Raw genomic sequence first — 56,833 nt, forward strand, 5'->3', positions numbered from 1 at the left:
CCGGCCAGCAGGACGAAGGCGCTGAGCAGGAAGGGGATGCGCCAGCCCCAGCTGTTGAAGGCGTCGGCGGGCATGAAGTAGGCCAGCGGCAGGAAGATCGCCGCGGCCATCACCTGGCCGGCCTGGACGCCCTGCAGGGTAAAGCTCGCATAGTAGCCACGCCGGCCGAAGGGGGCGTGTTCGAGCACCATGGAGCTGGCCCCGGAGATCTCGCCGGCCACGGCGAACCCCTGGATCAGGCGCAGCACCACCAGCAGGATGGGCGCGAGGATACCGATCTGGTGGTAGGTGGGCAGCAGGCCCACGGCCATGGTGGCGATGCCCATGAGGAACATGCACAGCAGCAGGACGTTCTTGCGACCGCGGGTATCGCCCCAGTGACCGAGCACGAAGGCACCGACCGGACGGGCCAGATAGCCCACGCCATAGGTGGCGAGGGAGGCGACGATGGCCATCTTGGGATCGCTGGAGGGGAAGAAGATCTGCGGAAAGATCAGCGCCGCCGCCTGGGCGTAGATGAAGAAGTCGTAGTATTCCAGCGCCGAGCCGATCCAGCCGCTGGCAGTGGCTTTCTTGGCTTGGGAGCCGGGGGTGGGGGAGGCGGTATTGGCCATGGTTGTCTCCGGAATTTTATTGTCAGGCCAGGAGGGTTTCAGCGCCGCGCACGAACTCGCTCGGGTCGCGGGAGCCGAAGATGGAAAGGACGGGAGGACCTAGCCTGGCCGTCGCCGACTGCGCGCGGTGGGGCTGCAGACGAGACGGGGGACGCAGGATAACGTGGATAGCTGGGGCATGGACGCACACTCTTGTTTGTCTTGTTATGGTCGACGCGGCGGAAGCGACGAGCGCTGGGCTCTACGATCATAGTGCGAGGCGCTAACGGGACTGGTCAATTCGCCGGAAGCCCAACTGTTCGATCAGCGAACAGAAACTAACCGGTTCGTACATAATCCATTGTTGGGTCGCCGGGCGCCACGAATAATCGGCACCAGACCCGACAGATCCGTGTCACCCCGCCCTGGCCCAGCCCGCGGAGTGGCCGTTCAACACAGGAGCACCGGCATGCAGCGTTCCATCGCGACCGTATCCATCAGCGGCACCCTGACCGAAAAGCTCGAGGCCATCGCCGCGGCGGGCTTCGACGGTGTGGAGATCTTCGAGAACGACCTGCTGTATTCCGGTGCCAGTCCGCGGGAGATTCGCCAGCGTGCCCAGGACCTGGGACTGGCGATCACCCTGTTCCAGCCCTTTCGCGACTTCGAGGGCAATCGCCGCGAGCGGCTGCAACGCAATCTCGACCGCGCCGAGCGCAAGTTCGACCTCATGCAGGAGCTGGGCACCGACCTCATCCTGGTGTGCAGCAACACCGCCGCCGACAGCCTCGGCGACGAGCGCCTGATCGCCGACGACCTGCAGCTGCTGGCCGAGCGCGCCGCCCCGCGTGGCCTGCGCATCGGCTACGAAGCCCTCGCCTGGGGGCGTCACGTCAACACCTGGCAGCAGGTCTGGCGGCTGGTGAAGGCGGTCGATCATCCCAATCTCGGCGTGCTGCTCGACAGCTTCCACACCCTGTCCATTGGTGGTGATCCGGCGGGCATCGCGCAGATCCCGGGGGACAAGATCTTTTTCGTGCAGATGGCCGATGCGCCCGTGCTGCAGATGGACGTGCTGGAGTGGAGTCGGCATTTCCGCTGCTTCCCGGGGCAGGGCGAATTCGACCTGGCCGGTTTCCTCGCGCCCATCCTGCAGACCGGCTACCAGGGGCCGCTGTCGCTGGAGATCTTCAACGACGGCTTCCGCGCCGCCCAGACCCGCGCCACCGCCGCCGATGGCCTGAGATCCCTGCTCTACCTGGAGGAGCAGACCGCCGCGCGGTTGCAGCGAGAAGAGAGCCCGGTGGCAGCGCCGCTGTTCGCCCCACCCGAGGCGCCGCGCCTGGAGGGCACCGAATTCCTCGAATTCGCCGTGGACGACGGCCATGGCGCCGACCTGGCGGGCTGGCTGGGCAAACTGGGCTTTGCCCGGGCCGGCCGGCACCGCTCCAAGAACGTCACCCTGCTGCGCCAGGGTGAGATCAACCTGGTGCTCAATGCCGAACCCTATTCCTTCGGCCACAACTTCTTCGAGGCCCACGGCCCCTCGCTGTGCGCCATGGCCCTGCGCGTGCCGGACAGCCAGGCCGCCCTGGAGCGCGCCCAGCAGTACCGGGCGCAGCCCTATCGCGGCCTGGTCGGTCCCAACGAGCGCGAGATCCCGGCGGTACGGGCGCCCGATGGCAGCCTGATCTATCTCGCCGATCGTGGCGCCGACGGCCGCAGTCTCTATGACACCGACTTCGACGTCAGCGCCGGCGCCAGCGGCGGCCTCGGCCTGACCCACGTCGACCACGTGGCCATCGCCCTGCCGGCCGATGCCCTGGACAGCTGGGTGCTGTTCTACAAGAGCCTGTTCGATTTCAGCGCCGACGACGAGGTGGTGGTCCCGGACCCCTATGGCCTGGTCAAGAGTCGCGCCCTGAAGAATCGCCAGAGCAGCGTGCGCCTGGCGCTGAACATCTCGGAGAATCGCAACACCGCCATCGCCCGGGCGCTTTCCAGTTATCGCGGCTCGGGGGTGCACCACATCGCCTTCGCCTGCCAGGACATCTTCCAGGCGGTGGAGCAGGCCAAGGCCGCCGGGGTGCCCCTGCTGGAGATCCCGATGAACTACTACGACGACCTGGGGGCGCGCTTCGATTTCGACGACGACTTCCTCAGTCGGCTGGCCTACTACAACGTCCTCTACGACCGCGATGCCCAGGGCGGCGAGCTGTTCCACGTCTACACCGAGTCCTTCGCCGACCGCTTCTTCTTCGAAATCCTGCAGCGCAAGGATTACAGTGGCTACGGCGCCGCCAACAGCCCGGTCCGCCTGGCGGCTATGCTGCAGGCGCGGCAGGGTCGCCCGGCGCCCCTGGAATTCTGAGCCAGGCGGGCACCCCGGGGTGCCCGCGCCTCTCCTCCGACAAGAGTCAGCCCGATGCAGGACACCCCGGCGCTCGCGCCCACGCTCCGTACCCCGCGCAAGAACAATCCCGAGAAGACCCGCCAGGCCATCCTCGCCGCCGCCGTGGCCGAGTTCGCCGACCTGGGCCTGAGCGGCGCGCGGGTGGACGCCATCGCCGAGCGCACCCATACCTCCAAGCGGATGATCTACTACTACTTCGGCAGCAAGGAGCAGCTCTACCTGACGGTGCTGGAAAAGCTCTACAGCGACGTGCGTGGCAACGAGGCCGAATTGCCGCTGGACCGCCTGCCGCCGCTGGAGGCGATCCGTACCCTGGCGGAATTCCTTTTCGAGCATCACCGCAGCCACGACGACTTCATCCGCGTGGTGAGCATCGAGAACATCCATCGCGGTCGCCACCTGGCCCAGTCCGAGACCATCTCCAGCCTCAACTCCTCGGCGCTGGAAGCCCTGCGCCGCATCCTCGCCCGCGGCGAAGCCAGCGGCGAGATCCGCAGCGGGCTGGACGCGGTGGACGTGCACCTGCTGATGTGTTCGTTCTGCTTCTACCGCGTCTCCAATCGCCACACCTTCGGCCGCATCCACGACATCGACATGGAAGAACCGGCGGTGCTACGCCGCCACAAGACCATGATCGGCGATGCCATGGTGCGCTACCTCCAGCCGTAGGGCCTGCGGGCGGCCCTCACCCCAGCCCTCTCCCAGGGGGAGAGGGGCGTCTGATCGAGGCTTCCAGTCGCCGGCATGGATTCGTAGGGTGGAAAACCGCGTAGCGTTTTCCACGCGGCTGCCCGAGCAATCTTCTCTCTGAGAGAGGGGCAAGCCTCTTAGGTTGGGTTGAGACGGCTTCACCGTCGAAGCCCAATGCTGCTGGATACCCCGCGTTGGGCTTCGCTACGCTCAACCCAACCTTCGGAAACATCTATCTCCTCGCCCTCGGAGAAAGGGCGAACCCAGATATGTAGGGTGGAAAACCGCGCCGCGTTTTCCACGCGGCTGCCCGAGCAATCTTCTCTCTGAGAGAGGGGCAAGCCTCTTAGGTTGGGTTGAGACGGCTTCATCGTCGAAGCTCAACGCTGCCGGATACCCCACGTTGGGCTTCGCTGCGCTCAACCCAACCTACGGAATTATCTACCCCCTCTCCCTCGGGGAGAGGGCCGGGGTGAGGGCAACCCCGGCACCCCAGCCAAAACCCTCAGAGCACCGGCATCCCGCCCGTCACCGGCAGCATGGCGCCGGAGATGTAGCTGCCTTCGTCCGAGGCCAGCAGTACATAGGCCGGGGCCAGCTCCACCGGCTGGCCGGCGCGACCAAGAGGGGTACTGGCGCCGAATTGCTCAGGTTCGTCGGGCTTCATGGTGCTGACGATCAGCGGCGTCCAGATCGGGCCGGGGGCCACGCTGTTGGCGCGGATGCCCTTGTCGCCGAGCAGTTGCGCCAGGCCCGCGGTGAAGTTGGCGATGGCGCCCTTGGTCGCCGAATAGGCCAGCAGGGTCGGCGGGGCGATGTCGGCGTTGATCGAGGCGGTGTTGATGATGGAGCCACCGCGCGGCATGTGCTTCACCGCCGCCTGGGTGATGCGGAACATGGCATGGATGTTCACATTGAAGGTATGCACCCATTCCTCGTCGGGAATCTCGTCGAGGCTGTCGCGCACCTGCTGGAAGGCGGCGTTGTTGACCAGCACGTCGATACGGCCAAAGGCCTCGACGGTCTTCTGCACCACGTCCAGGCAGGTCTGGCGGTCGACCAGATCGCCGGGCAGCAGCACGGCCTGGCGCCCGGCCTCGGTGACCAGGCGGGCGGTCTCCCGGGCATCCTCGTGCTCGTCCAGGTAGGCGATGGCGACATCGGCGCCCTCACGGGCGAAGGCGATGGCCACGGCGCGGCCGATACCGCTGTCGGCACCGGTAATCAGCGCCGCCTTGCCCTTGAGGCGACCCGAGCCGCGATAGGTTGCGGCGCCGCTGTCGGGCAGCGGATCCATGCGCGCTTCGGAGCCGGGAAAGGTCTGGGGTTGGGGTTTCAGTGGGGGCTTGGGATAGTCGCTCATGGGGACTCCTTGAAGGTCAGTGAGCTTGCAGTTCAGGAAGAGCAATCGATACCCAGGTCGGCCATGACCGCGGTGCCGTAGCCGGCGGCGGCCAGGGGCGCCTGGATGTCCTGATGTAGATCCGGCACGTAGCCGATCAGCAGGTCGGCCGGGCCGCTCAGACGGATTTCGCCGAGCGCGGCCGGCAGCAGCAGGGATTCGGCGGCGCCGAGCATGCCGCTCCAGCCAGCCGACTCCAGCCGTACCGGACGCCCGACGTTGCTCAGCAGGCGGGCGCTGGAGAAGCGATAGTCCAGCGGCGGCGCCCCGGCGCCGGCCAGCCGCCAGCGTTCCAGGGCGAAGTGCCGGCAGGCCGTGCACAGCAGGCGGTCGTGCCCATCGCCCAGGGGCAGGCGCAGCCCGGGGGTGACCCGCGGATCGGCGTCCAGGTCCAGTTCGTCCAGCAGCGCCTCGATACCCTCGCGCCAGTCGGCGTGGGGCAGCGGCTCGCCATCGGTCATGCGCCAGGGCATGGCCTGCTGCTGGATGTCCGAGGTCTGTTCGATCTCGTAGATCAGGGTGCCGGGACCGAAGCTGTGCAGGGTGCCGCCGGGGATGAAGAAGGTCTCGCCGGCGCGCACCGGCAGGCGCCGCATGACGGCGTCATAGTCCTGCCGCAGCAGGGCGTCGCGCACGCGCTCGCGACTCTGGCCGGGCTTGAGGCCCACCAGGGCGGTGGCGCCCGGTTCGGCCCAGAGGATGTGCCAGGCCTCGGTCTTGCCGTTGGGCTGGCATTCCAGGCGGCGGGCGGTGGCGTCATCGGCGTGCAGATGCACCGGCAGGCGGCCGCTGCCGTCGATGAACTTGGTCAGCAGGGGAAACCAGGGGCCCTGCCAGCCGGGCGCGACCAGTTGTTCGGGATAGGCCTGCACCACGTCATGCAGGCTCTGGCCGGCGAGGGGACCGTCGAGCACCGTGGCACTGCTGCCCGGTACGTCGCTGATTTCCCAGGTCTCGGCGATGCGGCCCGGGGGCAGGCCACGCTTGCCGAGGCGCTCGGCGATCTCGTGACCGCCGAACACATGGGTGCGCAAGGGGGTGGAAAGGCGCAGGGGTTGGCCGAGCATCGGGGGACTCCAGCGGCAAGAAAGGCGCCCCGGCCCGGGCCGGGGCAGAGAACACTCAGAGAATCGGCTTGCCGCCGGTGACGGCGATGCGCGCGCCCGAGGTGTAGCTGGATTCGTCGGAGGCCAGCATCACATAGACCGGCGCCAGTTCCACCGGCTGGCCGGGGCGGCCGAGCGGGGTGTTGCCGCCGAATTCCTTGACCTGCTCGGGCGGCATGGTGGCCGGGATCAGCGGGGTCCAGACAGGGCCGGGGGCCACGCTGTTGGCGCGGATGCCCTTTTCGCCAAGCAGTTGCGCCAGGCCCGCGGTGAAGTTGGCGATGGCGCCCTTGGTGGTGGCATAGGCCAGCAGCGTCGGCCGCGGCATGTCCGAATTCACCGAGGTGGTGTTGATGATGGAGCCACCCTGGCCCATGTGCTTCACCGCGGCCTGGGTGATGCGAAACATGGCGGTGATGTTCACATCGAAGGTGTAGACCCACTCGTCGTCGGGAATCTCGTCGAGGGTCTCGTGGGTCATCTGGAAGGCGGCGTTGTTGACCAGCACGTCGATGCGCCCGAAGGCGGCCACGGTCTTGTCCACCACTGCCAGGCACTGCTCGCGCTTGGACAGGCAGCCCGGCAGCAGCAGGGCCTCGCGCCCGGCTTCGCGCACCAGGCGGGCGGTGTCCTCGGCGTCTTCGTGCTCGTTCAGGTAGCTGATGGCGACATCGGCGCCCTCGCGGGCGAAGGCGATGGCCACGGCACGGCCGATGCCGCTGTCGCCACCGGTGATCAGCGCCTTCTTGCCGGCCAGACGGCCAGAGCCCTTGTAGCTTTGCTCACCGCAATCCGGGACCGGATTCATGCGCGATTGCAGGCCGGGAACGGCTTGCTGCTGTTCCGGCATCGGGGCTTTGGGAAAATCGGTCATGGAGGAATCCTCGTCGCTCGTGTGACTTTTGCGGGCCTGTCAGTACCGACAGGCCACAAGCGGCGAGGGTTCGAGACCCGGGACGGGCGGTGTGCCGGCGCTAGCGCGGTGCCGCTTCGGCCCAGCGCGGCGGCACCGTGGGCTGCCAGGTGGCGAGGGCGTCTAGCAGGGCGGTTGGCGAAGCCTCCACCTGCAGCATGGCGCGGTGCGGCGCGGCAACGAAGCCCTGGGCGACCAGGTGATCGAGGAAGCCCTCCAACTGGGCATAGAAACCGTCGACCTCCAGCAGGCCCATGGGCTTGGCGTGATAGCCGAGCTGGCCCCAGGTCCAGACCTCGAAGAGTTCTTCCAGGGTGCCCAGGCCGCCGGGGAGGGCGATGAAGGCATCGGCCAGCTCCGCCATCCGCGCCTTGCGCGCATGCATGCCGTCGACCACTTCCAGGCGCGTGCAGCCGGTGTGGCCCAGTTCGGCGGTCTTGAGACTCTGGGGAATGATGCCGATGACTTCGCCACCGGCGGCCAGGGCGGCATCGGCGACCACACCCATCAGGCCGACCTTGCCGCCGCCGTAGACCAGGGTGAGGCCGCGCTCGGCGAGGGTACGCCCGAGGTGCGCGGCCGCTTCGGCGAAGACCGGCGAGGCGCCGGGCTTGGCACCACAGAAGACACAGACGGTTTTCAGCGACATGGGGACTCCTAGGCAGGCAAAACGCCTAGCCTAGCTGCCCGTCACCCGTGATCAAAGCACCGTCATCGCGCGAGGAAAGCCTCTTCCGGCGCATTGCCACTGGCGGCCTGGGCATAGCTGGCGAACAACTCGTGCAACAGGGCGGTAAGGGTCATGGCGGGCGTCCTTGGCTGGCGGGTGATGGAGGGATAGTACCCAGAGGTAAGGCCTGGCGACCTGGCAAAGGTTTCGATGGAGGCGATAGAGCGGAGCCGCTCCCTTGCCATGGCCGCTGGAACCCGCCACCCTCGCATCGGTCTGACTGGCGACTTTCACGCATCCGGAGGGTTCATGAAATCCACGCTTTTCGCCGCCGCACTGTTCGCCCTGGGAAGTACCGGCGCCTGGGCCGCCGACAGCTGTACCACCCAGATCGAAGCCGGCGACCAGATGACCTACAGCCGCGCTTCCATCCAGGTCCCGGCCTCGTGCAAGACCTTTACCGTGGAGCTGATCCACAGCGGCAGCCTGCCCAAGAACGTCATGGGCCATAACTGGGTGCTGACCCGCTCCACCGACGCCTCGGCCGTCGACGCCGCCGGCATGAACGCGGGCGAAGCCAAGGGCTACCTGCCCGAGGGCGACGAACGCATCATCGCCCATACCAAGATGTTGGGTGGTGGCGAGAAGGACTCCGTGACCTTCGATACCGGGGCCCTGGAAGCCGGCAAGGAATACACCTTCTTCTGCTCCTTCCCGGGGCATTTCGGCTCCATGCGCGGGGTGTTGCAGCGCGGGTAAGGAGAAGGTTGGGTTGTGGCGGTCGACCGTCGCAATCCGACCTCTTGAGCCGGAGACGCCTGGAGATTGGGTTGAGCGTTGGCGAGACCGAACGTTGCAGGGCTCACGCTTGTTTAGTAGGTGCCATGGCTGCTTATTGAGTGCTCGGAGAGTTTTTGTTTCGCCCACCCGGGCGAGTTACTTTTTGCAGGCGCGGCTGCGCGCCCCGCAAAAAAGTAACCAAAAACGCTTGCCCCACCATCCGGCCTTTCGCTTCGCTCCAGGTCCGCTCACGCCAGCGCCGTTCCGGGGTCGGTCCAGATGGGCCGTCTATGGCCCACTGGACCTCTCGCCGCATCCATGCGGCTCGACCCATTCCACGGCACTGGCGTTCGCCCTGCTGAACGGGGCGATTCGCCAGCCTGAAAGTATTGGTTGAATAACCCGTAACCCGTAGCGTGGACAACGGCGAAGCCTTGTCCACTGTCGGCGATCAAGCTCAGACGTCGTCCTTGAGCTATTGGAATCGCGGTCATGGACCGCTCCTACAGCAATCGGAAGATCCCGTAGGAGCGGCCCATGGCCGCGATAAAGACGTTGCCCCTATTCGGTAGTCAAGCTACTGCCAGCGGAAAACGCTGCGCGGTTTTCCACGCTACAGCTCTGGTGAACACTCAAGCCCTCAGCCCTTCGCCAACTCTGCCTCGATGGCTTCCAGAAGTCGCGGATCATCCGCCGTCACATCCGGCGCGAAGCGCCCCACCACCTCGCCATTGCGCCCGATCAGGAATTTCTCGAAATTCCACAGCACCTCGGGCTTGGGATTGGGGCTGCCGCCACGGCTCACCATGCGCTCACGGAAGGGACCGTCACCGGTCGCCTCGGGCTGGGCACGGGTCAATTCGTCATAGAGCGGATGCTTGTCTTCACCCACCACACTGAGCTTGGCGAACATAGGGAATTGCACGCCATAGGTCAGGGTGCAGAATTCCTTGATCTCGGCGTCGCTGCCGGGCTCCTGCTGCTTGAAGTTGTTGGCGGGAAAGCCGAGCACTTCCAGGCCGCGTTTGCGCTGGGCCTCATAGAGACGTTCCAGGCCCTCGTACTGGCTGGTCAGGCCGCACTTGGAGGCGACGTTCACCACCAGCAGCACCTTGCCCAGGTAGCGTTCCAGGGTCAGGGTTTCGCCATCGATGGATTGCAGCGGGAGTTTCATCAGGGTCGCGGTCATGGTCGGCTCCTCGGAAAGAAGCGACCAGCCTAGCGCAAAAACGCCGCCTCCATGGGCGGCGCCTGTCGGTCGGGCGGGGCTCAGCGCTTGAGCTTGACCACGTCGCCGGAAACGGTGGTGGTGTAGCCGTTCAGGACATAGGCCCAGAACCAGTTTTCCTGCACCTGGGCATTGATCAGGGCATCGCCGCCGCGGGACTTGATGGCGGCCTGCTGGGCGCGCACGAAGCGGTCGTTCTGCTGGACCGGGATGAAGCCCAGGATCATGAGACCGGTGGCCTTGCCCTCGCCATGACCGACGACGGTGTACTGCGACGGATCCAGATTCTGCGTCTTCATCGCGGTGCCGGTGCAGCCGGCGACGGCGGCGGCGAGGGCGAAGGAAGCGGCGAGCTTGGCGAAACGTTGCATGGAGTCACTCCTTTTTGGGATGGCAGCGTCGGGCATCGTTTCCCGACGGAGCGCACTCTAGCAGTGCCAGGCCCGGCGGAAATACCGTTCGCCCCGGCGATAGAACCGCTCCTCCCAAGGTCCCAGGGTTATCAGGTGATAGCGCCTCGATCTAAGCCGAGTCGGCCCGAGCTGCTACCATCGCCGCCTTTTCGTCCGGCGGCCGCGTCGGGCGCCGTATCGGAGACCTCGTGTGAATCTGCCTCTTGTCCTCAATCTCGTCGCCTTCGCCGTGCTGCTCGGTCTGCTGGCGCGTACCCGCAACACCGGCTGGAGCCTGGCCGTGCGCGTCTTCATCGGTCTCGCCCTGGGCGTGGCCTTCGGCCTGGTGCTGCAACTCGTCTATGGGCATGACGCCCCGGTGCTCAAGACCTCCATCGGCTGGTTCAACCTGGTCGGCAACGGCTATGTGCAGCTGCTGCAGATGAGCATCATGCCGCTGGTGTTCGCCTCCATCCTGGCCGCCGTGGCGCGGCTGCGCGAGGCTTCGTCCATGGGGCGCATCAGCCTGCTGACCCTGGGCACCCTGCTGTTCACCACCGCCATCGCCGCCCTGGTCGGGGTGCTGGTCACCTGGCTGTTCGGCCTGAGCGCCGAAGGCCTGGTGCAAGGCGCCCAGGAGACCGCGCGCCTGACCGCCCTGCAGAACAGCTATGTCGGCAAGGTGGCGGATCTGTCGGTGCCGCAGTTGCTGCTGTCCTTCATTCCGAAGAACCCCTTCGCCGATCTGTCCGGCGCCAATCCCACCTCCATCATCAGCGTGGTGATCTTCGCCGCCTTCCTCGGCGTCGCCGCCCTGCGCCTGCAGCGCGACGATCCGGTGCGCGGCGAGAAGGTGCTGGCCGGCATCGACGTGCTCCAGGCCTGGGTGATGAAGCTGGTGCGCCTGCTGCTGCAACTCACCCCCTATGGCGTGCTGGCGCTGATGACCAAGATGGTCGCCACCGCCAGTCCCCAGGACGTGCTCAAGCTGGGTACCTTCCTGATCGCCTCCTACCTGGGCCTGGGTATCCTCTTTGGCGTCCATGCGCTGCTGCTGACCCTGAGCGGCCTGTCGCCGGCGCGCTTCTTTCCCAAGGTCTGGCCGGTGCTGAGCTTCGCCTTCACCAGCCGCTCCAGCGCGGCGACCATCCCGCTGAACATCGAGGCCCAGACCGAGCGCCTCGGCGTGCCGCCGGCCATCGCCAGCTTCGCCGCCTCCTTCGGTGCCACCATCGGCCAGAACGGCTGCGCCGGTCTCTATCCGGCGATGCTGGCGGTGATGGTCGCGCCGACCCTGGGCATCAACCCCTTCGATCCGCTGTGGATCGCCACCCTGGTGGGCATCGTCACCCTGAGTTCGGCGGGCGTGGCCGGCGTGGGCGGTGGTGCCACCTTCGCCGCCCTGATCGTACTGCCGGCCCTCGGCCTGCCGGTCACCCTGGTGGCGCTGCTGGTGTCCATCGAACCCCTGATCGACATGGGCCGCACCGCCCTCAACGTCAACGGCTCCATGACCGCCGGTACCCTGACCGCGCGCTGGATGGGCCAGCTGGACAAGGCCGCCTATGACCGCAACGACCGGGCCGAAGCGCCAGCGGCGCCGATCAGTCGCGGCTGAACCGCAGAGGGCTTCGGGTAGGTTGGGTTTAGCGCAGCGAAGCCCAACCTACCCTGTGCCTGGTTAGAACAGGCCCCTTTAGAACAGGAAATACCGCTGCGCCATCGGCAGCACCTCGGCCGGTTCGCACCAGAGCAGCTGGCCGTCGGCCTTGACCTGGTAGTTCTGCGGATCGACCTCGATGGTCGGCAGATAACCGTTGTGGACGAGGTCGCTCTTCTGCGCGGTGCGGCAGCCCTTGACCACGCCGATGCGCTTCTTCAGCCCCAGTTGCTCCGGCACCCCGGCCTCGAAGGCGGCCTGGCTGATGAAGGTCAGACTGGTGTCGTGGAGCATGCCGGCGTAGCTGCCGAACATGGGGCGGTAGTGCACCGGTTGCGGGGTGGGGATGGAGGCGTTGGCGTCGCCCATCAGACTCGCCGCGATGGCGCCGCCCTTGAGGATCAGCGTCGGCTTGACGCCAAAGAACGCCGGGCGCCAGAGCACCAGGTCGGCGAACTTGCCCACTTCGATGGAGCCCACCTCGTGGCTGATGCCATGGGTGATCGCCGGGTTGATGGTGTACTTGGCGATGTAGCGCTTGACCCGGAAGTTGTCGTTGCCGGCGGCGTCTTCGGGCAGCGGGCCGCGCTGCTTCTTCATCTTGTCGGCGGTCTGCCAGGTGCGGGTGATGACCTCGCCGACGCGGCCCATGGCCTGGCTGTCGGAGCTGATCATGGCGAAGGCGCCGAGGTCGTGGAGGATGTCCTCGGCGGCGATGGTCTCGCGGCGGATGCGACTCTCGGCGAAGGCCACGTCCTCGGCGATGCTCGGGTCCAGGTGGTGGCAGACCATGAGCATGTCCAGGTGCTCGTCGATGGTGTTCTTGGTGAAGGGCCGCGTCGGGTTGGTGGAGCTGGGCAGCACGTTGGGGAAGCCGCAGGCCTTGATGATGTCCGGCGCATGGCCGCCCCCCGCGCCCTCGGTGTGATAGGTGTGGATGGTGCGACCCTTGAAGGCGCCCAGGGTGGTCTCGACGAAGCCGGATTCGTTGAGGGTGTCGGTGTGGATGGCCACCTGGATGTCGAAGCGATCGGCCACCGCCAGGCAGTTGTCGATGGCGGCGGGGGTGGTGCCCCAGTCCTCGTGCAGTTTCAAGCCGATGGCGCCGGCCCGCACCTGCTCCTCCAGCGGACCCGGCAGGCTGGCGTTGCCCTTGCCGGTGAAGCCGATGTTCATCGGAAAGGCGTCGGCGGCCTTGAGCATCTGCGCCATGTGCCAGGGACCGGGGGTCACGGTGGTGGCATAGGTGCCGGTGGCCGGCCCGGTGCCGCCGCCGATCATGGTGGTGGTGCCGCTCATGAGCGCCTCTTCGATCTGCTGCGGGCAGATGAAGTGGATGTGGGAGTCGATACCGCCGGCGGTGAGGATCATGCCCTCGCCGGCGATGACCTCGGTGGCGGCGCCGATGGGCACGCTGACACCCGGCTGGATGTCCGGGTTGCCGGCCTTGCCGATGGCATGGATGCGGCCGTGCTTGAGGCCGACGTCGGCCTTGACGATGCCCCAGTGGTCGACGATCAGCGCATTGGTGATGACGGTATCGACCACCTCGGCGGCGGGCAGCTGGCTCTGGCCCATGCCGTCGCGGATGACCTTGCCGCCGCCGAATTTCACCTCTTCGCCGTAGACGGTGTGGTCTTCTTCGACCTCGATCCAGAGCTCGGTGTCGGCCAGGCGCACCCGGTCGCCGGTGGTGGGGCCGAACATGTCGGCATAGGCTTGGCGGGAGATTTTCATAGGCGTTGATCCCGAATAAAGGTGGTCCGGTTGGTCCTCACCCCGACCCTCTCCCGGAGGGAGAGGGGAAGGAGCGGGTGGCATCCTGTTGCCTCGCAGGGAGTCGTCCCTGGGAAGCTGGGTGTTCTGGTTTGCCCTCACCCCGGCCCTCTCCCGGAGGGAGAGGGGGAAGGGCGGGTGTCGTCCTGTTGCCTCGCAGGGAGTCGTCCCTGGGAGGCTGGGTGTTCTGGTTGGCCTTCACCCTTCCACTCCCCCGGAGGGAGGGGGGAAGGGCGGGAGCTCGATGTCTGCTTTTAGCCCCCTCTCCCCTTGGGAGAGGGTTGGGGTGAGGGCGCTTGCCGCTACAACTTCCCCATCACCCGCCCGGCGAAGCCGTAGACGGTACGCAGGCCCGCCAGCTCGACCAGTTCCACCTCGCGACTCTGGCCCGGCTCGAAGCGCACGGCGGTGCCGGCGGCGATGTTGAGGCGCATGCCGCGCGCCAGAGCGCGGTCGAACACCAGGGCGTCGTTGGTTTCGTGGAAGTGGTAGTGGGAGCCCACCTGGATCGGCCGGTCGCCGCTGTTGGCGACGGTCAGGCTGAGGGTGCGGCGGCCGGCGTTGAGTTCGATGTCGCCGTCCTGGATCTGGTATTCGCCGGGGATCATGGGCGCTGCTCCAGCATCAGTTGCATGAAGGTGAGGTCGAGCCAGCGACCGAACTTGGTGCCGACCTGGGGCATCTGCCCGGTGGTGATAAAGCCCAGTCGCTCGTGCAGGCGGATGGAGGCCTGGTTGCCGCTCTCGATGGCGGCCACCATCACGTGCTTGTCGCAGGCGCGGGCGCGTTCGATGAGCACCGTCATCAGCCGCGGACCGATGCCCTGACCGCGCTGGTCGGGATGGATATAAACGGAGTGCTCGACGGTGTGGCGAAAGCCTTCGAAGGGGCGCCAGTCACCAAAGGAGGCATAGCCCACCACCGTGCCTTCGGCGTTCTCGGCGACCAGGATGGGGTAGCCCTGGGTGGCGCGCAGGTCGAACCAGGCCTGGCGGTTGGCCAGGTCCACCGGGGTCTCGTTCCAGATCGCCGTGGTGTTGCTGACGGCGTCGTTGTAGATGTGCAGCACGGCCGGCAGGTCGGCAGGGGTGGCGTCGCGGACGATCAGACTCATGGCGGACTCCCTAGGCGATCGGCTGGTGGACGGTGACCAGCTTGGTGCCATCGGGAAAGGTGGCTTCCACCTGGATCTCCGGGATCATCTCCGGGACGCCTTCCATCACCTGGTCGCGGGTCAGCAGGGTGGTGCCGTAGTGCATCAGCTCGGCCACGGTGCGACCGTCACGGGCACCTTCGAGCAGGGCGGCGGAGATCAGCGCCATGGCTTCCGGGTAGTTGAGCTTCACCCCACGCGCCAAGCGGCGTTCGGCCACCAGGCCGGCGGTGAAGATGAGCAGTTTGTCTTTCTCGCGGGGCGTCAGGTCCATGGGTGTTCCGGTTGGCAGGTTCGGTCAGGGAAGGTCGATCATCGCGGCCGTGGGCCGCGCCTACAATTCTGCGCTTCCATGTAGGAGCGGCCCATGGCCGCGATCACGAAGATATCAGGTACTCCAGATTCGCGGCGGGACGGCGATACGGCCGAGCAGGGCGGGGCGCAGCAGGCGCCAGACCGCGATCAGCCAGGCGCGGGCCTGCAGCGACTCGGCGGCCAGGCAGCGAGCGACCACCAGGCCCGGCAGTTGGGTCAGGTCGCCGCGCACCGGCAGGTCGAGTTCGCGGCAGCGCTCCAGGGTGTCGGCGTCCAGGGTGCCGGTGAGCAGCAGGGTAGCGAACACCGGCTGACCGGCGAGGCCGATGGGCGAGTCCAGCAGGCGATTCGCGCCGACCAGGCGCTGGCGCTCGTGCCACAGCGGGGTGCCGTCGCGACGGATGTCCAGATGGGCCTGAAACAGGCCGTCGGTGAAGCGCTCGGCGCTGGCCGGACGACCCAGGGCGACGATGTCCCAGTAGCAGAGGCGGGCATCGCCCTCCAGCTCGATGCGGGTAGCGAGGTGGGCCTGGGCACCGGCGAAGACGATGGTCTCCTGGGGCAGCCATTCCAGGGTGGCACCGGTGGCGACGCGCAGCTCGACCTGCTGGTGGGCGGCGCTGTCGGCGCGATACCACTTGGCTGCGCCGGGACTGGTGAGCTGAGCCCAGGCGTTTTCGCCGACGCTGACGTCGATGTCCAGCCGATCCCCCCCGGCGATGCCTCCCGGGGGATGCACGACGATGTGCTGGCAGACCTCGGGGCCTTCGGCGTGCAGGTGTTTCTGCACCCGCAAGGGGCCGAGGTGGCGGCGGGTGGTCGGCCGGGTCCAGTCGCCCTGGCGGGCATAGGCCAGCTCCAGACGCGCCAGCCAGGCGGGGGTGAAGAGGGCAGGGGGCAGGGCAGAGGTCATCGGGTGGTCGTTGTTCTGGTTGGGGCTGTTTGGGGAGCGCCTTGCAAGAATCTGACCGAGTGGGCAGAGGTTGGCTTTCGGCTAGGTATGGTGGGGGTGTTTGGCTGATTACCGAGTGCTTTGATGGTTTTTGTTTCGCCCGCTCGGGCGCATCACCTTCACCGCTTCGGTAGGTTGGCGCTGAGTGGAGCGAAGCCCAACGTTGCGGAGGTTGGCCGTGATGCCTCGGTTTACCAGTGCTCTAGCTGCTTATCGAGGTCTGTTGATGGTTTTGTTTCGCCCACCAGGGCGAGTTACTTTTTGCAGTCGCCAAAAAGTAACCAAAAACGCTTGCCCCACGTTTCGGCCCTCCGCTTCGCTCCAGGTCCCCTCACTCCGGTGCCGCTCCGGGGGCACGGCACGAAGGGGCCTCCTGCCCCTCGCGCCTTGCTCGGCGTCCTGCCTCGCATCCCCCTCCGCGACACCTGCACTCGGCCTCACTGACGGGGCGGGGCGCCAGCCTGATGCCTGGGTGTTCACAGGATCTGTAGCGTGGAAAACCGCATAGCGTTTTCCACTGGTGGGCACCTAAGCCATCAGTGGACAAGGCTTCGCCGTTGTCCACGCTACGGGCTACGGGCTACGGGCTACGGGCTACGGGCTACGGGCTTTTGTGGCTGTTCAACCAATATTTTCAGGCTGGCGAATCGCCCCGTTCAGGAGGGCGAACGCCAGTGTCGTGGAGTGGGTCGAGTCGCAGGGATGCGGCGAGAGGCCTAACGGGCCATGGACGGCCCGTGTAGGCCGACCCCGGAGCGGCGCTGGCGTGAGCGGACCTGGAGCGAAGCGAAAGGCCGGATGGTGGGGCAAGCGTTTTTGGTTACTTTTGCGGCGATTGGCAAAAGTGACTCGCCCGAGGGGGCGAAACAAGAAGTACCAGCAAAGCTAGATAAACAGCTATGGCACCCATAACACAGAGCCGCAACCCCACCTTGTTGGGCTTCGCTACGCTCAGCGCCAACCTACGTCAGCCGGCGTTCGTGGCTCTTTTCCCCACCCCATTTTAAGAAAGCTGCCGCCACTGCCGCGGACTTACCTGAAACCACCGCCGAAACGCCCGCGAAAAGGCGCTGGTCTCCGAATAGCCCAGCAGCGGCGCCAGGTCGGTGACCGGCAGGCGCTGCCGCAGGTAGTGCTGCGCCAGGTCGCGGCGGACGCCCTCGACCAGCGCCGAGAAACTCGCGCCCTGGTCGCGCAGGCGGCGTTGCAGCTGGCTGGTGGAAAGGTCCAGGCGCTGGGCGATGGACTCCAGGCTGGGCTCGCCCAGGGGCAGCGCCAGGCGCACCGAGGCGCGGACCTCTTCCAGCAGTTCCATCTGTGGCAGGCGCTGGCCGAGCTGGCGGATGGCGTCCTGCACCACCAAGAGGAGCAGCGGATCGTGGTCGGGCATGGCGCGGCCGCGCAGGTCGGCCTTGGGCACCAGCATGGCATTGCAGGGCTGGCCGAAGCTGACTGGCGCGTCGAACAGCCGGCGGTGCTCGTGCCAACCCTCGGGGCGCGGGTGTTCGAACTGCACCGCGCGCGGCGCCCAGGTGGGCCCGAGCACATGGCGCAAGAGGTTGAGCAGCATGCCCAGGGTCAGCTCGGCATCCTGGCGGCGGGCGACGATGGCGCCGTGGCGCACCTGGTAGTCGAAGCGCCAGCAGTCACCGGCGTCCACCAGCTGGATCAGGGTGCTGTGCTGGTGAAAGGGAAAGGCGGCGGCGAAGTTCTGCAGGGCCGCTTCGGCGGTGGGCGAGCAGAGCCCCACGTAGCCCAGCAGGCCGAGCATCTGCGGTTTGAATTGGCCGCCGTAGTGCAGGCCGAAATTGTCGCAGCCGGACTGGGCGGCGGCTTCCTCCAGGACCCGGCAGTAGTTGCCCAACCCCAGGCTCAGGGTGGGGTGCTGCAGCTGTTCGGGGTCGATGCCGGCAGTGCCGAAGATGCGATCGACATCGCCACCGTGGCTGGTGATGACGGCATCCAGTCCGCTGGCGGCGGCGGAGAGCACGCCGAGATTGCGCGACGGTGAGGTCAGGGCGGCGAAGCCGGAGGCGGCCAGGGGCATGGTGCGGGTCCAGGGAGGGGATCGGCATGAATGAAGCAAAGGCTGTGCCCCGAGGTGGAAAGCGGTCCTCCATCGGGGCTGGAACGCCGAGGGCTTCACGCTATTGGGCGTCTTGGTGTGCCTCATCGCGGGGCGGGCGGTCGGGCATCGCACCAGGGTGGTGCGGTCTCGGGTAGCACCCTGGGAAGAGGAGTAACGTCGACTTGACCCGAGGTCACAGCGACCGTGCCAAGCGGTCAAGTCGCCACGGCCCCGAGCTGTTTAAGCTCGAAAAAGCCGGGCATCGCGGGATCGCGGTGACCCATTCGGATCACGTCGCTACAAGGGGAGTGGCCTGTCATGACCAACGAGAAACTCAAGCCGACCCTCGGCACCCTGCACCTCTGGGGCATCGCCGTGGGGCTGGTGATCTCCGGGGAATACTTTGGCTGGAGCTACGGCTGGGGCGTCGCCGGGACCCTGGGCTTTCTGATCACCGCGCTGGTGGTGGCGGTGATGTATACCTGCTTCATCTTCAGCTTCACCGAGCTCACCACCGCCATTCCCCACGCCGGCGGACCCTTCGCTTACAGCCGGCGCGCCTTCGGCCCCATGGGCGGCACCATCGCCGGCATCGCCACCCTGATCGAGTTCGTCTTCGCCCCGCCGGCCATCGCCATGGCCATCGGCGCCTACCTCAACGTGCAGTTTCCCACCCTCGATCCCAAGCTCTGCGCGGTGGCGGCCTATTTCATCTTCATGACCCTGAACATCCTCGGGGTGAGCATCGCCGCTACCTTCGAGCTGGTGGTCACGGTGCTGGCGGTGATCGAGCTGCTGATCTTCATGGGGGTGGTGGCGCCGGGCTTCAGCCTGACCAACTTCACCAGCGGCGGCTGGGCCGGGCAGGACCAGTTCTCCCTGGCCGCGGTGGGCGGCATGTTCGCCGCCATTCCCTTCGCCATCTGGTTCTTTCTCGCCATCGAGGGCGCGGCCATGGCCGCCGAGGAAGCCAAGGACCCCAAGCGGACCATTCCCAAGGCCTACATCGCCGGCATCCTCACCCTGGTGACCCTGGCCATCGGCGTGATGATCTTTGCCGGCGGCGTGGGTGACTGGCGCGCCCTGTCCAACATCAACGACCCGCTGCCCCAGGCCATGAAGGGCGTGGTGGGCGAGGGCTCGATGTGGCTGCACCTGCTGGTGGGCATCGGCCTGTTCGGCCTGGTGGCCAGCTTCCACGGCATCATCCTCGGCTATTCCCGGCAGTTCTTCGCCCTGGCCCGCGCCGGCTTCCTGCCCCATGGCCTGGCCAAGCTGTCGCGCTTCCAGACCCCGCACCGCGCGGTGCTGGCCGGTGGCGTGGTGGGCATCGCCGCCATCTTCAGCGACGGTGTGATCAGCCTGCAGGGCCTGACCCTGACCGCCGCCATGATCACCATGAGCGTGTTCGGCGCCATCGTCATGTACATCATGAGCATGCTCAGCCTGTTCAAACTGCGGCGCAGCGAGCCCAACCTGGAGCGCACCTTCCGCGCCCCCGGCTATCCGGTGGTGCCGGCCATCGCCCTGGTGCTGGCGGTGGTCTGCCTGATCGCCATGGTCTGGTACAACCCCGTGATCGCCAGCGTCTTCGTGGTGCTGATGGTGATAGGCGCGTTGGTCTGCGGTCTCAGCCGTAGACAGAGCGACATCGCTCCTGACGCTGCCTTTGGCGAGGCCTGAGAGCCTGTTGAAAGTCTGCTGCGCGTCGGCCAAACGGCGTTGAAAATGGCTTCGGAATGCTCATTTACCACTCGTAAACTCCGCTTCCTCAGCCATTTTTCGCCTTGTTTGTCTCTAGCTCGCGAGCCTTTGAACAGGCTCTGCGCAGCGCAACCCGAGGAGGTAGCATGAGCGGTTTCCAGCACAGCGTGGGTGGCCAGACCTGGCGCTTCGCCGATCTCAAGGAACTGCTGGCCAAGGCCACCCCGGCGCGATCCGGGGATGTCCTGGCCGGGGTCGCCGCCAGCAGCGACGTGGAGCGGGTGGCGGCGCAGATGGCGCTGGCCGAGGTGCCGCTCAAGCACTTTCTCAGCGAGGCGGTGATCCCCTACGAAGCCGACGAGGTCACCCGGCTGATCCTGGATAGCCACGATGCCCAGGCCTTCGCCCCGGTCGCCCACCACACCGTGGGCGGCTTCCGCGACTGGCTGCTGGGGCCGGCGGCCGACGAGACGAGTCTTGCCGCCCTGGCCCCGGGGCTGACCCCGGAGATGGTCGCCGCGGTGTCCAAGATCATGCGCATCCAGGACCTGATCCTGGTGGCGCAGAAGGTCCGGGTGGTGACCCGCTTTCGCAACACCATCGGCCTGCGTGGACGGCTGTCGACCCGGCTGCAGCCCAATCACCCCACCGACGATCCGGCCGGCATCGCCGCCAGCGTCCTCGACGGCCTGCTCTATGGCAACGGCGATGCGGTGATCGGCATCAATCCGGCCACCGACAGCACCAGCGGCATCTGCGAACTGCTGAAGATGCTCGACGCCGTGATCCAGCGCTACGAAATACCCACCCAGTCCTGCGTGCTGACCCACGTCACCACCAGCATCGCCGCCATCGAGCGCGGCGCGCCGGTGGACCTGGTGTTCCAGTCCATCGCCGGCACCCAGGGCGCCAACGAAAGCTTCGGCATCAGCCTGGCACTGTTGCAGGAAGGCTACGAGGCCGGACTGTCGCAACGCCGCGGCACCCTGGGCGACAACCTCATGTATTTCGAGACGGGGCAGGGCAGCGCCCTGTCGGCCGGGGCCCACCACGGCGTCGACCAGCAGACCTGCGAGGTGCGCGCCTACGCCGTGGCGCGGCAATTCAAGCCGCTGCTGGTCAACACCGTGGTCGGCTTCATCGGCCCGGAGTACCTCTACAATGGCAAGCAGATCATCCGCGCCGGGCTGGAGGATCACTTCTGCGGCAAGCTGCTCGGCGTGCCAATGGGCTGCGACATCTGCTACACCAACCATGCCGAGGCCGACCAGGACGACATGGACATGCTGCTGACCCTGCTGGGCGCGGCAGGCATCAACTTCATCATGGGCATCCCGGGGTCGGACGACGTGATGCTCAACTACCAGACCACCTCCTTTCACGACGCCCTCTATGCCCGCCAGGTGCTGGGCCTGCAGCCGGCACCGGAATTCGCCGCCTGGCTCGACCGGCTGGGCATCCTGCGGCTGGAGGACGGCCGCTTCCGCCTCGGCGAAGGCTTGCCAGCGCCATTCCAGCGGGCGCTGGCGCAGTTGTAGGGAGGATCGCGGCCATGGGCCGCTCCTACAAACTCCCTCTGTACCCGTAGGAGCGGCCCATGGCCGCGATAGCTTAGATACCGAATCGTTCAGGAGTCGCTCATGAACCCCAACGACACCGCCCGCCCCGACCCCTGGGCCGAATTGCGTCGCCTCACCCCGGCGCGCATCGCCCTGGGCCGTGCCGGCACCAGCCTGCCGACGTCGGCCCAGCTGGACTTCCAGGCCGCCCATGCCCAGGCCCGCGATGCGGTGCACCTGGCTTTCGATCATCAGGCCTTGCGCGAAGGCCTGGCTGCCCAGGGGCGCGAGACCCTGGTGCTCAAGAGCGCCGCGCCGGATCGCCATACCTATCTGCAACGTCCCGACCTGGGCCGCAAGCTGTCCGAGGAATCCGCGCATGAGTTACAGGCCTATGCCGCCGAGCATCCCGAGGGCTTCGACGTCGCCGTGGTCATCGCCGACGGCCTCTCGGCCCTGGCGGTGCATCGCCATGCGCTGCCGTTCCTCGAACGCCTGGCCGATCAGGCCGGGGCCGAGGGTTGGCGCTGGGCGCCGGTGACCCTGGTGGAGCAGGGGCGGGTAGCGGTGGGCGACGAGATCGGCGGGCTGCTCAAGGCGCGTCTGCTGGTGATGCTGATCGGCGAGCGCCCCGGTCTGAGTTCGCCCGACAGCCTCGGCCTCTACTTCACCTACGGCCCGCGCCCGGGCCTCAACGACGCCTATCGCAACTGCATCTCCAACGTGCGCCTGGAGGGCCTGGCCTATGGCCTGGCGGCGCACAAGCTGCTCTACCTGATGCGCGAAGCGGATCGCCGCAAACTCTCCGGCGTGCAACTCAAGGACGAAGCCGAGGTGCCGCTGCTGGAAGGTGCGCAGGACAACGCCCGGATCGGCAACTTCCTCACCGCGGGCTGATTGCCCGCCGTTCATCGGCGGTATCCCGCGCGGGGGTATCGCTTCGCTCAATTGACCGCCGTCCCGGCCGTAATACTGGCCATTCCCCCTGGCAACCTTCTGGAGCCGCCGTATGACTCTGATACCCACCCGCATCGCCGGGCGCATGACCCTGGGCGTGCTTTGCCTGCTGGGGCTCACCGCCATCGGCGTCTACGCCGTGATGGCCTTTGGTGGTAAACCGCAACTGGTGGCCGCCGGGACGGCCGCGGCCGAACAGTCGGCCACCGCCATCGCACGGCAACTCGCCCTGCAGCTGGCGCGTATCGAAGGGACCAGCGTGGCCCTGGCGGATCTGGGCGAGACGCTGCCCCATGACGAAGGCCTGGTGAAGGCCGTCCTGCCAAGGCTCATCGACAGCCACGGCGACCAGGCTATCGCCGGCGGCGGCCTCTGGCCGGAACCCGCCGCCTTCACCCCGGGGGTCGACCGCCGCAGCTTCTTCTGGGCTCGCAACGGCGCCGGCGGTCTGGAGTACTCGGACGACTACAATGCGCCCCAGACCTCGGCCTATCGCGAAGAATCCTGGTATCGCGATGCCAAGTCGGCCGTGGCAGGGCGGTGCGTCTGGTCCGACGCCTACCAGGACCCGGTCAGCCAGGTCGCCATGACCACCTGCAGCGTGCCCTATCGCCAACAGAACGCCTTCGCCGGCGTGGCGACGCTGGACCTCAAGCTCGATGGCCTCGCCGCCTTCCTCGAACGTCAGGGTGGCGTGACCGGTGGCTATGCCTTCGCCGTCGATCGCAGTGGCAATCTGCTCTATTTCCCTGGGATCAAGGGTGCCAAGGGCCTGCCGACGCTGAACGACGTGATCGCGGGTGAGGCCTCGTTCAAGGCGGTGGCGGATGCCCTCGGCCAGGCGGGCAACCGCACCCTGTACCTCACTCATGACCGCCAGCTCGATGGCGCCGCTTACGTCACCCTGGTGCCAATGGATGCGACCGGCTGGCAGGTCGGTCTGGTCACGCCCGAAGCTCAGGTCACCGGCCTGGCCACGCGCCTGACCAGCCAGATGTTGCTGTTGCTGTTGCCGCTCCTGGCGCTGCTGCTGGGCATAGCCTGGCTCGCCGGCCGGCGCCTGCTGGCCCAGCTGGAAGAGACCACCCTGCAGATCGAGCGCCTGGGCCAGGACGGTGCCAACGCGAGCGAACTGGACATCCGGCGTGCCGACGAAATCGGCCGCTTGCGCGGCGCGGTCAATCGCTACGCTGGCTCGCTGCGCGAGATGCTCCGCCGGATCGCCGCTGACGCCTCGCTGCTGCAGGGCCAGGCGACCGAGCTGGCGCAACTCTCCCATGGCCTGGCCGATCGGGCGGAAAAGCAGCGCGAAGACAACACCCTGCTGGCGACGGCCATCACCGAGATGTCGGCCAGCGCCGGCGAGGTGGCGCGCAACACCACCGACTGCTCGGACGTGGCCCGCGCTTCGCTCGGCACGGTGCACACCGGCCAGAGCCAGATGGCGCGCAACACCGACTCCATGCAGGGGCTGGCCCAGGAGATCGGTGGCGCTGCCACCGCCATCACCCGTCTGGGCGAGGACATCGAGCGGGTCGGCGGCGTGCTGGACGTGATCAAGTCGATCTCCGAACAGACCAACCTGCTGGCCCTCAACGCCGCCATCGAGGCGGCCCGGGCAGGTGAACAGGGACGCGGCTTCGCCGTGGTCGCCGACGAGGTGCGCACGCTGGCCGGGCGGACCCAGGTGTCCGCCAACGAAATCCAGGGGATGATCGCCAGCCTGCGCCAGGCGTCGAGCGCCGCCGTGGCCACCATGCAGGCCGGGGTGCAGCGTACCGAAGTCGCCGTCCGAGAGGCGACCGTCGTGGCCGGCACCCTGAGCGGGACCGTCGACAGCTTCGATGGCATCGTCGAGCGCGCTCAGCAGATCGCCGTGGCCGCCCAGGAGCAGAGCCACGTGACCCAGGAAATCAATGAACTGGCGGTGCGTATCCATGCGGCGAGCGAGGAGGGCGCCCGCGACGCCGGTGCCCTGCGTCAGCTTGGCCAGGAGATGCAGGGACTCTCGACCCGCCTCAGCGCCCTCAGTCAGGGCCAGCGCTAGTGCCGACGGCGGGCGTCGGGACCAGGGCCTTGCGCAGGAAGTAGCGCGCAAAGCCCGGCGGATAGTCCGCCAGTTCGCCGAATACCTCGTAGCCCAGGCGTTCGTAGAAGCCGCGGGCCTGGAATTCGTGGGTGTCGAGCCAGGCGCCGTGGCAGCCGCGGGCCAGGGCTTCGGCCTCGGCGCGCAACAGCAACTCGCGGCCGGCGCCCTGGCCGCGGGCGGCTTCCTCCACCGCCAGCAACTGCACATAGAGCCAGCCATAGCTGGTGTAGCCCCAGAGGCCGCCGAGGGCGTCGCCGCCGCGGGTCAGGCTGATGACCAGGGCCCGGTAACCGCTCGGGCCCGCCTGGCTGTCGTTGTAGCGCCTCAGCGGCGCCGCGATGGCCTGGCGCAGGTCTTCGCGTGCTTCGTCGGTCAGGTGGTAAACCAGGGGCGCTGCGGACATGGCGAAGGTCTCTGGAAGAGGTCTGTCCGAGCATAGCGCAGCAGCGCTGCGTGACCGCCCGGTTCTGCCGCTTTCGCGGGTACGACCTTGGGGTAGCATGGCCCTTTAGCCATTTCGCGAGGGAGCCATGGACATACGTGAAGGTCGCGCCCGGGTCGGCGCCCTCGAACTGGCCTATGAGGACTGGGGCGATCCCGCCGATCCGGCGCTGCTGCTGATCATGGGCTTTGGCGCCCAGTTGCTGCTCTGGCCGGAAGGCTTCTGCGAGGCCCTGGTGCGCCGGGGCCTGCGGGTGATCCGTTTCGACAATCGCGACGTCGGCCAGTCCTCGCGGCTGAGCTGGCCGGGTGGACGGCCGCCTTCACTGTGGCCGGTGCTGGGGCGGGCGCAACTGGGCAAGCCCAGCGCGGTGCCCTATCGCCTGGAAGCCATGGCCGCCGATGCGGTCGGGCTGCTCGATCACCTGGGGCTGGAACGCGCCTTCGTACTGGGCGGCTCCATGGGCGGCATGATCGCCCAGATCCTCGCCGCTCAATGGCCTCAGCGGGTCGCGCGGCTGGGCATCCTGTTCTCGTCGACCAATCAGCCGCTGTTGCCGCCACCCTCGTTCAAGCTGCTGGGCAGCCTGCTGCTGCGGCCGCCGGCCGATCTGCCGGCGGAGGCGGCGCTCGCCCGGCAGAAGGCCCTGCTGCGCGGTATCGAGAGTCCGAGGTATCGCCAGAGCGAGGCCGATCTGGAACGACTGGTGCAGCGTATCCTGGCGCGCGGGGTGGATGTGGATGGGGTGCAGCGGCAGTTGCTCGCCCTGCTCGGCAGCGGCGATCTGCGGCCCTTCGCCCGCCGCATCCAGGCGCCGACCCTGGTGGTGCACGGCGCGCGGGATCCCTTGCTGCGTCCGGCCTGTGGTCGCGCCGTGGCGCGGGCCATTCCCGGCGCCCGCTTCGAGCTGATACCGGACATGGCCCATGACCTGCCGGCACCGCTCTGGCCGAGGCTGAGCGAGTTGTTCGCCGAGTTCTTCCTGGCGGCCTAGGCCGGGCCGCCGGCGCGGGGCCTGAGCCCGTCGATGATCAGCGTCTCCAGGCCCTGCAGGACCTCGTCGAAGAACAGCGGATCCTTCAGCGAGCGGCCGCACAGGGTCTGCACCTGCACCCGGAAATCCGCATAGTGCTGGGTGATGGCCCAGATGCTGAAGATCAGGTGGTGCGGATCCACCGGGGCCAGCTTGCCGGCGGCGATCCAGGTGCGGATCACCCGGGTCTTCTCGTCCATCAGGTCGTGCAGGCTGCCCTGCAATTCGGGCAGCAGCAGCGGTGCGCCCTGGACCATCTCCAGGCAGAACAGCCGGGACTCGGCGGGATAGTCGCGGGACATCTCCAGCTTCTGGCGCAGATAGCCGCGCAGGGCGTCGAGGGGTTCTTGCTCTTCGCTGAAGGTGCGCAGGGGATTCAGCCAGGTCGCCAGCAGCTGACGCAGCACGGCGACATAGAGCTCTTCCTTGTTGCTGAAATAGTAGAGCAGGTTGGTCTTGGAGACGTCCGCCTGCAGCGCCACCTGATCCAGACTGGCGCCGTGCAGACCGAAGCGGGAAAAGATATCGAGCGCCGCGCTGAGGATCTGGGCGCGCTTGGCTTCTATCTGGCGCTGCCGGCGTTGCTGGGCGGCAGGGCTGGGTTGGCGGGACTTGCGTGGCGGAAGATCACTGGCCTGACTCACGAACTGCTCCTTGGGCCTTCTTGGACATCTGACGCGGGCCGGCTGCAGGCGCGGTCGTTGAGCTTCGCACCGTCCTGGTGACGAATCATCGGCGGACCCCGAAGGGTAGCGCGCCGGTCTCCGAACTCTAGCATGACGCGCCAGCCTGCATGCCCCGGATTCGGGCGCCTTGCACAAACTAGGTGCTCTAATCTGGACCAAATGGTCCAGATTTATTCTCGAATAGATCCCAAGTGTTTGATTGGCTTGAACTTTCAAGACTTGGCAAGCTTTCTGCTCCGATCCTGCAGCAACGGCGCATCTGGATGCGCTTCGATTCCTGACTGCGGGAGAGTGCGAGCGATGAACATCGGTGTCTTCATTCCCATCGGCAACAACGGCTGGCTGCTGTCGGAGAACGCGCCCCAGTACCGGCCCACCTTCGAGCTGAATCGCGAGATCGTGCAGCGCGCCGAGCACTACGGCTTCGACTTCGCCCTGTCGATGATCAAGTTGCGCGGCTTCGGCGGTAAGACCGAATTCTGGGACCACAACCTGGAGTCCTTCACCCTCATGGCCGGGCTGGCGGCGGTGACCTCGCGCATCAAGCTGTTCGCCACCGCCGCGACCCTGACCCTGCCGCCGGCCATCGTCGCGCGCATGGCCGCCACCATCGACTGCATTTCCGGTGGCCGCTTCGGCGTCAACCTGGTCACCGGCTGGCAAAAGCCCGAATACAGCCAGATGGGGCTCTGGCCAGGCGATGAATTCTTCGCCAGTCGCTATCAATACCTCGGTGAATACGCCCAGGTGCTGCGCGATCTCTGGGGCACCGGCCAGTCGGACTTCCAGGGCGCGCACTTCCGCATGGAAGACTGCCGGGTCAGTCCGCAGCCCCAGGCACCCATGGAGATCGTCTGCGCCGGGGCGAGCGATGCCGGCCTGGCCTTCGCCGCCGAACACGCCGACTACAGCTTCGTCTTCGGCAAGGGCGTCAACACGCCCAAGGCCTTCGCCCCGGCGGTGGAGCGGCTGCAGGCCGCCACCGCCAAGGCCGGGCGCGAGGTCTCCTCCATCGCTCTGTTCATGATCATCGCCGCCGAGACCGACGAGGCCGCTCGCGCCAAGTGGGAGCACTACAAGGCCGGTGCCGACGAGGAGGCCATCGCCTGGCTGGGCGCCCAGGCGGCCGCCGACACCAAGTCCGGCAGCGACACCAATGTGCGGCAGATGGCCGATCCGACCTCGGCGGTGAACATCAACATGGGCACCCTGGTGGGCTCCTTCGCCAGCGTGGCGCGGATGCTCGACGAGATCGCCGAGGTACCCGGGGCCAGCGGGGTGCTGCTGACCTTCGATGACTTCGTCCAGGGCGTGACCGACTTCGGCGAGCGCATCCAGCCGCTGATGCAGAGCCGCCGTCACGTCGATCTGCTCAAGGAGAGTGCCTGATGAACGCTGTGGAAACCCTGGCGGGCTATGCCCTGCCTGCCGACGACGCCGAAGCCGTGACGCTGCCGGCGCGTCCCGAACCGCTGCGGCTCAAGGCCAGCGAGACCGCCCTGATCGTGGTGGACATGCAGAACGCCTATGCCAGCCAGGGCGGCTATCTGGATCTGGCCGGCTTCGACGTCTCCGCCACCGGCCCGGTGATCGAGAACGTCGCCGCCGTGGTGGAGACCGCCCGTGGCGCGGGCATTCAGGTGGTCTGGTTCCAGAATGGCTGGGATCCGGAGTATCGCGAGGCGGGCGGGCCGGGTTCGCCCAACTGGCACAAGTCCAACGCCCTCAAGACCATGCGCAAGCGACCCGAATTGCAGGGGCAACTGCTGGCCAAGGGTGGCTGGGACTATGCCCTGGTGGATCGGCTGCAGCCGGCGGCCGCCGACCTGGTGGTGCCCAAGACCCGCTACAGCGGCTTCTACAACACCCACCTGGACAGCCTGCTGCGCGCCCGTGGCATCCGCAACCTGGTGTTCGTCGGCGTCGCCACCAACGTCTGCGTGGAGTCGACCCTGAGGGATGGCTTCTTCCTCGAATACTTCGGCGTCTGTCTGCACGACGCCTGCCACCAGGCCGGGCCCCGTTCGGCCCACGAGGCCGCGCTGTTCAACATCGAGACCTTCTTCGGCTGGGTCGCCAGCTGCGCCGATTTCCACACCACCTTCGCCAAGGACTGAGCCACCATGCCCAAGCAAGCCGTGATCCCCGCCGGTACCGGTACCCCCATCGCCCCCTTCGTGCCCGGCAGCCTGGCCGATGGGGTGCTCTATGTCTCCGGCACTCTGCCGTTCGATGCCCAGAACAACGTGGTCCACGTCGGCGACGCCGCGGCCCAGGCACGCCATGTGCTCACCACCATCCAGGGCGTGGTGGAGGCGGCCGGCGGCACCATGGCCGACGTCACCTTCAACATGATCATGCTCACCGACTGGGCGAACTACGCCGCCATCAATGCGGTGTACGCCGAATTCTTTCCCGGCGAGAAGCCGGCGCGCTACTGCATCCAGTGCGGCCTGGTGAAGCCCGACGCCCTGATCGAGATCGCCAGCATCGCCCATGTCGGCTAGGCCGCGCTCCGTCTAGCCCCCTCTCACCCTGGGAGAGGGCTGGGGTGAGGGAAGCCTCAACCACCCAACCTTCAAGGACCGCCCATGCACTTCGAACTCCATGGCCGCCAGGATCCGGCGGCCGAGACCCTGCTGCTCAGCTCCGGGCTGGGTGGCGCCGGGGCCTTCTGGGCGCCGCAACTGGCGGCCCTCGGCGAAAGATTCCGGGTGGTGGTCTATGACCAGACCGGCACCGGCAGGAGCCCGGCCGAATTGCCGGCGGACTACCGCATCCAGCATATGGCGGAGGACCTGCTGGCGCTGGCCGATCGCCTGGAACTCGACCGCTGCCTGTTCATGGGCCATGCCCTGGGCGGCCTGGTGGGACTGCAGGCCAACCTGCTGCGCCCGGGCCTGATCCGTCGCCAGGTGCTGGTCAATGCCTGGAGCCGGCCCAATCCGCACACCGGGCGCTGCTTCGCCCTGCGTCAACGGCTGCTGCGCGACAGCGGCGCCGCGGCCTATGTCCAGGCCCAGGCGATCTTTCTCTATCCGGCCACCTGGATCGCCGAACACGGCGAGCGCCTGGCCGCCGACGAGGCCCATGCCCTGGCGCACTTCCCCGGTGAGGCCAATGTCCTGCGGCGCATCGGTGCCCTGCTGGCCTTCGACGTGGACGCCGAGCTGGCGCGGATCGAGGTGCCGACCCTGGTGCTGGCCAATCGCGACGATGTGCTGGTGCCCTGGACCTCGTCCCAGCGCCTGGCCTCGGGTCTGCCCCAGGCCAGCTTCGAATTGCTGGAGTGGGGCGGCCATGCCTCCAGCGTCACCGACCCCGCCACTTTCGACCGGGTGGTGCTCGACTATCTCAGCCAATCTTCCGAGGAATAGCGCCATGTCCGTTGCCCATGCCTTGACGCCTGCCACGACGCCCGCCGCCCCGGTCGAACGCGACCTCTTCCGTGGGGCCATGGCGCGCCTGGGCGCCGCGGTCAATCTGGTCACTACCGATGGTCCGGCCGGCCCGGCCGGCTTTACCGCCACCGCCGTATGCAGCGTCAGCGACAGCCCGGCGACCCTGCTGGTCTGCCTCAACCGCGGCGCCTCGGTGCATCCGGCCTTCAGCGCCAACGGCGTGCTCTGCGTCAACGTCCTGGCCGCCGGCCAGCAGGCGCTGGCCAACCTCTTCGGCGGCAAGACCGCCATGGCCGAACGTTTCGCCGCGGCGCGCTGGACCCGCCTCGCCACCGGTGCGCCGGTGCTGGACGGCGCCCTGGTGGCCTGCGATTGCCGCATCGCCGGGGTGCAGTCGGTGGGCAGCCACGACCTGTTGCTCTGCGAGGTGCTGGGGGTGGCCGAGCCCGGTGGCGAAGGCGGATTGCTGTACTTCGACCGGCGTTATCACGAGCTGGCCTAGCGGGGGCTGTCGGGCTTCGACGAGGGAGCCGTCTCAACCCAACCCACGACCGCCGTAAGTTGGGTTGAGCGCAGCGAAGCCCAACACCGCCACGCCGATCCGACACCCCAAAGCCTTCCCTGTCAGCCCTGACCGCACCCCAGGCGCCACCCCGGTGCACGCTGACCGTTCGAGGTGCAGCGCACCAGCAGCGGATCATGAGTATCTCCCTCAACCCGCTGTTTTGATTGGCTTTTATAGTTTTTACCAAATGGTCCAAAGATGGCACAACGGTTGCAATTTCCCTGCTGCCGTCCTGCCCGGTGAACGTGCATCGCGCTGTCTCCTTCCGTCCCACTCGTGAGGTCCGTCATGCCGCTGTCCAGTGTTCCCATCATCGATCTGGCCCCCTATTTCGCAGGCTCGACCGCCGGCAAGCAGGCGGTGGCCAAGGCCGTCGACCAGGCCTGCCGCGACATCGGCTTTCTGGTCATCACCCACCACCAGGTGCCCGACGAATTGGTCGAGCGCGTCTCGCGCCTGTCGCGGGCCTTCTTCGACCTGCCGCTGGCCGAGAAACGCAAGGCCGATCGACCGCGCCCGGATCAGGTGCGCGGCTACAGCGCGGTGGCCGAGGAAAGCCTGTCCTACAGCCTGGAGGAGGCGGCGCCGGGAGATCTCAAGGAGTCCTTTTCCATCGGGCCGCTGGATGTCCCGGAGACGGCCTACTACCGCGGTCCCGAAGCCGGGCCGCACTTCGCGCCCAATGTCTGGCCCGCGGCCATTCCCGGCTTTCGCCAGGCCTATGCCGAGTATTTCGCCGCCATGAGCGATCTGGCGCGCACCCTGATGCGGCTCTTCGCCCTGGGGCTGGACTTGCCGGAGACCTATTTCGACAGCCGCATCGATCGCCACATCAGCATGTTCCGCACCCTCTGCTATCCCCACCAGAAGGAGGCGGCGCTGCCTGGCCAGCTGCGCGCCGGTGCCCATACCGACTACGGCAGCCTGACCATCGTCCGTCCCGACGACGCCCCCGGTGGCCTGCAGGTGCGCAATGCCGACGGCGAGTGGGTGGACGTGCCCAAGGTGCCGGGCAGCTTCGTGGTCAACATCGGCGACCTGATGATGCAGTGGACCAACGACCGCTGGGTCTCGACCCTGCACCGGGTGGTGAATCCACCGGCGGATGCCGGTTGCGACACCCGCCGCCAGTCCCTGGTGTTCTTCCATCAGCCCAACTACGACACCCTCATCGAATGCCTGCCCGGTTGCGCCACGCCCGGCACGCCGCCGCGCCATGCGCCCATCACCTCGGGCGACCACCTGAGATCCAAGTTCGTCAAGCAGACCACCTTTGGCGGTACCCAGACCGGCGTGCGGGTGGCCTGATGCCGAGTCTTTCCTACGTCAACGTCTTCGCCCAGGACGTGGTGGCCCTGAGCGGCTTCTACCAGCGGGTGTTCGGCTTCCCGGAGATCGAGGCGATCCGCTCGCCGATCTTTCGCGGCCTGGACACCGGCAAGACCGCCATCGGCTTCAACGCGCCGGAGGCCTATGAACTGCTGGGGCTGGGCGAATTCGCCGGCAGTGAAGGCTGCCGCTTCCTGCTCAACCTGGAGGTTGACAGCCGCGCCGAGGTGGACCGGCTGGTGCCGGTGGCCGAGGCCGCTGGCGCCCGGCTGCTGAAGGCGCCCTACGAAACCTACTACCACTGGTACCAGGCGGTGCTGCTGGACCCGGAAGGCAACGTGTTCCGTATCAACCACATGTTGTAGACAAGACTAAGGACGAGACGATGCTGAGCAGATGGCTGGGAAGAGTGGCGTGCGTGCTGGCGCTGGCGGGACTGGGCAGCGTGGCGCGGGCGGACGACGAGGGCTTCACCCTTAAGGGCGAGCCGAAGATCGCCATGCTGTATTTCACCGCCAAGAACGACGGCGGCTGGACCCAGGCCATGGACGAGGCGCGGGTCAAGATCGAGAAGGAATTGGGCCTGAAGATCCAGTTCGTGGAAAACGTGCCGGAGACCGCCTCGGCCATCCGCCCGGCGGCCGAGCGCTTCATCAAGCGCGGCGCCAATATCGTCATCGGTACCGCCTTCGGCTATTCCGACACCTTCAAGCAACTGGCCGAGCAGTATCCCGAGGTGGCCTTCCTCAACGCCTCGGGCACCACCAATGGCCGTAACCTGGAATCCTTCTACGGTCGTACCTACGAGAGCCAGTACCTCTGCGGCATGGCCGCGGGCGCGGCCTCCAAGACCGGCAAGCTGGGCTTCGTCGCTGCCAATCCCTTCGGCGTGGTGAACTGGACCATCAACGCCTACGAGCTGGGCGCCCGGCAGATGAATCCCAACGCCACCCTCACGGTGATCTATACCGGCAGCTGGAACGATCCGGTCAAGGAGCGCGCCGCGGCCGCTGCCCTGATCGACCAGGGCGCCGACGTCATCGGCCAGCACGTGGACACCCCCACGCCGCAGATCGTCGCCCAGGAGCGCGGCGTCTATGGCACCGGCCACCACCGCGACATGCGCCAGTTCGCGCCCAAGGCCACCCTCTGTTCCTCGGTGTGGGTCTGGGATCGCTTCCTGGTGCCCGAGCTCAAGAAGGTCATCGCCGGCCACTGGAAACCCGCGCCCAACGGTGCCCTGGTGTCCATGGCCGACGGCGGCACCGACATCGCCGGCTTCGGCGATGCCGTGCCCAAGGCGGCCCAGGAGAAGATCCTGGCCGAGCGCGAGGCCCTGCTCAAGGGCAAGCAGATCTACGCCGGTCCCCTGAATGATCGCGACGGCAAGGAGCGCGTCCCCGCCGGCCAGGTGTTGTCCGACCCGGCGCTGTGGCAGATGGACTGGTTCGTCCAGGGCGTGACGACGCAGAAGTAGCGGTTCACCCCTGGGTGCCGGGCCTCTCGAGGTCCGGCACCGGAGCTGACGCCTGAGTAGGGTGGAAAACCGCGCAGCGTTTTCCACGGAGGCGATCCCTGGACAAAGGCCGACCAGCATGAAAAGACACAACGCCCTGCAACTGCGTGGCGTCGGCAAGACCTTCGATGGCTTCCAGGCGCTGCAGCAGGCGGATTTCCTGGTGCGCTGGGGCGAGGTGCATGCGCTGCTCGGCGAGAACGGCGCAGGCAAGTCGACGCTGATGAACATCGCCGCCGGCCTCTATGCGCCGGAGACCGGTGAGCTCCTGGTGGACGACAACCTGGTGCGGCTACGCGGTCCGGCGGACGCCGCTCGCTTGCACATCGGCATGGTCCACCAGCACTTCAAGCTGGTGCGCCCCTTCAGCGTGGCCGAGAACGTCCTGCTCGGCCTGCCTGCGGGGGAGGGTAGCCATCGCCGGCGCCTGGCCGAGATCAGCGAGCGCATCCGCCAGCAGGCCGCCGCCCTGGGCTTCGCCATCCGCCCGGAGCAACGGGTGGCGGACCTGTCCATCGCCGAGCAGCAGCGGGTGGAAATCCTCAAGGTGCTACTGGCCGGGGCGCGCATCCTCATCCTCGACGAACCCACCGCGGTGCTTACCGATGGCGAAGGCGAGCGGCTGTTGCAGACCCTGCGCGCCCTGGCAGCGGAGGGCGCGGCGGTGGTGCTGGTGACCCATCGCATGCAGGACGCCCTGACCTACGCCGACCGCCTCACGGTGATGCGCGGCGGTCGCACCCTGCGCAGCCTGGACCCCGCCGAGGTGTCGGTGGACGAACTGGTACGCCTTACCGTGGGGGACGCCCAGCCGCTGGCCGATACCCCGCGCCGTGCTGCCGGGGCACCGCTGCTCAGGGTGCGCGGCCTGCGCACCCCGGAGCAGGGTGGCCGGCGCGCCCTGGATGGCATCGATCTGGAACTGCGCGCTGGCGAGATCTATGGCATCGCCGGCGTCGGCGGCAACGGCCAGGGTGAACTGGCCGATGTGCTGATGGGCCTGCCGCAGCCCTACGAAGGCGAGGTGCGGCTGGAGGGCTTCGGCGACCTGGCCGCGGCTGCCAGCGCCCGCCGCCGCGACCTGCGCATCGCCGCCATTCCCGCCGACCGCTATGGCAGTGCCCTGGCCGGCTCCCTGTCGGTGGCCGACAACTTCGCCATCGGTGCGGTGCACAGCGGTCGCTTCGGTGGTTTCGCCCGCCTGGATAGACGCGCCCAGGAAGCGGCGACCCAGGCGGCAGTGGCGCAATTCGATGTCCAGGGCGTGCGCTCGGTGCGGCAGAAGGCGGCGCTGCTCTCCGGTGGCAACGCCCAGAAGCTGGTGATCGCCCGGGAGTTCGGCCGCGAACCGCGGCTGGTGCTGGCCCACAGCCCCAGCCGTGGCCTCGACGTGCGTGCCGGTGCCGAGGTGCAGGCACGGCTGCTGGCTGCCCGCGAGGCCGGCGCCGCGGTGTTGCTGATCAGCGAAGACCTGGACGAGGTGCTGGCCCTCGCCGATCGCATCGGGGTGATGAGCGCCGGACGCCTCGTCGCCGAATTCCAGCGACCCGCCGATCGCCAGGCGATCGGCCATGCCATGGTGAATCATGCTTGAACCCCTGAGTGCTCCGCTTTCTTCGGTCGATGGCCCGCGACCACGGCAACCGCTGTTCAGCCGGCGCTACACCCTGGAGATCCGCCAGCAGCTGGCCTGGCCCTGGCAGGCGCTGATCCTCGGCCTGGCGCTGCTCTTGGGCCTGGGCCTGTCGGCCGCTATCCTGGTCCTGGCCGGGGTGCCGGCCGGCGAGTTGCTCAACGAATTCGTGGTCGCCACCCTGTTCGATGCCCAGAGTCTGCAGGCCACCCTGTTCCAGGCCGCGCCGGTGATCCTGGTCGGCCTGGCCGGCTGCCTGGCCTTTCGCGCGCGCTTCTGGAACCTGGGCCTGGAAGGCCAGATGATCTGGGGGGCCATCGGCGCCACGGCGGTGTCGCTGTTCGAGATCGGTCCGGAGGCCCTGCGCCTGCCGCTGATGCTGGTGGCAGCGCTGCTCGGTGGCCTGCTCTGGGCGCTGGCGCCCTTGCTGCTCAAGCTGCGCCTGGGGGTGAACGAGATCATCGCCTCGCTGATGCTCAACTACATCGCCGCCAACTTCCTGCTGCACCTGGTGTTCGGTCCCTGGAAGGACCCGCGCGACGCCTTTCCCTATTCGCCGCTGTTCCGCCCCTTCGAGCGGCTGCCGGAGTTGCTGCCCGGGCTGAGTCTGGCGGTGCCCCTGGCGCTGCTGGTGGCGGTGCTGGCCTGGTGGTTCGTGGCCCTGAGCCGGGCCGGGCTCTACCTGAGATTCGTCGACGCCAATCCGCGGGTGGCCGGCGCCGTGGGGGTGCCGGTGCGCACCACCATCCTCGCCACGGTGCTGGCCTCCGGCGCCCTGGCCGGGTTGGCCGGCTTCGTGGTGGCGGCCGGGCAGGAGGGGCGGCTGACCCAGTCCTTCTACCAGGGCTATGGCTTCTCCGGGATCCTCATCGCCTTTCTGGCGCGCAACAACCCCCTGGCCGCCGCCGTGGTGGCCTTCCTGGTGGCGACCCTGTTCGTCGCCGGGCGCAATCTGCAGGTGTTCTACCAGATCCCCTTCGCCATGGTGCAGCTGATCCAGGCGCTGATCGTCATCTGCGTGGCGTCCTCGGATTTCTTCATCCGCCATCGGCTCAGACGCAGCCAGGGAGGTGCCGCTTGAACCTGCTCGCCAGCTGGCTGGGTAACGTCCCCGACTTCGCCATACCCTACGCCCTGGCGGCGCTGGGGCTGATCCTCACGGAAAGATCCGGGGTGCTGGCCCTGCATGCCGAGGGCCTGATGCTGGTCGGCGCGCTGTTCGGCATCGGCGCGCAACTGGCCCTGGGCAATGCCGGCCTGGCGCTGCTGGCGGCCATGGGCGCGGCGGCGCTGGTCTCGCTGCTGTTCGCGGTCATGGTGATCTGGCTGCGCATCAACCAGGTGATCGCCGGCCTGACCCTGGTGTTCTTCTGCCAGGGCCTCACCGGCCTGCTCGGTACCCTCTGGGGCTGGACCAACCAGCCGGTGGCCGGCCTGCCGGCGCTGGCGCTCTGGCCGCTGTCGGAGCTGCCGCTGGTGGGGCGGCTGTTCCAGCAGAACCTGCTGGTCTACCTGACTCCGTTTATCTTTCTCGCCGTCATCGCCTGGCTCGAACGCACCACCCCCGGCCTGCGCCTACGGGCGGTGGGCGAGAATCCCCAGGCGGCCGATGCCGCCGGTCTCTCGGTGGCCGGCTATCGACTGCTGGCGATCCTCGCCGGCGCGGCGCTGGTGGGTCTCGCCGGCGGCTATATCGCCGTGCTCAGCACCAAGCTGTGGATCGCCGAGATGACCGGCGGCCGTGGCTGGATCGCCGTGGCCCTGGTGATCTTCGCCCGCTGGTCGCCCTGGCGCGCCCTGGCCGGGGCGCTGCTGTTCGGCTGCATCGAGGCGCTGATTCCCCAGCTGGCCGCCGCCGGGGTGCGGCTGTCGCAATACTTCATCCTGATGGCGCCCTATGCCGTCACCCTGGGCGTGATGATCTGGGTCGCCCTGGCCGGGCGTGACCGCCTGAGCCAACCCGGCGCCCTGGGCGAAGCCTATGTCCGCGAGGAGCGTCGATGAACCTGCGTGTTTTCGTCTATGAGGAACCCCGGCTGCTGGCGCGGACGGACTTCGCCGATTACCTGGACCCGAGCACCACGGCGGTGCTGTCCATCGACCTGCATCGCGGCCACCTGGACGCCTCGCCGGACTGCCCCTGCCCGGCGCCCCGCGCCCGCGATCTGGTGGCGCCGGTGGATGCCTTCCACCGCCAGGCCCGCGCCCTGGGCGTACGTATCGTCCATGTGAAGTCGGTGCTGCGCGCCAATGGCGCCGACGACCTGGGCGGCATTCCCGCGGCCTGGCGACGGACCTTTCCGCTGCACGTCGGGCCGATTCCCAATGCCGACGCCCATGCCCTGGAAGGCTCGCCCTGGACCGAGCTGCTCACCGAGGTCCTGCCCGAGGATCTGCGGGTGGAAAACAAGCGGCGGCTGTCGGCCTTCTATCCCACCGACCTGGACTTCCTGCTGCGCAACCAGCGCATCACCACCGTGGTGCTGGATGGCGGCTTCACCGACTGCTGCGTGCTCAACACCGCCTTCGATGCCAGCAACCGCACCTATCGCGTCATCGTCCTGCGCGACCTGGTGCGAGGGACCGATGAAAGCCTGGAGCGCGCGGCGCTGAGCATGGTCTCCCTGCACCTCGGACTGGTGATGGAGTCCCAGGATCTGCTCGCGGCCTGGGGTGCTGGCAGCGGCTCCTGATCGCGGTCCGTTGGGCTTCGACGATGGAGCCGTCTCGACCCAACCTGCGCGGGGAGCCGCCGTAGGTTGGCTTGAGTATCCAACACCTCAGGGCACCCTCGGCGACACCGTGAAGGCGCGGAAGCGCTCCTTGAGATTGCCGGGGCGGGCGCCCTGCCAGAGCAGCTGCCAGCCCGGCGGTACCGCCACGGCTTCGTGCCATTCGTCCTGCACCACCAGCACCTGGCAGGGCACCTGTCGCAGCGCGGTCAGCTCCAATGGGGGATAGCCGCCGTAGACGTGCAGCATGGAACGCTCCGACTCGCCCAGGCCATAGCTGGCCACGCAATCCGTCCGTGGCAGCACCCGCTGCAACTCGGTGAAGGGCCGGGCGTAGCTGTTGCCCAGGTCGACCCAGGGCAGCCAGAGGCTGTTGGCCAGACTCCAGCTCACGGTGAGGCCGACGAACCAGAGACTGCCGGGTGCCAGGCGTTTGTGCAGCCCTAGCGCCAGGCCCCAGCCGAGCAGCGCCAGCGCGGCGAGGGTCCAGGCCAGCAGGCCTACCGGCAGTCGTTCAGCGAGCGGTAGATGGTCCCGGACCAGCGCTGGCCAGGGTAGCGGCCACCCTAGCGCCAGGCCGAAACCGCCTAGCGCCAGCAAGGCGATGATCGGCGTCCAGCAGGCCAGGCCGAGGGTGCGCCCGAGGGCGGCGAGCGCGGGCGGTGGCTGCAGTCGCGCCGCCAGCAGCGCCAGGGCCGGAAACAGCGGCAGCAGATAGAGGCTGCGGAACACCGCCGACTTGAGCAGTACCGCCAGGCAGACGATGGCATAGAGCACCACCGTGGCCAGTCCCGGATGCCGACCCAGGCGCTTCAGCGGGCTGCCGCCGCGGCGATACAGCTGCCAGAGCGTGGCGCCCAGCAGGATCAGCCCGGTGGGAAAGGACAGCGCCAGCAAATCCGCCAGGCTGGAGGCCAGGCCATCGGTATCGCTGTTGCGCGCCTCCAGGCCGAAGAAGCGGCCGATGTTGTTGGTCCACAGCCAGGTATGGAACAGCTCCGGCGACCGGTGCCAGAGCAGCGCCGGCCAGACCAGCAGCCAGGGCAGGGCGGCCAGGCTGGCGGCGAGCAGCCAGTGCCGTCCTTCCGGCTCGACCAACCGCCGCGGCCAGCAGAGCGCACAAAGCAGTCCGGTGAGGCCCAGCACCCCGGGGACCAGCAGGCCCTTGCTCATGAAGGCGATGCCCAGGCCGCTGCCAAACAGTAGGCCACGGCGCCAGGGATGGCGGTTGTCGTGCAGCTGCGCGGCCAGCCCGGCGAGGCCTAGGGTGGCGCCGGCCAGTTGCGGCACGTCGGCGATCAGCAGATGACTGTGCTGCACCACCCCGAGCATGCCCAGCAGGGCGAGCACGGCCTCGCGCCGCCGGCCGGGCAGCAGCCGCTCGGTCAGCCAGGCAAGGGCGGCCAGGGTCACCAGCATCCAGCCCAGCACCGCCAGCCGCGCGCCGTCGGGCGCACTCAGCCAGGGCGTGGCCAGTCGCGCAGTCAAGGCGCCGGTCCAGTACATCAGCGGCGGCTTTTCCATGAAGGGCGCGGTGCCGACTCGGGGCACCAGCCAGTCCGGGGTGGTGAGGAAATTCCACACCATGCCGAAGGAATAGGGTTCGTCGGCCTTCCACAGACCACGACCGAACAGGCCGGCGAGCAGGTAGGCGGCCAGGCAGCCGAGCAGCAAGGCCCGCTCCAGCTGTGCGGCTCTGGGGGAGGCGGTGGAAGAAGAAGGGAGCACGGCAGGGACTCTTGGCGGAATCCTGCCGGTATACGGGAGTTGGCTTAGAGGGGGCTTAAGAGGTTAGCGGGGGGCGATCGCGGCCATGGGCCGCTCCTACAGGCTTGGATTGGGCCTGTAGGAGCGGCCCATGGCCGCGATGGCTGGTATTGGTGCCAGGGCTGGTTATCGAGCGCTTTGAAGGTTTTTGTTTCGCCCACCCGGGCGACTCACTTTTTTCCGTCGCGGCTGCGCGCCCCGCAAAAAAGTAAGCAAAAACGCTTACCCCGACCATCCGGCCCTCCGCTTCGCTCCGGGTCCGCTTACGCCAGCGCCGTTCCGGGGTCGGTCCAGATGGGCCGTCCATGGCCCACTGGACCTCTCGCCGCATCCATGCGGCTCGACCCACTCCACGACACTGGCGTTCGCCCTCCTGAACGGGGCGATTCGCTAGCCTGATGCCTTGGGTGCAAACCGGTAGGGTGGACAACGGCGCAGCCTTGTCCACGCGATAGGCCTTACTCCCTCAGTGGAAAACGCTGCGCGGTTTTCCACGCTACGAATCGCTCTGACTTTGCCTGTAAACACCGTAGTCTCAGGCTGGCCTCCCGTCCCCGTCAGTGAGGCCGAGTGCAGGTGTTGCGGAGGGAGGTGCGAGGCAGGACACCCCTTCGTGCCGTGCCCCTAGAGCGCCGCCGGAGCGAAGGGCCGAACGTGAGGCATGCGTTTTTGCATACTTTTGTCCGGGGCGCGCAGCCGCGATTGGCAAAAGTGACTCGCCCGGGTGGGCGAAACAAGAGCCATCAGAGCACTCAATAAGCAGCCGGGCACCTATAAAGCCAAGATTGCAGCTCCGTGTTGGGCTTCGCTCCGCTCAACCCAACCTACGAAGCCGCCTGCCAAGCCTTACGCCAGGTGCTGCAACCGCTCCACCAACTGCGCATGCAACTTCGGATCACCGCAGGCGAGGATGGCCCCACCCTGCTGGGCATCGCCGCCGTCCCAGGCGGTCATGCGGCCGCCGGCGCCTTCGATGATGGGGATCAGTGCCTGGACGTCGTAGGGCTGCAGGCCCGCCTCGATGATGATGTCGACGAAGCCCGAGGCCAGCATGCAGTAGGCGTAGCAGTCGCCGCCGAAGCGGGCCAGCTGTACCTCGGCCGCCACGGCGTCGAAGGCGGCCAGGCGCTCGGGGGTGTCGAAGATGTCGCGGCTGGTGCACATCAGCCGGGCCTGGGCCAGGCTGGCGCAGGGACGGGTGCGCAGGGCCGCGCCGTTGCGCCAGGCGCCGGCCGGGGTGCCCAGGTAGCGTTCGCCGGTGAAGGGCTGGTTCATCACCCCGATCACCGGGCGGCTGCCGTCGTTGAGCGCCACCAGGGTGCCCCACAGCGGCAGGCCGGTGATGAAGGCGCGGGTGCCGTCGATGGGGTCGAGCACCCAGCTCAGGGGGCTGCTGCCGGCGACGTTTTCCTCTTCTTCGCCGAGGATGCCGTGATCCGGGTGCTCGGCCTGGATGAGTTCGCGCATGGCCCGTTCGGCGGCCTTGTCGGCGATGGTCACCGGGTCGTAGCGACGCCCGGCGACGGCCGCGTCGCCCTTGTCGTCCACCGCCAGCTGGGCGCGGAAGTAGGGCTGGATGGCCACGGCGGCGGCATCGGCCAGGCGCTCGGCGAAGCGTTCGTAGTAGGAAATCTCGGCAGCGGTCAGGCTCATGCTCATTTCACCAGGCGGGCGTCGAGGCTGTTCTGCGCCAGGCGCCGGGCCTGCTCCTGGGTCATGCCCAGGCCTTCGTGCAGGGCCATGAAGTTCTCGGTGACGTAGCCGCCGAAGTAGGCCGGGTCGTCGGAGTTGACGGTGACCTTGAGGCCGCGGTCGAGCATCTTGAGGATGGTGTGCTGGCTCATGTCGTCGAACACGCAGAGCTTGGTGTTGGACAGCGGGCAGACGGTGAGCGGGATCTGCTGGTCGACCAGGCGAGCCATCAGGCGCTCGTCCTCGAAGGCGCGCACGCCGTGGTCGATCCGCACCACGCCGAGCTGGTCGAGGGCTTCCCAGATGTACTCCGGCGGACCTTCCTCGCCGGCGTGGGCGACGGCCGGAAAGCCTTCGGCGCGGGCACGGGCGAAGACACGCTTGAACTTGCTCGGCGGATGCCCCTTTTCCGAGCTGTCCAGGCCGACGGCGACGAAGTGGTCGCGGAACGGCAGCGCCTGGTCCAGGGTGGCCTGGGCGGCGTCCTCGGAAAGGTGCCGCAGGAAGCTGAGGATCAACCCACTGGTCACGCCCAGCTGCTTTTCCCCGTCGGCCATCGCCTGGGTGATGCCGCGCACCACCACCTCGAAGGGAATGCCGCGATCGGTGTGAGTCTGGGGATCGAAGAAGGGTTCGGTGTGGATGACGTTCTGTTCCTTGCACTTGAGCAGATAGGCCCAGGTCAGGTCGTAGAAGTCCTGCTCGGTGCGCAGCACGTCGGCACCGGCGTAATAGAGGTCGAGGAATTCCTGCAGATTGCCGAAGTTGTAGGCGGCGCGCAGGGCTTCGACATCACCCCAGGGCAGGGCGACGCCATGGCGCTCGGCCAGCTTGAACAGCAACTCGGGCTCCAGGGTGCCTTCCAGGTGCAGGTGCAGTTCGGCCTTGGGCAGGGCGTTGAGCCAGTCGTACATGGGATCCTCGGGATAGCTTGAATCAGGAAAAGATGGACGATTGTCGCACGCTTTGCCCGGTTTTCCGCAGCCATCCGGGTTCCCGCTGACCGATGTACGGTGGCTTCGTCGGTCAGAAATTCCCAGCATTCCACGCTTTGGGCCAGCAAAAGGCCATAACGCCTGCATCGGGTCTGGATCTGACTACAATCGGGACGCATGGCTCCAAACACCACGCGTGAGGTATCCGTGCAGACCGTTCAGGATCATGTTGGCGGCAAGAACAACAATCTCAATCTGATTCGCATGATCGCGGCGCTCGCCGTGGTCTTCAGCCACAGCTTCGCCATCTCCAGTGGCACCCCCACGGCGGAGCCCGGACGCGAGAGCCTGGGCATGACCCTGGGCGACATCGCGGTCGACATCTTCTTCATCACCAGCGGTTTCCTGGTCACCAAGAGCCTGCTCAGCCGGGCCGACATCATCGATTTCGTCTGGGGTCGCGCGCTGCGCGTCGTACCGGGGCTACTGGTGATGCTGGTGCTGACGGTGCTCGGCCTCGGCGCCTGGCTGACCCGGGCGCCCCTGCAGGATTATCTGAGCGATCCCCAGACCTGGTTCTATCTGTTCAAGAACACCGGCCTGATCGCCGGCGCCGAGTTCGACCTGCCCGGGCTGTTCGAAGGCAATCCGCTGCAGGCCATCGTCAATGGCTCGCTGTGGACGCTGCCCTTCGAGGTGGGCATGTACGGCGCCCTGGCGCTGCTCTGGCTGGCCGTGCTCTGGCTGCGCCTGGACAGTCGCCACTTCCAGCGCGCCATCCTGCTGTTCGCCGTGGGCGCCGCCCTGTTCAAGCTGTTCGCCCACTACTTCTTCGCCAGCGAATCCCATCTGCTGCGGCTGTTCCAGATGTTCTTTCTCGGTGGCGCCTTCTATGTGCTGCGCGCCTACATCCCGCTGTCGCGCGCGCTCTTCGCCGCCGCCGTGGCGCTGCTGGCGGTGGCCACGCCCGACCGTGACAGCTTCTTTCTGGTCTATAACCTGGTGCTGGGCTACGTGCTGCTCTATCTCGCCTTCGTGCCGGCCGGGCGCATCCGCGCCTTCAACGAGGTGGGCGACTATTCCTATGGCCTCTACATCTACTCCTTTCCGGTGCAGCAGACCCTGGCGGCGGTGATTCCCGGCATCGAGGCCTGGACCATGGTGATCCTTTCCATCGGCATCACCCTGCCGCTGGCGGTGGTGTCCTGGTACCTGGTCGAGCGTCACGCCCTGGGCTATCGCCAGGTCTGCGCCACCGGCACCAAGGCGGTGTGGAAGCGTCTGGCGCCACGCGCCCGGGTCGGCTGAGGGGCCGCCGCGCGGGCGATCAGGGCAGGGGCGTATCGCGGTGCGAGCGTTTTGCCGTCTAAGGCGGTCGTAACAAGGCATTGCTCAACCAAGGACGCCTTTTCCATGCTCGCCGCCCTCAAAGACGAAACCCTGCTGCTGGTCGCCATCGGTGCCACGGTGCTGGCCTATGTGTTCGAACACGCGCTGCTCGGCGGTGGCCAGACCCTGGCGCTGGTCGCCGCCGGCGGCCTGATCGCCGCCATCATCTGCGCGGCCATGCGCGTCGCCCACCACGCCGAATTGCTGGCGGAAAAGGTCGGCGATCCCTACGGCACCATGATCCTGACCCTTTCCGCCGTGCTGGTGGAGGTGATCATCCTGGCGATCATGATGAGCCACGACCACTCGCCGACCCTGGCCCGCGACACCATCTACGCCGCGGTGATGCTGGACATGAACGGCATCATCGGTCTCGCGGCGCTGCTCGGCGGCCTCAAGCACGGCGAGCAGCCCTACAACGACGATTCCAGCCGCAGCTACGGCGTGATGATCATGACTGCGGTGAGCATCTCCATGCTGGTGCCGGAATTCATCCCCACGGCTCAGTGGCACGTCTATTCCTTCTTCACCATCGGCGCCATGGCGCTGCTCTATGCGCTGTTCCTGCGCATGCAGACCGGTCCACACAGCTACTTCTTCAGCTACAGCTACCCAGAGAAGAAGCGCAAGCGCCCGGCCGTGGAAGGGCAGGGCGAGGCAGGCGGCCATGGCGAAAGCAGCTCGGCGCTGTCCATCGGCCTCTTGATCGTCGGCATCGTCGCCACCGGGGCCCTGGCCGAGGTGATGTCCAAGTCGCTGGATACCGGCCTGGAAGGCCTGGCCGTGCCGGCCCTGGTGCCTGCCCTGGTGGTGGCGGTGATCTCCGCCAGTCCGGAGATCCTCACGGCCCTGCGCGCGGCCATGGCCAATCGCATGCAGTCGGTGATCAACATCGCCCTGGGCGCCAGCCTGTCCACCGTCATCCTTACCGTACCGGTGGTGGAAGCCATCGCCCTGTTCAATGGCCAGCCCATCCAGATGGCCATGACCCCGGTGCAGACGGTGATGATGGCCGTGACCCTGATCGTCGCCGCCATCAACCTCAACGACGGCGAGACCAATGCGATCGAGGGTATGACCCACTTCGTGCTGTTCGGCACCTTCATCATGCTGACCATCCTCGGTCTCTAGGGACGCGCCATGATCGACAGCGAGGTCATCAGCAACTACGGCTACGGCGCCGCCGTGCTGGGCGCCCTGATCGAGGGCGATGGCGTGGCCATCCTGGCCGGCATCGCCGCCCGCCACGGCTATCTGCTGTTTCCGCTCACGGCGGTCTGCGTGGCCCTGGGCGGCTTCATCGGTGACCAGACGCTGTTCTTTCTGGGGCGGCGCTACGGCGACAGCATCCTCGGTCGCTTCAAGCGCCAGCAGGCACGCATCGACTGGCTGCGCAGCCGCATCCATCGCCACGAGGCGCTGTGGATCATCGGCATCCGCTTCGCCTACGGCTTCCGCCTGATCGGCCCGCTGCTGATCGGCGCCAGTGGGGTACGCCCACGGCGCTTCCTGTTCTACAACATCATCGGCGCGCTGCTCTGGGGCTTCGTCATGACCGGCATCGGCTATGCGGTGGGCGAGATCCTGCGCGACTTCTTCGCCGAGCATCATGTGTCGAAGCGCTGGCTGATCGCCGCGGCGATCTGCGTGGCGGTGCTGTTCATCGGCGCCCGCGCCATCCTGCGGCGGCGGGAGGGGGAGTAGGGGAGGGTGGTTGTGTAGGTTGTGTTGAGCGCAGGCGAAGCCCAAGGCTTTGGGTTTGAGCTGTTGTACTGGCTTATTATCGTGGTTTGCTGATGGTTGCTGTTTCGCCCACCCGGGCGAGTCACTTTTTTCAAACGCCAAAAAAGTAACCAAAAACGCTTGTCCCCCACGTTTCGGCCCTTCGCTGCGCTCCGGGTCCCCGCGCTCCGGCGCCGCTCCGGGGGCACGGCACGAAGGGGCCTCCTGCCCCTCGCGCCTTGCTCGGCGTCCTGCCTCGCATCCCCCTGCGCAACGCCTGCACTCGGCCTCACTGACGGGGACGGGACGCAAGCCTGATACTTGGGTGTTCACAGGTTGTAGCGTGGAAAACCGCGCAGCGTTTTCCACTGAGGGAGTAACGCTTAACGCGTGGACAAGGCTGCGCCGTTGTCCACCCTACCGGTTTGCACCCAAAGCATCAGGCACGTGAATCGCCCCGTTCAGGAGGGCGAACGCCAGTGTCGTGGAGTGGGTCGAGCCGCATGGATGCGGCGAGAGGCCTAACGGGCCATGGACGGCCCGTGTAGGCCGATCCCGGAGCGGCGCTGGCGTGAGCGGACCCGGAGCAAGCGTTTTTGGTTACTTTTGTCCGGGGCGCGCAGCCGCGATTGGCAAAAGTGACTCGCCCGGGTGGGCGAAATCAAAACCGTCAACGCACTCGATAAGCAGCCAAGGCACCGACAAAGCCAAGCCTGTAGCACCGTAGCGTTGGGCTTCGCTTGCGCTCAACCCAACCTACCGCCAACCCCTTGTCCAATGAAAAAGGCGCCCTGAGGCGCCTTCTTCAAACCAAACCAACCGCGAGTCAGACCTTGACGATCCAACCCTCCGGCGCCGGCTTGTCGCCGGTCTGGATGCCAGTCAGTTCTTCGTACAGCTTGCGCGTCACCGGGCCGACTTCGGTCAGGCTGTGGAAGACGTGCAGCTTCTCGCCGTACTGGATGCCGCCGATGGGGGTGATGACCGCTGCGGTGCCGCAGGCGCCGGCTTCGACGAACTGGTCGAGCTGGTCGATATGGACGTCGCCCTCGACCACTTCCAGGTTCAGCCGCTCGCGCGCCAGGTCCATCAGCGACATGCGGGTCACGCCCGGCAGCACCGACTCGGAGCGCGGGGTGACGAACTTGCCGTCGCCGGTGATGGCGAAGAAGTTGGCCGAGCCGACTTCCTCGATCTTGCGATGGGTCAGGGGGTCCAGGTAGATGCAGTCGGCGAAGCCTTCGGCCTTGGCCTGGGCGCCGGGCATCAGGCTGGCGGCGTAGTTGCCGCCGACCTTGGCGGCGCCGGTGCCCTGGGGCGCGGCGCGGTCGTAGCTGGAGATGACGAAGTTGTGCGGGGTCATGCCGCCCTTGAAGTAGGCGCCGACCGGGATGCCGAACACCACGAAGTGGAATTCGGGGGCGGTGCGTACGCCGATGTTGTCACCCACGCCGATGACGAAGGGGCGCAGGTAGAAGGCGCCACCGGTGCCGTAGGGCGGGATCCAGGCCTCGTTGGCCTTGACCACCTGCTGGCAGGCGTCGATGAACATCTCGGTGGGGACCGGCGGCATCAGCAGGCGGGCGCAGCTCTTGTGCATGCGCGCGGCGTTGCGGTCGGGGCGGAACAGGTTGATGGAGCCGTCCTGGCAGCGATAGGCCTTGAGGCCTTCGAAGCACTGCTGGCCGTAGTGAATGGCCGTGGAGCCTTCGCTGATGTGCAGCTGGTTGTCGCGAGTCAGCTCGCCGGGTCCCCAGCTGCCGTTGCGATAGGTGGCGATATAGCGGAAGTCGGTCTTGATGTAGTCGAAACCGAGGGTCTTCCAATCGATGTCCGCAGCGCTCATAGATCCTCGCAGTGCTCTCCGGCGGCTTGGCCGGTCGTTTCGTTGTCGGGCCGTACGCCTCGCCGGCGACGGTTCAAGGGGGTGGACGAGGCGGGCTCGTCGCTAGACTGTGAAAGATACCGCTTATCCGGACCGGCGGGGGCACCTTTCAGCCAATCGGGTCTCCAAAGTCTGAAGCTGGCCCTTTGCCGCCTCGGCCTGCTGCCTCAGGCTAGACGCCGGGGTCATCACCAGGAGCTCGTTTTGAAAACAATGATGGCGTTGCTGGGTGCCTTGACCCTGCCAACGCTCACGGCGCAGGCCGCCGGTATCTTCACCGATGGATTCGACACGGCGCTCAATCGCCGGGTCATCGAATGGCGGGGCGCGCCTTCGCCGGAAGGTATCGTCTTCAGCGTCATCGCCAGCCAGTTCAAGACCAGTGCGGGCAATGCCACCACCGATTTTCGCACCCAGCTGTCCACCTTTGGCGACAAGGTGCGCTTCCATGGCTGCAGCGCCAGTCGCTGGGAGATGAACAACCAGATCTATCTGCCGCTCAAGGGCCAGTACCGCATGGCCGGGCTGGACGAGCGCTATGGCGAATACTTCGTCGCCCAGCCCACCCGCCAGGACCTGGAGTGGGTGGCCATGAACACTCGCGTTCACTATCGCCTCTGCCGCCTGCGCGAGACCCTGTCCGCCGAGGACCTGCAGGGCCTGCGCTGGGTGTTGCAGGCGGCGGAGGCCGACTAGCCCGGACTAGTCGAAGCGGGTGATGACGGTCACCCCGGTGCCTTCGAACCTGTCCATGTGCATCAGCGCCGCGCCGGATTCGGCCAGGCTGATCTCGCGGCCGATCAGTTTCTCCGGCGCCAGGGTGCCCTGGCGCAGCATGGCCATCAGCACGTCGTAGCGATGGGCCTGCATGCCGTGGCTGCCGAGGACCTCCAGTTCCCGGGCGATCACCAGGTTCATCGGTAGCGCCGGGGTCGCCTGGTCACCCAGCAGCAGTCCGACCTGGACGTGCCTGCCGCGCTTGCGCAGGCAGGCGATGGAATTGCAGCAGGTGATGGGATGGCCGAGGGCATCGAGCGAGACGTGCGCACCGCCGCCGGTCAGTTCCTGCACCGCTTCGGGCACGCTGGCCACCTGGGTGGCATCGATCGTCGCCACCGCGCCGAGGCGACGCGCCAGGGCCAGCTTGTCGGCAGTGATGTCGATGGCCACCACCTGGGCGCCCAGGGCGCGGGCGATCATGATCGCCGAGAGGCCGACGCCACCGCAGCCGTGCACCGCCACCCACTGGCCGGCGCTGACCCGGCCCTGATCGACCACCGCGCGAAAGGCCGTCACGAAACGGCAGCCCAGGCTGGCCGCGGTGGCGAAGTCCAGTTGCTCGGGCAGGGCGACCAGATTGAGATCGGCCTGGTGGATGCCGACGTACTGGGCGAAGGATCCCCAGTGGGTGAAGCCGGGCTGGAACTGGTGATCGCAGACCTGCTGGTGACCGGCATGGCACTGCGGACAGGCGCCGCAGCCACCGACGAAGGGCACCGTCACCCGGTCGCCGACGCGCCAGAGGGTCACGTCCCTGCCCACCGCCTCGACCACCCCGGCCAGTTCGTGGCCCGGCACATGGGGCAATTCGATGTCGCTGTCATGGCCGACCCAGCCGTGCCAGTCACTGCGGCAGACGCCAGTGGCCATGACCCTGAGCACCACACCATGGGCTTCGGGAGTGGGGTCCGGCACCGTGCACAGGCGGGGTGGCGCGGAAAAGGCTTCGTAGACGACGGCTTTCATGGCAGGGCCTCGGGCGGGATGACGACTCCAGTATGGCAAGTCGCGCAGCGTTAGCCTGTCTGCCAGCCGGTACCTTGCCGCTCGGCTAGCCCGCCAGCGCCTGCAGACCCTGCCAGGTGGCCGGTGCCTCCCCGGCCAGCGCCTGCACCAGGGCGGCCTTGAGTCGGCAATCGGGCAGGGCGCGATGGGTTTCCTGGACCACGACGCCCTGCTGGCGGGCGGCCATGGCCAGGGACTTGCGGCGCCAGCCATCCTGGCTGCGGCTGTCCAGACTCGGCTCCTGCCAGAAGTGCGCATAGAGCTGCATCAGGCAGTGCAGGCGGGTGCCATCCACCAGTTGCACCGGCGGCGTCTCGCGCTCCAGTTCCGGCGGCAGGGCCTGGCCGTGGAGGCGGGCATTGTGCGCCAGCAGGCGATAGTCGAAGGCCATGCCATAGGCCAGCACGGTGCGGCCCCGCAGCAGCGGCCAGAGGGTGGCGAACACCTCGGGAAAGCGCGGCGCCTGGGCCAGGTGGGCGTCGGTCAGGCCGTGGATCAGGGTCGCCTCGCGCGGTACGGCGATGCCTGGGCGGACCAGGGTATCGAGCAGCACCCGGCCACTGAGGGTCATGACCGCCACCTCGATCAGCTGGGCATCCTCGCCCAGGCCGGTCGCCTCGGTATCCAGCACCAGGACGTCCTGTTCCAGCCAGCGACGCGCCTGCTCGCGCACGCGCGCTTGCTGGGCGTTGTAGCGGGGTGCGGCAGCGGTGGGAAACGACGACGACAACGGATTCATGACACGGCCTGACAACTGAAAGCTAGGGTGCGCCCAGGCGCCGAACAGTCGGCTCTACGACGGGTGTGGGCATTCGATGCAAGATCATCGCCACAGGACACAGGCCATTCGGCGGGGGCGACGAGCGGACCACCGGGCGCGCCGAGGTCGCCTGTATCGGCTGGCCTTGCGAGAATGGGTCTTTCATCCATGTCGAGGAGCGCCACCGCTTTGGCCGCCGTCCAGGGTTTCTTGCTGACACGCCTCTGGCGCGAGACTTCCACCGGGATGGAGCTGGTGTTCTGGTTCGCCACCGACAGCGGTCCGCACCAGCTGCGGGTGCCGGGGCAACAGGCGGTGGCCTTTGCCCCGGCCGCACGACGGGCGGACATCGAGCGCCTGCTGCCGGCCGGGGTGGAGATCCGCGAGCTGGCGCTGCAGGACTTCCAGCGGCGCCCCGTCCTGGGGCTCTATGCGCCGCGCTATCGCACCCTGCGCGAACTGGAGCAGCGCCTCCCCGCCGCCGGCATCGACGTCTACGAGACGGATATCGCCCCGGCGGATCGCTTTCTCATGGAGCGCTTCATCACCGCGCCGGTGACGCTGCCCACCGCCGAGGGCGCGCCCCTGCGGCCGGATCCCGACTACCGCCCCACGCTGCGCACCCTGTCGCTGGACATCGAGACCAGCGAGCGCGGCGAGCTCTACAGCATCGGCCTGCACGGCTGCGGCCAGCGCCAGGTGTACATGCTCGGCCCGCCGACCGGGGAAGACGCCGCGGTGGACTTCGACCTGGAATATGTCGCCGACCGCGCCACCCTGCTCGAACGCCTCAATGCCTGGATGGCGCGTCATGATCCCGACGTCATCATCGGCTGGAGCGTGCTGCAATTCGACATCCGCGTGCTCCACGAGCACGCGCGCAAACTGGGCGTGACCCTGCACCTGGGCCGCGGCGCCGTCGAGGACGATCGCTACGAACCCGGCGGCCAGGGCCGGCCCTTCCACGCCCTGCTGGCCGGGCGGCCGATCATCGACGGGGTGGAGGCGCTCAAGTCGGCGACCTGGGTGTTTCCCTCCTACAGCCTGGAGAACGTCAGCCGCACCCTGCTGGGCGAGGGCAAGGCCATCGACAATCCCCACGACCGCATGGCCTCGATTAATCGCATGTTCGCCGGCGAGAAGAGCGCCCTGGCGCGCTACAACCTGGTGGATTGCGAACTGGTCACGCGCATCTTCGCCAAGACCGGCCTGCTGCGCTTCCTGCTGGAGCGGGCCAGCGTCACCGGCTTGCCGCTGGAGCGGCATGGCGCCTCCATCGCCGCCTTCTACCACCTCTATCTGCCGCTGATGCACCGCCAGGGTTTCGTCGCGCCCAATCTCGGCGCCCAGCCGCCCGAGGCCAGCCCCGGCGGCTTCGTCATGGATTCGCGGCCCGGGCTCTACGACTCGGTGCTGGTGCTGGATTACAAGAGTCTCTATCCCTCGCTGATCCGCACCTTTCTCATCGATCCGGTGGGCCTGGTGGAGGGCCTGGCGCTGCCCGAGGCGGAGACGGTACCGGGCTTTCGCGGCGCGCGCTTCCATCGCACCCGGCACTGCCTGCCGGAGATGGTGGCGCGGGTCTGGGAGGGGCGCGATGCGGCCAAGCGCGCCGGCAATGCGCCCCTGGCCCAGGCGCTGAAGATCATCATGAACAGCTTCTATGGCGTGCTGGGCACCCCGCACTGCCGCTTCTTCGATCACCGCCTGGCCTCGTCCATCACCCTGCGCGGTCATGCGGTGATGCACCAGACCCGCGAGCTGATCGAGGCGCGTGGCCATCGGGTGATCTATGGCGACACCGATTCCACCTTCGTCTGGCTCGGCCGCGCTCACGAAGAGGCCGAGGCCGAGCGCATCGGTCGCGACCTGGTGGCGGCGGTCAACGCCTACTGGCGCGCGCAGCTGCAGACCGAGCTGGGGCTGGAAAGCCACCTGGAGCTGCAGTACGAGACCCACTTCAGCCGCTTTCTCATGCCCACCATCCGCGGCGCGGAGGAGGGCAGCAAGAAGAGATACGCCGGGCTGCGCCCCGCTGCCGATGGCCAGCCGGAGCTGGTGTTCAAGGGGCTGGAGACGGTGCGCAGCGACTGGTCGCCGCTGGCCCAGCGCTTCCAGCGCGAGCTCTACCTGCGCATCTTCACCGGCGAGCCCCATGAGGACTATGTGCGCGACTTCGTCGCCCGCACCCGCGCCGGCGACCTTGACGACCTGCTGGTCTATCGCAAGCGCCTGCGCCGGCCGCTGGAGGAATACCAGAGCAACCTCTCGCCCCAGGTCCGCGCGGCGCGCCTGCTGGAGGCGGAAGGCGCCCGCCTGGGCCGCCGCAGCCGCTTTCGCCGCGGCGGCTGGATCAGCTACCTGATCACCACCGCCGGCGCCGAACCGGTCGAGCTGCCCCATGCGCCGCCGGACTACGACCACTACGTGCAGCGCCAGCTGGCCCCGGTGGCCGACGCCATCCTGCCCTTCGTCGGCGACCGCTTCGACCGGCTGTTGGATCAGCAAATGGGGTTGTTCTAGGGGGGGCTGGAGTGATGTTGCCGCGTAGGGCGGATAACGGCGCAACTCATCCACGCGTAGTTTCCGGTGTGGCCACTCGCGCTGCCTGGAGCACCCTCACCCCAGCCCTCTCCTGCAGGCGGGAGAGGGGGCGGATCGGCATGGGTGGTGGGTCCTGCGTAGGGTGGATGACGGCGCAGCCTCATCCACGCGTAGTTTCCGGTGTGGCCACTCACGTAGCCAGGAACACCCTCACCCCAGCCCTCTCCCGCAGGCGGGAGAGGGGGCGGATCGGCGTGGGGGGTGAGTTCGGCGTAGGGCGGATAACGGCGCAGCCTCATCCACGCGTGCTTCCTGACGTGGCCACTCGCGCCGCCTGAAGCACCCTCACCCCCGCCCTCTCCCGCAGGCGGGAGAGGGGGCGAATCGGCGTGGGGGGTGGGTCCTGCGTAGGGTGGATGACGGCGCAGCCTCATCCACGCGTAGTTTCCGGTGTAGCCAATGGCCGAGCGTGGGACACCCTCACCCCGCCCCTTTCCCGCGTTTCGCTCGCACTTGCCCGACGCTCGTCAGTCCCATTCAGGCGGTACACCCCGATCTACGCCTTCTTGCGGCAGGATGAGGGCCGCCCCTTTGGCGTGCGCTCGTTATACTCAGGCCGGCGGCAGGCCTTTTCCGGGTGAAAGGGAGGAGGGCCTGGCTGGATCGGTGCAGGTGCGGCGATCACGATTTCTTGCGGATTTTCTGACGGCGGATAGATGAGCAAACAGGCAGATGTGGCCAAACCCAACAGTCCCAAGCACCTGACCCCCAGTGATCTGCCGTTTCCGGTGGTGGGAATCGGGGCTTCCGCCGGGGGGATCCAGGCCCTGCTGCGCTTCTTCGAAGCCCTGCCGGCCGACTGCGGCATGGCCTTCGTGGTGGTGATGCACCTGTCGCGGGAACACCAAAGCAACCTTGACCAGATCCTGCAGCGCGCCACCCGCCTGCCGGTGCATCAGGTCACCCAGCCGGTGCCCATCCAGGCCGAGCACGTCTATGTGATTCCGCCAGGCCATGACCTGACCATGAACGATGGCTATCTGCGTCTCAGCCCATCGGAACGCCCCCAGGGCGATCATGTGGCGGTGGATCTGTTCTTTCGCACCCTGGCCGATGTGCACCGGACCCATGCCGTGGCCATCGTCCTCTCGGGCAACGGCGCCGATGGTGCCGTGGGCCTGGGGCGGATCAAGGAGCAGGGCGGGGTGACCCTGGCCCAGGCGCCGGAAGATGCCGAATTCGACTCCATGCCCAGCAGCGCCATTGCCGCGGGCGCCGTGGATTTCATCCTGCCCGTGGTGGAGATGCCGCAGAAGCTGCTGGAACTGGCCACCACCATCAGCAGCCTGAGCCAGAGCGAATTGCGCCAGCTGGACTATGAGTCCCGGGTGCCCGGTCCGTCCAGCAAGGCCATGCAGCTGGCGCTACGCGACATCCTCACCCTGCTGCGCACCCGCACCGGACACAATTTCAAGCAGTACAAGACCGCCACGGTGCTGCGCCGGGTGGAGCGGCGCATGCAGGTCAACGCCATCGCCGACATGCCGGCCTATGCCGGCTTTCTCCATGAGCATCCGGAAGAGACGCCGGCGCTGCTCAAGGACATGCTCATCGGCGTGACCAACTTCTTTCGCGATCGCGAGGCCTTTGAGGCCCTGGAACGCGATGTCATTCCGGAGTTGTTCGAGCACCTGCCGGTCAACGAAGACGACCAGGAATTGCGCGTCTGGAGCGCCGCCTGTTCCAGTGGCGAGGAAGCCTATTCGCTGGCCATGCTGCTGACCGAACAGGCCGAGTTGCGCCAGTCCGGCGCCCGGCTGCAGGTGTTCGCCACCGATCTCGACGAGCATGCCCTGGCGGTGGCCCGGCATGGCGTCTATCCGGGCTCCATCGTCACCGACGTCGCCCCCGCGCGCCTGCGCCAGCACCTGCTCAAGGAGCAGAATCAGTACCGGGTGAAAAAGGAGCTGCGCGAGAAGGTGCTGTTCGCCCAGCACAACCTGCTCAGCGATCCGCCGTTTTCCCGCCTGGATCTCATCAGCTGCCGCAACCTGCTGATCTATCTGGATCGCGAGGTGCAGGCCGAGATCCTGCACACCTTCCATTTCGCCCTCAAGCCGGGTGGCTATCTGTTCCTCGGCAGTTCCGAGTCGGCCGACGTGCAGAGCAGTCTGTTCGCCACGGTGGACAAGAAGAACCGCATCTACCGCGCCAAGCACACCACCAGCGTGGTGCGGCCCACGCCGCTGCTCAATCTCAATCCGGGCATGCACAGCGTGCGCCTGCCGCCGCACCAGGTCGGCCGGCGCAAGAAGGTCTCCTTCGCCGAGGTGCATCAGCGGGTGCTGGAGCAGTACGCGCCGCCGAGCATCATCGTCGACCGCGAATCCAATATCGTGCACATGTCCGAGCGGGCCGGGCGCTTTCTGCGCTACGTCGGCGGCGAGCCCAGCTACAGCCTGCCAGCGCTGGTGCTGGAGGAACTGCGCCTGGAGCTGCGTACGGCGCTGTTCCAGGCGTTGCAGAGCAACAAGAGCGTCGAGGCGCGTCGCGTGCATATCCAGCGCGACGACCGCAGCTACTACATCAACATGGTGGTGCGCCCCTTCCGCGACAGCGACACCAGTACCGACTACATGCTGGTGCTCTTCGACGAAGTCGAAGACGTCATGAGCACCGACGCCGGCGGCGATCACACCGAGGCCAAGGACAGCGTGCTCACCCAGCTGGAGGCCGAGCTGCAGCGCACCAAGGAGCAGTTGCAGCTGACCATCGAGCAGTCCGAGACCTCTACCGAGGAGCTCAAGGCGTCCAACGAAGAGCTGCAGGCGATCAACGAGGAATTGCGGTCGGCCACCGAGGAACTGGAGACCAGCAAGGAAGAACTGCAATCGATCAACGAGGAACTGATCACCGTCAACTACGAGCTCAAGTCCAAGATCGAGGAAACCGGCAAGATCAACGACGATCTGCAGAACCTCATCACCTCCACCGACATCGCCACGGTGTTCGTCGATCGCGGCATGCGCATCAAGAGATTCACTCCGCGCGCGGTGAGCATCTTCAACATGATCGTCAGCGATACCGGGCGTTCGCTGCTCGACATCACCCATCGGCTGGACTACCCCGAGCTGGCCGCCGACGCCAACCAGGTCTTCGAATCGCTCCGGCTGATCGAGCGCGAGGTGCGCAGCCAGGACGAGCGCTGGTATTTGGCGCGACTGCTGCCCTATCGCACCGCCGAGGATCGCATCGAGGGCGCGGTGCTGACCTTCATCGACATCACCGACCGGCGCCTGGCGCAGGATCGCGCCCGCGCCGGCGAAGAAAACATGCGCCTGGTGGCGCAGAACATCCAGGACTACGCCATCGTCACCCTGGATGCCGCCGGCATCATCAACAGCTGGAACGGCGGTGCCACCCGGCTGTTCGGCTACAGCGAGCGCGAGGCCCTGGGCCAGCCAATGGGCCTGATCTTCACCCCGGAAGACGTCGCCGCCCAGGTACCGGACGCCGAGATGCGCCAGGCCCGGGAAGCGGGCGTCGCCCACGACGAACGCTGGCTGAGACGCAAGGACGGCAGCCGGCTGTACTGCACCGGGGTGCTCAGCCGTATGAGCAACGCCTCTGGCGGTGAGGGCTACGCCAAGATCGCCCGGGATGCCACCGCCGATCACGTACGCGCCAGTGAAACGGCCAACCACCTGGCCCAGAGTCAGGCGCTGGGCAAGCTCAAGGACGAGTTCTTCGCGGTGATGTCCCATGAACTCAAGCACCCGCTCAATCTCATCCAGCTCAACAGCGAGCTGCTGACCCGTTCGCCGGTGCTGCGCGAGGTACCCCTGGCGCGCCGTGCTACCGAAGCCATCCAGCGCGCGGTGCGCAGCCAGGCACAGATCATCGATGACCTGCTCGACCTGCCGCGCATCCGTACCGGCAAGCTCAAGCTGGAGCGCCGGAGTCTGGACCTGGCCCAGCAGCTGCGCGAGATCGCCGACGTGATTCGTCCGCTGGCAGGCGAGGTGCAGGTGAGTTGCACCCGGCTGCCGGAGACGCCGCTGCATGTCCAGGCGGATGCCACCCGCATTGGCCAGATCGTCTGGAATCTGCTCAACAACGCCATCAAGTTCACCCCGGCCGGCGGCCAGGTGGAGATCAGCCTGGGGGTGGACGGCGACGAGGCGCGGCTGGACGTCACCGATACCGGGCAGGGCATAGCAGCGGATTTCCTGCCGCGGGTGTTCGACATGTTCGGCCAGGCGGAAATGAAATACACCGCTCGCGCCCAGCATGGCCTGGGCATCGGCCTGGCGCTGGTCAAGCAGCTGGTGGAGGCCCATGGCGGGCGCATCGAAGCCCATTCCGAGGGCCTTGGCCTGGGCGCGCGCTTCAGCGTCTGGCTGCCGCTGTGCCAGGACGACGAACGCCAGCTGGACGAGGCGCAGGCGGAAGGCCAGTCCGTTGTCGGGCTGCGGGTGCTGCTGGTGGACGATTCCCCCGATATCGTCGAGACCCTGCAACTGCTGCTCGAAGAGGAGGGCATCCTGGTCACCGCCGCGACCGACTCCCAGAGCGGCCTGGCGCTGGCCCAGGCGCA

The 56,833-nt window shown here is 67.2% G+C and carries 47 protein-coding genes and 2 pseudogenes (2 of these 49 cut by a window edge); 28 read left to right on the top strand and 21 right to left on the bottom strand.

Going from position 1 to position 56,833, the window contains the following annotated elements; all coding sequences use genetic code 11:
- A protein-coding gene (locus PSK12I2_RS0121585; RefSeq protein ID WP_027600030.1) for an MFS transporter crosses the window boundary here: on the bottom strand, positions 1-614 show its 5' end (the start). Its footprint begins 784 nt before the window's first position; the window shows 614 of its 1,398 coding nt (coding positions 1-614); it begins with the start codon at positions 612-614; its stop codon lies off the left edge, out of view.
- A gap of 448 nt (positions 615-1,062) precedes the next feature.
- Here PSK12I2_RS0121585 and quiC point away from each other — a divergent pair, with 448 nt between their 5' ends.
- The gene (quiC, locus tag PSK12I2_RS0121590) at positions 1,063-2,964 is read left to right on the top strand and encodes a 3-dehydroshikimate dehydratase QuiC (protein WP_027600031.1); all 1,902 of its coding nucleotides are present in this window, start codon (positions 1,063-1,065) and stop codon (positions 2,962-2,964) included.
- Between the two features lie 54 nt (positions 2,965-3,018).
- Positions 3,019-3,675 (top strand): TetR/AcrR family transcriptional regulator, encoded by a 657-nt coding sequence (locus PSK12I2_RS0121595; protein ID WP_007160977.1) that lies wholly within the window; start codon positions 3,019-3,021, stop codon positions 3,673-3,675.
- Positions 3,676-4,201: 526 nt separating this feature from the next.
- Here the strand turns inward: PSK12I2_RS0121595 and PSK12I2_RS0121600 are convergent.
- From PSK12I2_RS0121600 to PSK12I2_RS0121615, 4 genes are all read right to left on the bottom strand, one after another.
- Positions 4,202-5,059: a glucose 1-dehydrogenase gene (locus PSK12I2_RS0121600; RefSeq protein ID WP_027600032.1), complete on the bottom strand. Its 858-nt coding sequence runs from the start codon at positions 5,057-5,059 to the stop codon at positions 4,202-4,204.
- Positions 5,060-5,091: 32 nt separating this feature from the next.
- Positions 5,092-6,165, bottom strand: a complete 1,074-nt coding sequence (locus tag PSK12I2_RS0121605; RefSeq protein WP_027600033.1) for a class I mannose-6-phosphate isomerase — start codon at positions 6,163-6,165, stop codon at positions 5,092-5,094.
- A 55-nt stretch (positions 6,166-6,220) separates the two neighbouring features.
- Positions 6,221-7,078: an SDR family oxidoreductase gene (locus PSK12I2_RS0121610; protein ID WP_027600034.1), complete on the bottom strand. Its 858-nt coding sequence runs from the start codon at positions 7,076-7,078 to the stop codon at positions 6,221-6,223.
- A gap of 100 nt (positions 7,079-7,178) precedes the next feature.
- Positions 7,179-7,766, bottom strand: coding sequence for a TIGR00730 family Rossman fold protein (locus tag PSK12I2_RS0121615; protein ID WP_027600035.1), 588 nt, complete (start codon positions 7,764-7,766; stop codon positions 7,179-7,181).
- 330 nt (positions 7,767-8,096) lie between these two features.
- Here PSK12I2_RS0121615 and azu point away from each other — a divergent pair, with 330 nt between their 5' ends.
- Positions 8,097-8,546, top strand: coding sequence for an azurin (azu, locus tag PSK12I2_RS0121625; RefSeq protein ID WP_027600036.1), 450 nt, complete (start codon positions 8,097-8,099; stop codon positions 8,544-8,546).
- Between the two features lie 661 nt (positions 8,547-9,207).
- Here azu and PSK12I2_RS0121630 read toward each other — a convergent pair.
- Positions 9,208-9,756 (bottom strand): glutathione peroxidase, encoded by a 549-nt coding sequence (locus tag PSK12I2_RS0121630; protein ID WP_027600037.1) that lies wholly within the window; start codon positions 9,754-9,756, stop codon positions 9,208-9,210.
- Positions 9,757-9,836: 80 nt separating this feature from the next.
- Complete coding sequence (locus PSK12I2_RS0121635; protein WP_007163001.1) at positions 9,837-10,166, bottom strand: hypothetical protein; 330 nt, start codon at positions 10,164-10,166, stop codon at positions 9,837-9,839.
- 232 nt (positions 10,167-10,398) lie between these two features.
- Here PSK12I2_RS0121635 and PSK12I2_RS0121640 point away from each other — a divergent pair, with 232 nt between their 5' ends.
- Positions 10,399-11,805: an L-cystine transporter gene (locus PSK12I2_RS0121640; RefSeq protein ID WP_027600038.1), complete on the top strand. Its 1,407-nt coding sequence runs from the start codon at positions 10,399-10,401 to the stop codon at positions 11,803-11,805.
- A gap of 78 nt (positions 11,806-11,883) precedes the next feature.
- Here the strand turns inward: PSK12I2_RS0121640 and ureC are convergent, their stop codons facing one another.
- The 6 genes from ureC to PSK12I2_RS0121670 all read right to left on the bottom strand — a co-directional run bounded on the left by ureC (position 11,884) and on the right by PSK12I2_RS0121670 (position 18,090).
- On the bottom strand, positions 11,884-13,584 hold the full coding sequence (gene ureC, locus PSK12I2_RS0121645; RefSeq protein ID WP_027600039.1) for an urease subunit alpha: 1,701 nt from the start codon (positions 13,582-13,584) through the stop codon (positions 11,884-11,886).
- Positions 13,585-13,925: 341 nt separating this feature from the next.
- Positions 13,926-14,231, bottom strand: coding sequence for an urease subunit beta (locus PSK12I2_RS0121650; protein WP_007162998.1), 306 nt, complete (start codon positions 14,229-14,231; stop codon positions 13,926-13,928).
- Positions 14,228-14,737 carry a GNAT family N-acetyltransferase gene (locus PSK12I2_RS0121655; RefSeq protein WP_027600040.1) on the bottom strand — a complete coding sequence of 170 codons (510 nt, stop codon included), beginning with the start codon at positions 14,735-14,737 and terminating at the stop codon, positions 14,228-14,230. Before PSK12I2_RS0121655 ends, PSK12I2_RS0121650 begins: the two co-directional genes overlap by 4 nt.
- A 10-nt stretch (positions 14,738-14,747) precedes the next feature.
- On the bottom strand, positions 14,748-15,050 hold the full coding sequence (ureA, locus tag PSK12I2_RS0121660) for an urease subunit gamma (protein ID WP_007162996.1): 303 nt from the start codon (positions 15,048-15,050) through the stop codon (positions 14,748-14,750).
- Positions 15,051-15,164: 114 nt separating this feature from the next.
- Positions 15,165-16,004: an urease accessory protein UreD gene (locus PSK12I2_RS0121665; protein ID WP_027600041.1), complete on the bottom strand. Its 840-nt coding sequence runs from the start codon at positions 16,002-16,004 to the stop codon at positions 15,165-15,167.
- Positions 16,005-17,046: 1,042 nt separating this feature from the next.
- On the bottom strand, positions 17,047-18,090 hold the full coding sequence (locus PSK12I2_RS0121670) for an AraC family transcriptional regulator (RefSeq protein WP_027600042.1): 1,044 nt from the start codon (positions 18,088-18,090) through the stop codon (positions 17,047-17,049).
- Between the two features lie 339 nt (positions 18,091-18,429).
- Between PSK12I2_RS0121670 and eat the strand changes: the two genes are divergently transcribed.
- The 5 genes and pseudogenes from eat to PSK12I2_RS25665 form a co-directional block, all read left to right on the top strand.
- Entirely contained in the window at positions 18,430-19,794 is a 1,365-nt protein-coding gene (gene eat / locus PSK12I2_RS0121675; protein ID WP_027600043.1) for an ethanolamine permease, read from the top strand.
- Positions 19,795-19,961: 167 nt separating this feature from the next.
- Positions 19,962-21,353 (top strand): ethanolamine ammonia-lyase subunit EutB, encoded by a 1,392-nt coding sequence (locus tag PSK12I2_RS0121680; protein WP_027600044.1) that lies wholly within the window; start codon positions 19,962-19,964, stop codon positions 21,351-21,353.
- A 102-nt stretch (positions 21,354-21,455) separates the two neighbouring features.
- Positions 21,456-22,271, top strand: a complete 816-nt coding sequence (gene eutC / locus PSK12I2_RS0121685; protein ID WP_027600045.1) for an ethanolamine ammonia-lyase subunit EutC — start codon at positions 21,456-21,458, stop codon at positions 22,269-22,271.
- A gap of 202 nt (positions 22,272-22,473) precedes the next feature.
- Positions 22,474-23,259, top strand: a pseudogene (locus PSK12I2_RS25660) (cache domain-containing protein); the annotation flags it as partial.
- A 522-nt stretch (positions 23,260-23,781) separates the two neighbouring features.
- Positions 23,782-24,378 (top strand): annotated as a pseudogene (locus PSK12I2_RS25665) (methyl-accepting chemotaxis protein); the annotation flags it as partial.
- On the opposite strand, the gene PSK12I2_RS0121695 reads toward PSK12I2_RS25665, so the two are convergent.
- Positions 24,359-24,823, bottom strand: coding sequence for an N-acetyltransferase (locus PSK12I2_RS0121695; RefSeq protein WP_027600047.1), 465 nt, complete (start codon positions 24,821-24,823; stop codon positions 24,359-24,361). The pseudogene PSK12I2_RS25665 and the gene PSK12I2_RS0121695 sit on opposite strands and share 20 nt — an antisense overlap.
- A 127-nt stretch (positions 24,824-24,950) precedes the next feature.
- On the opposite strand from PSK12I2_RS0121695, the gene PSK12I2_RS0121700 reads away from it, so the two are divergent.
- The gene (locus PSK12I2_RS0121700; RefSeq protein WP_027600048.1) at positions 24,951-25,856 is read left to right on the top strand and encodes an alpha/beta fold hydrolase; all 906 of its coding nucleotides are present in this window, start codon (positions 24,951-24,953) and stop codon (positions 25,854-25,856) included.
- Here PSK12I2_RS0121700 and rutR read toward each other — a convergent pair.
- On the bottom strand, positions 25,853-26,539 hold the full coding sequence (gene rutR, locus PSK12I2_RS0121705; protein WP_027600049.1) for an HTH-type transcriptional regulator RutR: 687 nt from the start codon (positions 26,537-26,539) through the stop codon (positions 25,853-25,855). The genes PSK12I2_RS0121700 and rutR overlap by 4 nt on opposite strands.
- Positions 26,540-26,881: 342 nt before the next feature.
- Between rutR and rutA the strand changes: the two genes are divergently transcribed.
- The 12 genes from rutA to PSK12I2_RS0121765 all read left to right on the top strand — a co-directional run bounded on the left by rutA (position 26,882) and on the right by PSK12I2_RS0121765 (position 37,718).
- Positions 26,882-27,970 (top strand): pyrimidine utilization protein A, encoded by a 1,089-nt coding sequence (rutA, locus tag PSK12I2_RS0121710; protein WP_027600050.1) that lies wholly within the window; start codon positions 26,882-26,884, stop codon positions 27,968-27,970.
- Positions 27,970-28,698 (top strand): pyrimidine utilization protein B, encoded by a 729-nt coding sequence (gene rutB, locus PSK12I2_RS0121715; RefSeq protein WP_027600051.1) that lies wholly within the window; start codon positions 27,970-27,972, stop codon positions 28,696-28,698. The genes rutA and rutB overlap by 1 nt, the downstream gene beginning before the upstream one ends.
- A gap of 6 nt (positions 28,699-28,704) precedes the next feature.
- Positions 28,705-29,088: a pyrimidine utilization protein C gene (gene rutC / locus PSK12I2_RS0121720; protein ID WP_027600052.1), complete on the top strand. Its 384-nt coding sequence runs from the start codon at positions 28,705-28,707 to the stop codon at positions 29,086-29,088.
- An 84-nt stretch (positions 29,089-29,172) separates the two neighbouring features.
- Entirely contained in the window at positions 29,173-29,958 is a 786-nt protein-coding gene (gene rutD / locus PSK12I2_RS0121725) for a pyrimidine utilization protein D (RefSeq protein ID WP_027600053.1), read from the top strand.
- Positions 29,959-29,962: 4 nt separating this feature from the next.
- Complete coding sequence (locus tag PSK12I2_RS0121730) at positions 29,963-30,484, top strand: flavin reductase (RefSeq protein WP_027600054.1); 522 nt, start codon at positions 29,963-29,965, stop codon at positions 30,482-30,484.
- A 351-nt stretch (positions 30,485-30,835) separates the two neighbouring features.
- A complete protein-coding gene (locus PSK12I2_RS0121735; RefSeq protein WP_027600055.1) occupies positions 30,836-31,855 on the top strand; it encodes an isopenicillin N synthase family oxygenase in 1,020 nt (339 codons plus the stop codon).
- Entirely contained in the window at positions 31,855-32,241 is a 387-nt protein-coding gene (locus PSK12I2_RS0121740; RefSeq protein ID WP_027600056.1) for a VOC family protein, read from the top strand. Before PSK12I2_RS0121735 ends, PSK12I2_RS0121740 begins: the two co-directional genes overlap by 1 nt.
- Positions 32,242-32,261: 20 nt before the next feature.
- Complete coding sequence (locus PSK12I2_RS0121745; RefSeq protein ID WP_156930173.1) at positions 32,262-33,353, top strand: BMP family ABC transporter substrate-binding protein; 1,092 nt, start codon at positions 32,262-32,264, stop codon at positions 33,351-33,353.
- A gap of 118 nt (positions 33,354-33,471) precedes the next feature.
- Positions 33,472-34,986 (top strand): ABC transporter ATP-binding protein, encoded by a 1,515-nt coding sequence (locus PSK12I2_RS0121750; RefSeq protein ID WP_027600058.1) that lies wholly within the window; start codon positions 33,472-33,474, stop codon positions 34,984-34,986.
- Entirely contained in the window at positions 34,979-36,106 is a 1,128-nt protein-coding gene (locus PSK12I2_RS0121755) for an ABC transporter permease (RefSeq protein WP_027600059.1), read from the top strand. Before PSK12I2_RS0121750 ends, PSK12I2_RS0121755 begins: the two co-directional genes overlap by 8 nt.
- Entirely contained in the window at positions 36,103-37,029 is a 927-nt protein-coding gene (locus PSK12I2_RS0121760; RefSeq protein ID WP_027600060.1) for an ABC transporter permease, read from the top strand. Before PSK12I2_RS0121755 ends, PSK12I2_RS0121760 begins: the two co-directional genes overlap by 4 nt.
- Positions 37,026-37,718 carry a cysteine hydrolase family protein gene (locus tag PSK12I2_RS0121765; protein ID WP_177324667.1) on the top strand — a complete coding sequence of 231 codons (693 nt, stop codon included), beginning with the start codon at positions 37,026-37,028 and terminating at the stop codon, positions 37,716-37,718. Before PSK12I2_RS0121760 ends, PSK12I2_RS0121765 begins: the two co-directional genes overlap by 4 nt.
- Before the next feature lie 87 nt (positions 37,719-37,805).
- Here PSK12I2_RS0121765 and PSK12I2_RS0121770 read toward each other — a convergent pair whose 3' ends face one another.
- From PSK12I2_RS0121770 to PSK12I2_RS0121780, 3 genes are all read right to left on the bottom strand, one after another.
- Positions 37,806-39,485: a glycosyltransferase family 39 protein gene (locus PSK12I2_RS0121770; RefSeq protein WP_177324668.1), complete on the bottom strand. Its 1,680-nt coding sequence runs from the start codon at positions 39,483-39,485 to the stop codon at positions 37,806-37,808.
- Positions 39,486-40,370: 885 nt separating this feature from the next.
- Positions 40,371-41,177, bottom strand: a complete 807-nt coding sequence (gene hisN, locus PSK12I2_RS0121775; protein ID WP_027600063.1) for a histidinol-phosphatase — start codon at positions 41,175-41,177, stop codon at positions 40,371-40,373.
- Between the two features lie 2 nt (positions 41,178-41,179).
- On the bottom strand, positions 41,180-42,130 hold the full coding sequence (locus PSK12I2_RS0121780) for an adenosine deaminase (RefSeq protein WP_027600064.1): 951 nt from the start codon (positions 42,128-42,130) through the stop codon (positions 41,180-41,182).
- Between the two features lie 228 nt (positions 42,131-42,358).
- Between PSK12I2_RS0121780 and PSK12I2_RS0121785 the strand changes: the two genes are divergently transcribed.
- From PSK12I2_RS0121785 to PSK12I2_RS0121795, 3 genes are all read left to right on the top strand, one after another.
- Positions 42,359-43,459: an acyltransferase gene (locus PSK12I2_RS0121785; RefSeq protein WP_256204019.1), complete on the top strand. Its 1,101-nt coding sequence runs from the start codon at positions 42,359-42,361 to the stop codon at positions 43,457-43,459.
- 105 nt (positions 43,460-43,564) lie between these two features.
- The gene (locus PSK12I2_RS0121790) at positions 43,565-44,671 is read left to right on the top strand and encodes a calcium:proton antiporter (protein WP_027600066.1); all 1,107 of its coding nucleotides are present in this window, start codon (positions 43,565-43,567) and stop codon (positions 44,669-44,671) included.
- Positions 44,672-44,680: 9 nt separating this feature from the next.
- Positions 44,681-45,244, top strand: a complete 564-nt coding sequence (locus PSK12I2_RS0121795) for a DedA family protein (RefSeq protein WP_027600067.1) — start codon at positions 44,681-44,683, stop codon at positions 45,242-45,244.
- Between the two features lie 844 nt (positions 45,245-46,088).
- On the opposite strand, the gene PSK12I2_RS0121800 is transcribed toward PSK12I2_RS0121795, so the two are convergent.
- On the bottom strand, positions 46,089-47,108 hold the full coding sequence (locus PSK12I2_RS0121800; RefSeq protein WP_027600068.1) for a branched-chain amino acid aminotransferase: 1,020 nt from the start codon (positions 47,106-47,108) through the stop codon (positions 46,089-46,091).
- 243 nt (positions 47,109-47,351) lie between these two features.
- On the opposite strand from PSK12I2_RS0121800, the gene PSK12I2_RS0121805 reads away from it, so the two are divergent.
- A complete protein-coding gene (locus PSK12I2_RS0121805; protein WP_169742435.1) occupies positions 47,352-47,843 on the top strand; it encodes a hypothetical protein in 492 nt (163 codons plus the stop codon).
- A gap of 6 nt (positions 47,844-47,849) precedes the next feature.
- Here the strand turns inward: PSK12I2_RS0121805 and PSK12I2_RS0121810 are convergent, their stop codons facing one another.
- Both PSK12I2_RS0121810 and PSK12I2_RS0121815 read right to left on the bottom strand, forming a co-directional pair.
- Complete coding sequence (locus PSK12I2_RS0121810) at positions 47,850-48,893, bottom strand: zinc-dependent alcohol dehydrogenase family protein (protein WP_027600070.1); 1,044 nt, start codon at positions 48,891-48,893, stop codon at positions 47,850-47,852.
- A gap of 85 nt (positions 48,894-48,978) precedes the next feature.
- Positions 48,979-49,671 (bottom strand): 3'-5' exonuclease, encoded by a 693-nt coding sequence (locus PSK12I2_RS0121815; protein ID WP_027600071.1) that lies wholly within the window; start codon positions 49,669-49,671, stop codon positions 48,979-48,981.
- Between the two features lie 210 nt (positions 49,672-49,881).
- Here PSK12I2_RS0121815 and PSK12I2_RS0121820 point away from each other — a divergent pair, with 210 nt between their 5' ends.
- Together PSK12I2_RS0121820 and PSK12I2_RS0121825 are read left to right on the top strand one after the other, a co-directional pair.
- On the top strand, positions 49,882-52,215 hold the full coding sequence (locus PSK12I2_RS0121820; protein WP_027600072.1) for a DNA polymerase II: 2,334 nt from the start codon (positions 49,882-49,884) through the stop codon (positions 52,213-52,215).
- 737 nt (positions 52,216-52,952) lie between these two features.
- A protein-coding gene (locus PSK12I2_RS0121825; protein ID WP_027600073.1) for a CheR family methyltransferase crosses the window boundary here: on the top strand, positions 52,953-56,833 show its 5' portion. Its footprint extends 238 nt past the window's final position; 3,881 of the gene's 4,119 nt are visible here — the first part of the coding sequence; it begins with the start codon at positions 52,953-52,955; its stop codon lies off the right edge, out of view.

It is taken from the genome of Pseudomonas sp. MOIL14HWK12:I2 (assembly GCF_000510745.1).
GTDB classification, from domain to species: Bacteria; Pseudomonadota; Gammaproteobacteria; order Pseudomonadales; family Pseudomonadaceae; genus Chryseomonas; species Chryseomonas oryzihabitans.

What these genes read in the sequence shown, in the direction of transcription:
- quiC (WP_027600031.1), top strand. Translation starts at nt 1,063, where the DNA reads ATGCAGCGTTCCATCGCGACCGTATCCATCAGCGGCACCCTGACCGAA.
- PSK12I2_RS0121595 (WP_007160977.1), top strand. Translation starts at nt 3,019, where the DNA reads ATGCAGGACACCCCGGCGCTCGCGCCCACGCTCCGTACCCCGCGCAAG.
- PSK12I2_RS0121600 (WP_027600032.1), bottom strand. Translation starts at nt 5,059, where the DNA reads ATGAGCGACTATCCCAAGCCCCCACTGAAACCCCAACCCCAGACCTTT.
- PSK12I2_RS0121605 (WP_027600033.1), bottom strand. Translation starts at nt 6,165, where the DNA reads ATGCTCGGCCAACCCCTGCGCCTTTCCACCCCCTTGCGCACCCATGTG.
- PSK12I2_RS0121610 (WP_027600034.1), bottom strand. Translation starts at nt 7,078, where the DNA reads ATGACCGATTTTCCCAAAGCCCCGATGCCGGAACAGCAGCAAGCCGTT.
- PSK12I2_RS0121615 (WP_027600035.1), bottom strand. Translation starts at nt 7,766, where the DNA reads ATGTCGCTGAAAACCGTCTGTGTCTTCTGTGGTGCCAAGCCCGGCGCC.
- azu (WP_027600036.1), top strand. Translation starts at nt 8,097, where the DNA reads ATGAAATCCACGCTTTTCGCCGCCGCACTGTTCGCCCTGGGAAGTACC.
- PSK12I2_RS0121630 (WP_027600037.1), bottom strand. Translation starts at nt 9,756, where the DNA reads ATGACCGCGACCCTGATGAAACTCCCGCTGCAATCCATCGATGGCGAA.
- PSK12I2_RS0121635 (WP_007163001.1), bottom strand. Translation starts at nt 10,166, where the DNA reads ATGCAACGTTTCGCCAAGCTCGCCGCTTCCTTCGCCCTCGCCGCCGCC.
- ureC (WP_027600039.1), bottom strand. Translation starts at nt 13,584, where the DNA reads ATGAAAATCTCCCGCCAAGCCTATGCCGACATGTTCGGCCCCACCACC.
- PSK12I2_RS0121650 (WP_007162998.1), bottom strand. Translation starts at nt 14,231, where the DNA reads ATGATCCCCGGCGAATACCAGATCCAGGACGGCGACATCGAACTCAAC.
- PSK12I2_RS0121655 (WP_027600040.1), bottom strand. Translation starts at nt 14,737, where the DNA reads ATGAGTCTGATCGTCCGCGACGCCACCCCTGCCGACCTGCCGGCCGTG.
- ureA (WP_007162996.1), bottom strand. Translation starts at nt 15,050, where the DNA reads ATGGACCTGACGCCCCGCGAGAAAGACAAACTGCTCATCTTCACCGCC.
- PSK12I2_RS0121665 (WP_027600041.1), bottom strand. Translation starts at nt 16,004, where the DNA reads ATGACCTCTGCCCTGCCCCCTGCCCTCTTCACCCCCGCCTGGCTGGCG.
- PSK12I2_RS0121670 (WP_027600042.1), bottom strand. Translation starts at nt 18,090, where the DNA reads ATGCCCCTGGCCGCCTCCGGCTTCGCCGCCCTGACCTCACCGTCGCGC.
- eat (WP_027600043.1), top strand. Translation starts at nt 18,430, where the DNA reads ATGACCAACGAGAAACTCAAGCCGACCCTCGGCACCCTGCACCTCTGG.
- PSK12I2_RS0121680 (WP_027600044.1), top strand. Translation starts at nt 19,962, where the DNA reads ATGAGCGGTTTCCAGCACAGCGTGGGTGGCCAGACCTGGCGCTTCGCC.
- eutC (WP_027600045.1), top strand. Translation starts at nt 21,456, where the DNA reads ATGAACCCCAACGACACCGCCCGCCCCGACCCCTGGGCCGAATTGCGT.
- PSK12I2_RS0121695 (WP_027600047.1), bottom strand. Translation starts at nt 24,823, where the DNA reads ATGTCCGCAGCGCCCCTGGTTTACCACCTGACCGACGAAGCACGCGAA.
- PSK12I2_RS0121700 (WP_027600048.1), top strand. Translation starts at nt 24,951, where the DNA reads ATGGACATACGTGAAGGTCGCGCCCGGGTCGGCGCCCTCGAACTGGCC.
- rutA (WP_027600050.1), top strand. Translation starts at nt 26,882, where the DNA reads ATGAACATCGGTGTCTTCATTCCCATCGGCAACAACGGCTGGCTGCTG.
- rutB (WP_027600051.1), top strand. Translation starts at nt 27,970, where the DNA reads ATGAACGCTGTGGAAACCCTGGCGGGCTATGCCCTGCCTGCCGACGAC.
- rutC (WP_027600052.1), top strand. Translation starts at nt 28,705, where the DNA reads ATGCCCAAGCAAGCCGTGATCCCCGCCGGTACCGGTACCCCCATCGCC.
- rutD (WP_027600053.1), top strand. Translation starts at nt 29,173, where the DNA reads ATGCACTTCGAACTCCATGGCCGCCAGGATCCGGCGGCCGAGACCCTG.
- PSK12I2_RS0121730 (WP_027600054.1), top strand. Translation starts at nt 29,963, where the DNA reads ATGTCCGTTGCCCATGCCTTGACGCCTGCCACGACGCCCGCCGCCCCG.
- PSK12I2_RS0121735 (WP_027600055.1), top strand. Translation starts at nt 30,836, where the DNA reads ATGCCGCTGTCCAGTGTTCCCATCATCGATCTGGCCCCCTATTTCGCA.
- PSK12I2_RS0121740 (WP_027600056.1), top strand. Translation starts at nt 31,855, where the DNA reads ATGCCGAGTCTTTCCTACGTCAACGTCTTCGCCCAGGACGTGGTGGCC.
- PSK12I2_RS0121745 (WP_156930173.1), top strand. Translation starts at nt 32,262, where the DNA reads ATGCTGAGCAGATGGCTGGGAAGAGTGGCGTGCGTGCTGGCGCTGGCG.
- PSK12I2_RS0121750 (WP_027600058.1), top strand. Translation starts at nt 33,472, where the DNA reads ATGAAAAGACACAACGCCCTGCAACTGCGTGGCGTCGGCAAGACCTTC.
- PSK12I2_RS0121755 (WP_027600059.1), top strand. Translation starts at nt 34,979, where the DNA reads ATGCTTGAACCCCTGAGTGCTCCGCTTTCTTCGGTCGATGGCCCGCGA.
- PSK12I2_RS0121765 (WP_177324667.1), top strand. Translation starts at nt 37,026, where the DNA reads ATGAACCTGCGTGTTTTCGTCTATGAGGAACCCCGGCTGCTGGCGCGG.
- hisN (WP_027600063.1), bottom strand. Translation starts at nt 41,177, where the DNA reads ATGAGCCTGACCGCTGCCGAGATTTCCTACTACGAACGCTTCGCCGAG.
- PSK12I2_RS0121780 (WP_027600064.1), bottom strand. Translation starts at nt 42,130, where the DNA reads ATGTACGACTGGCTCAACGCCCTGCCCAAGGCCGAACTGCACCTGCAC.
- PSK12I2_RS0121790 (WP_027600066.1), top strand. Translation starts at nt 43,565, where the DNA reads ATGCTCGCCGCCCTCAAAGACGAAACCCTGCTGCTGGTCGCCATCGGT.
- PSK12I2_RS0121795 (WP_027600067.1), top strand. Translation starts at nt 44,681, where the DNA reads ATGATCGACAGCGAGGTCATCAGCAACTACGGCTACGGCGCCGCCGTG.
- PSK12I2_RS0121800 (WP_027600068.1), bottom strand. Translation starts at nt 47,108, where the DNA reads ATGAGCGCTGCGGACATCGATTGGAAGACCCTCGGTTTCGACTACATC.
- PSK12I2_RS0121810 (WP_027600070.1), bottom strand. Translation starts at nt 48,893, where the DNA reads ATGAAAGCCGTCGTCTACGAAGCCTTTTCCGCGCCACCCCGCCTGTGC.
- PSK12I2_RS0121815 (WP_027600071.1), bottom strand. Translation starts at nt 49,671, where the DNA reads ATGAATCCGTTGTCGTCGTCGTTTCCCACCGCTGCCGCACCCCGCTAC.